At 31.0% G+C, this 57,671-nt stretch carries 58 protein-coding genes and 1 other annotated feature; of the genes, 51 read left to right on the top strand and 7 right to left on the bottom strand.

Annotation, left to right across the window (positions count from 1 at the left end; translation table 11 throughout):
* Nucleotides 1-64 precede the first annotated feature (64 nt).
* From L1S47_RS18825 to L1S47_RS18780, 10 genes are all read left to right on the top strand, one after another.
* On the top strand, nucleotides 65-223 hold the full coding sequence (locus tag L1S47_RS18825) for a zinc-ribbon domain-containing protein (RefSeq protein ID WP_202765795.1): 159 nt from the start codon (nucleotides 65-67) through the stop codon (nucleotides 221-223).
* A gap of 128 nt (nucleotides 224-351) precedes the next feature.
* Nucleotides 352-569: a binding site (T-box leader), on the top strand.
* 196 nt (nucleotides 570-765) lie between these two features.
* Nucleotides 766-2,049, top strand: a complete 1,284-nt coding sequence (aspS, locus tag L1S47_RS18820; RefSeq protein ID WP_238886177.1) for an aspartate--tRNA(Asn) ligase — start codon at nucleotides 766-768, stop codon at nucleotides 2,047-2,049.
* Nucleotides 2,050-2,370: 321 nt separating this feature from the next.
* Complete coding sequence (fusA, locus tag L1S47_RS18815; RefSeq protein ID WP_202765797.1) at nucleotides 2,371-4,461, top strand: elongation factor G; 2,091 nt, start codon at nucleotides 2,371-2,373, stop codon at nucleotides 4,459-4,461.
* Nucleotides 4,462-4,664: 203 nt separating this feature from the next.
* Nucleotides 4,665-4,901, top strand: coding sequence for a hypothetical protein (locus L1S47_RS18810; protein ID WP_202765798.1), 237 nt, complete (start codon nucleotides 4,665-4,667; stop codon nucleotides 4,899-4,901).
* 202 nt (nucleotides 4,902-5,103) lie between these two features.
* Nucleotides 5,104-6,051 carry an ROK family protein gene (locus tag L1S47_RS18805; protein ID WP_238886175.1) on the top strand — a complete coding sequence of 316 codons (948 nt, stop codon included), beginning with the start codon at nucleotides 5,104-5,106 and terminating at the stop codon, nucleotides 6,049-6,051.
* A gap of 203 nt (nucleotides 6,052-6,254) precedes the next feature.
* Entirely contained in the window at nucleotides 6,255-6,896 is a 642-nt protein-coding gene (locus L1S47_RS18800) for a histidine phosphatase family protein (protein WP_238886173.1), read from the top strand.
* Nucleotides 6,897-6,985: 89 nt separating this feature from the next.
* On the top strand, nucleotides 6,986-7,126 hold the full coding sequence (locus tag L1S47_RS18795) for a hypothetical protein (RefSeq protein WP_202765860.1): 141 nt from the start codon (nucleotides 6,986-6,988) through the stop codon (nucleotides 7,124-7,126).
* A 272-nt stretch (nucleotides 7,127-7,398) separates the two neighbouring features.
* Nucleotides 7,399-8,637, top strand: a complete 1,239-nt coding sequence (locus L1S47_RS18790; RefSeq protein WP_238886171.1) for a competence/damage-inducible protein A — start codon at nucleotides 7,399-7,401, stop codon at nucleotides 8,635-8,637.
* Nucleotides 8,638-8,878: 241 nt separating this feature from the next.
* Nucleotides 8,879-9,817: a CPBP family intramembrane glutamic endopeptidase gene (locus L1S47_RS18785; RefSeq protein WP_238886169.1), complete on the top strand. Its 939-nt coding sequence runs from the start codon at nucleotides 8,879-8,881 to the stop codon at nucleotides 9,815-9,817.
* 163 nt (nucleotides 9,818-9,980) lie between these two features.
* On the top strand, nucleotides 9,981-10,199 hold the full coding sequence (locus L1S47_RS18780; RefSeq protein ID WP_238886167.1) for a hypothetical protein: 219 nt from the start codon (nucleotides 9,981-9,983) through the stop codon (nucleotides 10,197-10,199).
* A 135-nt stretch (nucleotides 10,200-10,334) separates the two neighbouring features.
* On the opposite strand, the gene L1S47_RS18775 is transcribed toward L1S47_RS18780, so the two are convergent.
* The 5 genes from L1S47_RS18775 to L1S47_RS18755 form a co-directional block, all read right to left on the bottom strand.
* A complete protein-coding gene (locus L1S47_RS18775; protein ID WP_238886165.1) occupies nucleotides 10,335-11,522 on the bottom strand; it encodes a pyridoxal phosphate-dependent aminotransferase in 1,188 nt (395 codons plus the stop codon).
* Between the two features lie 78 nt (nucleotides 11,523-11,600).
* Nucleotides 11,601-11,975: a DUF1284 domain-containing protein gene (locus L1S47_RS18770; RefSeq protein ID WP_238886163.1), complete on the bottom strand. Its 375-nt coding sequence runs from the start codon at nucleotides 11,973-11,975 to the stop codon at nucleotides 11,601-11,603.
* Nucleotides 11,962-12,516 (bottom strand): biotin transporter BioY, encoded by a 555-nt coding sequence (locus L1S47_RS18765; RefSeq protein WP_238886161.1) that lies wholly within the window; start codon nucleotides 12,514-12,516, stop codon nucleotides 11,962-11,964. The genes L1S47_RS18770 and L1S47_RS18765 overlap by 14 nt, the downstream gene beginning before the upstream one ends.
* A 142-nt stretch (nucleotides 12,517-12,658) precedes the next feature.
* Complete coding sequence (locus L1S47_RS18760; protein ID WP_238886159.1) at nucleotides 12,659-12,853, bottom strand: hypothetical protein; 195 nt, start codon at nucleotides 12,851-12,853, stop codon at nucleotides 12,659-12,661.
* 149 nt (nucleotides 12,854-13,002) lie between these two features.
* Entirely contained in the window at nucleotides 13,003-13,152 is a 150-nt protein-coding gene (locus tag L1S47_RS18755) for a hypothetical protein (protein WP_238886211.1), read from the bottom strand.
* A 199-nt stretch (nucleotides 13,153-13,351) separates the two neighbouring features.
* On the opposite strand from L1S47_RS18755, the gene L1S47_RS18750 reads away from it, so the two are divergent.
* The 11 genes from L1S47_RS18750 (at nucleotide 13,352) to L1S47_RS18700 (ending at nucleotide 27,855) form a co-directional block, all read left to right on the top strand.
* Entirely contained in the window at nucleotides 13,352-14,908 is a 1,557-nt protein-coding gene (locus tag L1S47_RS18750) for an ABC-F family ATP-binding cassette domain-containing protein (RefSeq protein WP_238886157.1), read from the top strand.
* Nucleotides 14,909-15,345: 437 nt separating this feature from the next.
* The gene (locus L1S47_RS18745; protein ID WP_238886155.1) at nucleotides 15,346-16,518 is read left to right on the top strand and encodes a YibE/F family protein; all 1,173 of its coding nucleotides are present in this window, start codon (nucleotides 15,346-15,348) and stop codon (nucleotides 16,516-16,518) included.
* Between the two features lie 65 nt (nucleotides 16,519-16,583).
* A complete protein-coding gene (locus L1S47_RS18740) occupies nucleotides 16,584-21,617 on the top strand; it encodes a CehA/McbA family metallohydrolase (protein WP_238886153.1) in 5,034 nt (1,677 codons plus the stop codon).
* Nucleotides 21,618-21,786: 169 nt separating this feature from the next.
* The gene (locus L1S47_RS18735; protein WP_238886151.1) at nucleotides 21,787-22,221 is read left to right on the top strand and encodes a hypothetical protein; all 435 of its coding nucleotides are present in this window, start codon (nucleotides 21,787-21,789) and stop codon (nucleotides 22,219-22,221) included.
* Nucleotides 22,222-22,427: 206 nt separating this feature from the next.
* Nucleotides 22,428-22,760 (top strand): hypothetical protein, encoded by a 333-nt coding sequence (locus L1S47_RS18730; RefSeq protein WP_238886149.1) that lies wholly within the window; start codon nucleotides 22,428-22,430, stop codon nucleotides 22,758-22,760.
* Between the two features lie 271 nt (nucleotides 22,761-23,031).
* Nucleotides 23,032-23,484: a DUF2975 domain-containing protein gene (locus L1S47_RS18725; RefSeq protein ID WP_238886147.1), complete on the top strand. Its 453-nt coding sequence runs from the start codon at nucleotides 23,032-23,034 to the stop codon at nucleotides 23,482-23,484.
* Between the two features lie 21 nt (nucleotides 23,485-23,505).
* Complete coding sequence (locus L1S47_RS18720; protein ID WP_238886145.1) at nucleotides 23,506-23,715, top strand: helix-turn-helix transcriptional regulator; 210 nt, start codon at nucleotides 23,506-23,508, stop codon at nucleotides 23,713-23,715.
* Nucleotides 23,716-23,774: 59 nt separating this feature from the next.
* A complete protein-coding gene (locus L1S47_RS18715; protein ID WP_238886143.1) occupies nucleotides 23,775-24,620 on the top strand; it encodes a DUF4367 domain-containing protein in 846 nt (281 codons plus the stop codon).
* 39 nt (nucleotides 24,621-24,659) lie between these two features.
* Nucleotides 24,660-25,568 carry an ABC transporter ATP-binding protein gene (locus L1S47_RS18710; protein ID WP_238886141.1) on the top strand — a complete coding sequence of 303 codons (909 nt, stop codon included), beginning with the start codon at nucleotides 24,660-24,662 and terminating at the stop codon, nucleotides 25,566-25,568.
* Nucleotides 25,565-26,419, top strand: coding sequence for an ABC transporter permease subunit (locus tag L1S47_RS18705; RefSeq protein ID WP_238886139.1), 855 nt, complete (start codon nucleotides 25,565-25,567; stop codon nucleotides 26,417-26,419). Before L1S47_RS18710 ends, L1S47_RS18705 begins: the two co-directional genes overlap by 4 nt.
* A gap of 89 nt (nucleotides 26,420-26,508) precedes the next feature.
* Nucleotides 26,509-27,855, top strand: a complete 1,347-nt coding sequence (locus L1S47_RS18700) for a radical SAM protein (protein ID WP_238886137.1) — start codon at nucleotides 26,509-26,511, stop codon at nucleotides 27,853-27,855.
* 55 nt (nucleotides 27,856-27,910) lie between these two features.
* Here L1S47_RS18700 and L1S47_RS18695 read toward each other — a convergent pair whose 3' ends face one another.
* Nucleotides 27,911-28,843, bottom strand: a complete 933-nt coding sequence (locus tag L1S47_RS18695; RefSeq protein ID WP_238886135.1) for a metallophosphoesterase — start codon at nucleotides 28,841-28,843, stop codon at nucleotides 27,911-27,913.
* Nucleotides 28,844-29,018: 175 nt separating this feature from the next.
* Here L1S47_RS18695 and L1S47_RS18690 point away from each other — a divergent pair, with 175 nt between their 5' ends.
* The 3 genes from L1S47_RS18690 to L1S47_RS18680 all read left to right on the top strand — a co-directional run bounded on the left by L1S47_RS18690 (nucleotide 29,019) and on the right by L1S47_RS18680 (nucleotide 31,526).
* The gene (locus L1S47_RS18690) at nucleotides 29,019-29,666 is read left to right on the top strand and encodes a flavodoxin family protein (protein WP_238886133.1); all 648 of its coding nucleotides are present in this window, start codon (nucleotides 29,019-29,021) and stop codon (nucleotides 29,664-29,666) included.
* A gap of 151 nt (nucleotides 29,667-29,817) precedes the next feature.
* Nucleotides 29,818-30,639, top strand: coding sequence for a MerR family transcriptional regulator (locus L1S47_RS18685; protein WP_238886131.1), 822 nt, complete (start codon nucleotides 29,818-29,820; stop codon nucleotides 30,637-30,639).
* Nucleotides 30,640-30,683: 44 nt separating this feature from the next.
* Entirely contained in the window at nucleotides 30,684-31,526 is an 843-nt protein-coding gene (locus L1S47_RS18680) for a nucleotidyltransferase domain-containing protein (RefSeq protein ID WP_238886129.1), read from the top strand.
* A 76-nt stretch (nucleotides 31,527-31,602) separates the two neighbouring features.
* Here L1S47_RS18680 and L1S47_RS18675 read toward each other — a convergent pair whose 3' ends face one another.
* Nucleotides 31,603-31,995, bottom strand: a complete 393-nt coding sequence (locus L1S47_RS18675; RefSeq protein ID WP_238886121.1) for a pyridoxamine 5'-phosphate oxidase family protein — start codon at nucleotides 31,993-31,995, stop codon at nucleotides 31,603-31,605.
* A gap of 127 nt (nucleotides 31,996-32,122) precedes the next feature.
* On the opposite strand from L1S47_RS18675, the gene L1S47_RS18670 reads away from it, so the two are divergent.
* The 27 genes from L1S47_RS18670 (at nucleotide 32,123) to L1S47_RS18540 (ending at nucleotide 57,329) form a co-directional block, all read left to right on the top strand.
* Entirely contained in the window at nucleotides 32,123-32,467 is a 345-nt protein-coding gene (locus L1S47_RS18670) for a helix-turn-helix domain-containing protein (RefSeq protein ID WP_238886119.1), read from the top strand.
* Nucleotides 32,468-32,511: 44 nt separating this feature from the next.
* Entirely contained in the window at nucleotides 32,512-33,348 is an 837-nt protein-coding gene (locus tag L1S47_RS18665) for a polysaccharide deacetylase family protein (RefSeq protein WP_238886117.1), read from the top strand.
* 72 nt (nucleotides 33,349-33,420) lie between these two features.
* Nucleotides 33,421-33,858 (top strand): hypothetical protein, encoded by a 438-nt coding sequence (locus tag L1S47_RS18660; protein ID WP_238886115.1) that lies wholly within the window; start codon nucleotides 33,421-33,423, stop codon nucleotides 33,856-33,858.
* A 120-nt stretch (nucleotides 33,859-33,978) separates the two neighbouring features.
* Nucleotides 33,979-35,043: an acyltransferase family protein gene (locus tag L1S47_RS18655; protein WP_275297882.1), complete on the top strand. Its 1,065-nt coding sequence runs from the start codon at nucleotides 33,979-33,981 to the stop codon at nucleotides 35,041-35,043.
* A 344-nt stretch (nucleotides 35,044-35,387) separates the two neighbouring features.
* Complete coding sequence (locus L1S47_RS18650) at nucleotides 35,388-35,690, top strand: Dabb family protein (RefSeq protein WP_238886109.1); 303 nt, start codon at nucleotides 35,388-35,390, stop codon at nucleotides 35,688-35,690.
* Between the two features lie 108 nt (nucleotides 35,691-35,798).
* Nucleotides 35,799-36,356 carry an NUDIX hydrolase gene (locus tag L1S47_RS18645; protein WP_238886107.1) on the top strand — a complete coding sequence of 186 codons (558 nt, stop codon included), beginning with the start codon at nucleotides 35,799-35,801 and terminating at the stop codon, nucleotides 36,354-36,356.
* Between the two features lie 19 nt (nucleotides 36,357-36,375).
* Nucleotides 36,376-36,930 carry a GNAT family N-acetyltransferase gene (locus L1S47_RS18640; protein WP_202765838.1) on the top strand — a complete coding sequence of 185 codons (555 nt, stop codon included), beginning with the start codon at nucleotides 36,376-36,378 and terminating at the stop codon, nucleotides 36,928-36,930.
* 26 nt (nucleotides 36,931-36,956) lie between these two features.
* Nucleotides 36,957-37,754 carry a M55 family metallopeptidase gene (locus L1S47_RS18635; RefSeq protein ID WP_238886105.1) on the top strand — a complete coding sequence of 266 codons (798 nt, stop codon included), beginning with the start codon at nucleotides 36,957-36,959 and terminating at the stop codon, nucleotides 37,752-37,754.
* A gap of 20 nt (nucleotides 37,755-37,774) precedes the next feature.
* Nucleotides 37,775-38,509, top strand: a complete 735-nt coding sequence (locus L1S47_RS18630) for an MBL fold metallo-hydrolase (protein WP_238886102.1) — start codon at nucleotides 37,775-37,777, stop codon at nucleotides 38,507-38,509.
* Between the two features lie 27 nt (nucleotides 38,510-38,536).
* The gene (locus L1S47_RS18625) at nucleotides 38,537-39,331 is read left to right on the top strand and encodes an ElyC/SanA/YdcF family protein (RefSeq protein WP_238886100.1); all 795 of its coding nucleotides are present in this window, start codon (nucleotides 38,537-38,539) and stop codon (nucleotides 39,329-39,331) included.
* Nucleotides 39,332-39,374: 43 nt separating this feature from the next.
* On the top strand, nucleotides 39,375-39,719 hold the full coding sequence (locus tag L1S47_RS18620) for a hypothetical protein (RefSeq protein ID WP_238886098.1): 345 nt from the start codon (nucleotides 39,375-39,377) through the stop codon (nucleotides 39,717-39,719).
* A 120-nt stretch (nucleotides 39,720-39,839) separates the two neighbouring features.
* Nucleotides 39,840-40,370 carry an ECF transporter S component gene (locus L1S47_RS18615; RefSeq protein ID WP_238886096.1) on the top strand — a complete coding sequence of 177 codons (531 nt, stop codon included), beginning with the start codon at nucleotides 39,840-39,842 and terminating at the stop codon, nucleotides 40,368-40,370.
* Nucleotides 40,371-40,863: 493 nt separating this feature from the next.
* Nucleotides 40,864-42,660 carry a DEAD/DEAH box helicase gene (locus L1S47_RS18610; RefSeq protein ID WP_238886199.1) on the top strand — a complete coding sequence of 599 codons (1,797 nt, stop codon included), beginning with the start codon at nucleotides 40,864-40,866 and terminating at the stop codon, nucleotides 42,658-42,660.
* 564 nt (nucleotides 42,661-43,224) lie between these two features.
* Nucleotides 43,225-46,155, top strand: coding sequence for a sigma 54-interacting transcriptional regulator (locus tag L1S47_RS18605; RefSeq protein ID WP_238886093.1), 2,931 nt, complete (start codon nucleotides 43,225-43,227; stop codon nucleotides 46,153-46,155).
* A gap of 74 nt (nucleotides 46,156-46,229) precedes the next feature.
* Complete coding sequence (locus L1S47_RS18600) at nucleotides 46,230-46,703, top strand: PTS sugar transporter subunit IIA (protein WP_202765845.1); 474 nt, start codon at nucleotides 46,230-46,232, stop codon at nucleotides 46,701-46,703.
* Between the two features lie 24 nt (nucleotides 46,704-46,727).
* Complete coding sequence (locus tag L1S47_RS18595) at nucleotides 46,728-47,006, top strand: PTS sugar transporter subunit IIB (protein WP_207753567.1); 279 nt, start codon at nucleotides 46,728-46,730, stop codon at nucleotides 47,004-47,006.
* 80 nt (nucleotides 47,007-47,086) lie between these two features.
* A complete protein-coding gene (locus tag L1S47_RS18590) occupies nucleotides 47,087-48,358 on the top strand; it encodes a PTS galactitol transporter subunit IIC (RefSeq protein ID WP_238886086.1) in 1,272 nt (423 codons plus the stop codon).
* Between the two features lie 44 nt (nucleotides 48,359-48,402).
* Nucleotides 48,403-49,443, top strand: coding sequence for a galactitol-1-phosphate 5-dehydrogenase (locus L1S47_RS18585; RefSeq protein WP_238886084.1), 1,041 nt, complete (start codon nucleotides 48,403-48,405; stop codon nucleotides 49,441-49,443).
* Between the two features lie 13 nt (nucleotides 49,444-49,456).
* Entirely contained in the window at nucleotides 49,457-50,488 is a 1,032-nt protein-coding gene (locus tag L1S47_RS18580) for a zinc-binding dehydrogenase (protein WP_238886082.1), read from the top strand.
* A 21-nt stretch (nucleotides 50,489-50,509) separates the two neighbouring features.
* Nucleotides 50,510-51,328, top strand: a complete 819-nt coding sequence (locus L1S47_RS18575) for a transketolase (RefSeq protein WP_238886080.1) — start codon at nucleotides 50,510-50,512, stop codon at nucleotides 51,326-51,328.
* The gene (locus L1S47_RS18570; RefSeq protein WP_238886197.1) at nucleotides 51,324-52,259 is read left to right on the top strand and encodes a transketolase family protein; all 936 of its coding nucleotides are present in this window, start codon (nucleotides 51,324-51,326) and stop codon (nucleotides 52,257-52,259) included. The genes L1S47_RS18575 and L1S47_RS18570 overlap by 5 nt, the downstream gene beginning before the upstream one ends.
* 43 nt (nucleotides 52,260-52,302) lie before the next feature.
* Nucleotides 52,303-52,974: a ribulose-phosphate 3-epimerase gene (rpe, locus tag L1S47_RS18565; protein ID WP_238886077.1), complete on the top strand. Its 672-nt coding sequence runs from the start codon at nucleotides 52,303-52,305 to the stop codon at nucleotides 52,972-52,974.
* Nucleotides 52,975-53,103: 129 nt separating this feature from the next.
* Entirely contained in the window at nucleotides 53,104-53,550 is a 447-nt protein-coding gene (rpiB, locus tag L1S47_RS18560; RefSeq protein ID WP_202765858.1) for a ribose 5-phosphate isomerase B, read from the top strand.
* 22 nt (nucleotides 53,551-53,572) lie between these two features.
* Nucleotides 53,573-55,090: a phosphomannomutase/phosphoglucomutase gene (locus tag L1S47_RS18555; protein WP_238886068.1), complete on the top strand. Its 1,518-nt coding sequence runs from the start codon at nucleotides 53,573-53,575 to the stop codon at nucleotides 55,088-55,090.
* A gap of 31 nt (nucleotides 55,091-55,121) precedes the next feature.
* Nucleotides 55,122-55,778: a transaldolase family protein gene (locus tag L1S47_RS18550; RefSeq protein WP_238886066.1), complete on the top strand. Its 657-nt coding sequence runs from the start codon at nucleotides 55,122-55,124 to the stop codon at nucleotides 55,776-55,778.
* 41 nt (nucleotides 55,779-55,819) lie between these two features.
* Complete coding sequence (locus tag L1S47_RS18545) at nucleotides 55,820-56,470, top strand: ribulose-phosphate 3-epimerase (RefSeq protein WP_238886064.1); 651 nt, start codon at nucleotides 55,820-55,822, stop codon at nucleotides 56,468-56,470.
* A gap of 136 nt (nucleotides 56,471-56,606) precedes the next feature.
* Nucleotides 56,607-57,329 carry an NAD-dependent protein deacylase gene (locus L1S47_RS18540; protein WP_238886062.1) on the top strand — a complete coding sequence of 241 codons (723 nt, stop codon included), beginning with the start codon at nucleotides 56,607-56,609 and terminating at the stop codon, nucleotides 57,327-57,329.
* Nucleotides 57,330-57,671: the final 342 nt, after the last annotated feature.

Below are 57,671 nucleotides of genomic sequence, written 5' to 3'. Positions count from 1 at the left end.
ATGATTTTCTCCAGTTTAGAGAATTTGTTAATCCAGTGAAGATCTTTAAAATGGAGGAATTGAAATGGCAGATAAAACATTAGTATGCAGAGATTGTGGTAAAGAATTCGTATTCACAGAAGGAGAACAAGCGTTCTACAAAGAAAAAGGATTCGATAACGAACCAACAAGATGCGTAGATTGCAGAAGAGCAAAGAAACAACAAAATAACAGAAGATACTAATCTGAATGTTAGGCTATGAAAGGAAACTTTCATAGCTTTGTTTTTTTTACTCTTTAGGAATTTATAATATTTTAAGGTTAAGAATATATTGACATAGATATAAAGTAGAGATATAATTTTAAAAAATATAAAATTCTATGAAGAGAAAAAGTAGTTGGTAACTAATTTTCTTAGCGAGTGAAGGGTGGTGGAAGCTTCATAAGATTATACTAATGAAAGACATCTCAGAGAAGTTTATTTGAATTTTAGTAGGATAAATCGGGAGCCACCGTTATATGGCTTTAGAGATAATCTTATTTAATGAGATTAATAAGGATGGCACCGTGGGTATAACCTCACTCCTTGCAAAGGGAGAGAGGTTTTTTTTTTTCAAAACTATGAGTAGCATTATAACTTATTGATTTATTAGTAAGGTTAATTAGGATGGTACCGTGAAATTTAATCTTCGCTCCTAAAAGGGGTGAAGATTTTTTTTTTGTTTTTTAGGAAAATACCATGGTTTATGGTATTGATTATTCTTTACATTAGAAAGGAGAAGTATTATGAAAAGGGAAATGGCCAAAGAATTAAGTGAGAAGATTGAAGAAAGGATAATGCTAAAAGGGTGGATTCATAGAATTAGAATACTAAAAAATATAACATTTATAGTATTAAGAGATGAGAGCGGACTAGTACAATGTGTAGCTGGAAAGGAAATATTACTAGATGGAATTTCAAATGAAGCAGTTGTAGAAGTCATAGGAATAGTTAAAGAAGGAAAAAATTCATTAAACCCTTATGAAATTTTTGTAGAAAGTATATCTGTATTAAATGGGGTAATAGGGGAGCTGCCTATTGAAGTTAATAAAAGTGAGCTTCAAGTTTCTTTAGATACACTTTTGAATAACAGGGTTCTTAGCTTAAGAAATGAAAAAGAGAACTCGATTTTTAGAGTTCAGCATATTTTAGTTCAAGCATTTAGAAGTTTCCTATCTAGTAAAGGATTTACTGAGATATTCACTCCTAAAATAGTGGCAGAGGGGGCAGAAGGTGGGACTGCTTTATTTAAAGTAGATTATTTTGGAGAGAAAGCATACCTTTCGCAGAGTCCTCAATTTTATAAAGAAATGATGATTGGTGCGGGATATGAAAAGGTATTTGAAATAGCAAATTTTTTCAGGGCAGAAGAACATGATACAAGTAGACATTTAAATCAATTTACTAGTATGGATGTCGAGATGGCCTTTATAGAAGACGAGTCAACAATAATTGATTTAGAGCAAGAATTACTGAAATTTATAATGAAAGAACTAAATGAAAAAGGAGAAAAGTATATAGAAGCTCTAAAAATAGAAATTCCTATAATCGAAGAGATTCCTAGATTTGAATTACGAGAAGTAAAAGAAATTCTTAAAAATAACTATGGAAAAGTTATAGACGAAAATGATCTTGACCCTGAAGGAGAAAGACTAATTAGTAAATATATTAGAGAAAAATTTAATTCTGATTTCGTGTTTATTACTAATTATGGCAGAGAGTGTAGACCAATGTATACAATGCCTAAAGGTGAAAAAGGAACAAAAGCATTTGACCTTATATTTAGAGGCGTTGAGATAACATCTGGTGCCCAAAGAATCCATGAGTATAATATGCTTGTTCAGAATTTTAAAGACAAGGGATTAAACCCAGAAGACTTTAGTAGCTATATCGAAACCTTTAAATATGGTATGCCACCACATGGAGGTTTTGCAATAGGACTTGAGAGGTTTATGGCATTATTACTAGGTATTGAAAATGTAAGAAAAACATCTTTATTTCCAAGAGATAGACATAGATTAGTGCCATAAAAAATATATATCACTTATAAAAATAATTTAACAAAGGTAGAATTTATTTAATAATTTAGGAAAAAATATGTAGTATAGGATAAAACTAACCATAATTAAAAAGAATATTCAGAATATTTAGAAAAGATAAAGGAAATACAGTTAAATAGTAGAATATATATTTATATAATAGCTTACTTTAATAAGGTTAGGAATAAAATATATAAATTTTTAATATTTTTTATATAGATAGATAAAGCTGAATTATCAGCATTATATATATACCTAAACTATAGGAAAGGTGGGTGAAATCAAGGGAAAATAAGTACCTTGATGAAGAGTATGAAAGAATACAAATTAGCTAATTTAAGAAATGTAGGAATTGTCGGTCATGGTTCCTCAGGAAAAACATCATTAGTTGAGGCGTTATTATTTACTACAAAGTTAACTGATAGGCTAGGGAAAATAGAAGAAGGAACTACTATTAGTGATTATGATCCCGAGGAAAAGAAAAGAAAAATTTCCTTGTCAACATCCATACTACCATTAGAATATAAAGAAAAGAAAATTAACTTTTTAGATACCCCTGGTTACTTCGACTTTTTAGGTGAGCAAATAGAAGGAATGAGAGCCTCAGATGTAGCTTTAATAGTAGTATCAGGTGTATCAGGGGTTAAGGTAGGTACAGAAAAAGCATGGGATTATTGTAATAAAATTAAGTTGCCTAGAAGTTTCTTTATTAACAAGTTAGATAGGGAAAATTCAGATTATGATAAAGTGCTTGCTTCTTTAAAGGAATCATTCGGTATGCCTGTAGTTCCAATACAATATCCAATTGGAAAAGAGGCTGATTTTAAAGGGGTAGTAAACGTTATTTCAAGAAAAGCGTATATATACGATAAAGGTAAATTACAAGAAACAGGAGTTCCAGCAGAATTAGAAGAGAGAATAGAAGAATGTAGAAGCATGGTTATGGAATCAGTAGCTGAAACAGATGAGGAATTATTAAATAAGTATTTTGCAGAAGGGGAACTAACAGATGAGGAGATATATGCAGGATTAATTATTGGATGTACTTCAGGGGATATAGCCCCAGTAATGTGTGGAAGTGCATTAAAAAATATAGGAATGGAAGTATTATTAGATGATATATGTGATTGTTTCCCATCACCTAAATATGCTGTACCACAAAAGGCCGTTAAATTAGATACTGGAGAAGAAGTTTTTGAGGAGTATAATGAAGATAAACCATTCTCAGCATTTGTATTTAAAAGCATAGCGGATCCGTTTGTTGGAAAGCTATCATTGTTTAGAGTTATAACTGGTAAAGCCAGAGGCGATTTAAATATATATAATTCGTCAAAAGATAAAACAGAGAAGTTAAGTAATTTATATTTTATGAGAGGAAAGCAACAAACTCCAGTTAAGGAGATAATAGCAGGGGATATTGGAGCAGTAGCAAAATTACAGTATACAGGCACTGGAGATACCTTATGTGAGGAATCTTTTAAGATAAGGTATGATAATATGAATTTCCCTGAACCTATAATGTCTATGTCTGTTGTGCCTAAAAGCAAAGGTGATGAAGAAAAGATATCATTAGCATTAAATAAATTATTAGAAGAAGACCCTACATTTAATATAAACAGGGATACAGAAAATGCAGAAACAATTATTTCTGGTATAGGAGAAACACATTTAGATGTAATTGCATCTAAAATTAAAAATAAGTTTGGAGTAGATGTATTACTTCAACCACCAAAGATTCCATATAGAGAAACTATAAAAGGTGTAGCTGATGTTCAAGGAAAGCATAAAAAGCAATCTGGTGGACATGGACAATATGGAGATGTATGGATTAAGTTTGAACCTAGAACAGATGGTGAGACTGAATTAGAATTTGTTGATAAGGTTGTAGGTGGTGTAGTACCTAGAAACTTTATCCCAGCTGTAGAAAAGGGATTGAAAGAGTGTATTCAACATGGAGTTCTAGCAGGGTATCCAGTAATAGGCCTAAGAGCTACGCTTCATGATGGTTCATATCATTCAGTAGACTCATCGGAAATGGCATTTAAGGTGGCAGCATCTTTAGCATTTAAAAAAGGATTAGAGCAAGCCAAAGCAATATTATTAGAACCAATAATGCATGTGGAAGTTCTAGTGCCTGAAGAAAATATGGGAGATGTTATTGGAGATTTAAATAAAAGAAGAGGTAGAGTTTTAGGAATGGAACCAGATGGTAATATTCAAAAACTTATAGCGGAAGTTCCATTAGCAGAAATGTTTAAGTATGCTACTGATTTAAGAAGCATAACTAGTGCGAGAGGAAACTTCTCTATGAAGTTTGAGAGATATGAGGAAGTTCCTCCAAATGAAGTGGATTCTATTATAGAAGAAACTAAAAACTTAAAAAATGAATTGGTTCATGCATAAAAAATATGTTTATTTAAGAGATACTGAAGATTCAGTATCTCTTTTTATAACTAAATATTTTAAAACTTTTACATAAGTACATTTGAGTATAAAGACAAGCTCTATAGGGAAGATTATAATTACAAAATTTTTTTAGGAATTAGAAGTAATAATATTAAAATTACTTAATTATATATAAAAGAAACCTTAATAGGAGGATTTATATGTCAGATTACAAGATGGAAATAAGGGGAAGCATAGGATTGAGTGACTATAGTAATATATATGATTACATAGGAGTCGTTGATTCCAAAGATAATTTTACTATAACATTAAATGCTGCAAGCAAAGAAAATATAGATATAATTTGTTCAATGCTTGAAGGAAGCAATTTTATGATAAATGAACAAGGGCAAGATGCATTAGGAAATTATTATATAAATGCGCTTAAAAAGAAATAAACAAAATAAGTAGTTCTATGATATAATAAAAATGATATCGTTTAGCTAGTATTAACTAGCTGAAGATAACCAACTTCAACTAAGGATTTATACTGACTGATTTTTGGCTTAAGTGTTAAAAAATCAACAAGTGTGAATAAAATTAGTGTATTGGTTATCTATAATATTTTAGTTGGACAAGTTATTGATGAGGAGGTAAAAAATGAAGGATTATGTTGTAGGTGTAGACCTAGGAGGAACAAAAATCAGTTGTGCTATTTCTGATTTAAAAGGTAGAGTTATAGCTCAGTCTACAATCCCAACATTAGCTGAAGAAGGAGAAAACGCAGTATTAGATAGAATAATTAAGTCTATTGATACTGTAATAACTGAAGCTAAGGTTAAAACAAATGAGGTGAAAGCTATAGGTATAGGGTCTCCAGGACCATTAGATTCTAAAAAAGGAATAATAATTACAACACCAAATCTTCCTTTTAAGGATTTTGATTTAGTTAAGCCTATAGTAGATTATTTCTCAATACCAGTATATCTTGATAATGATGCAAATGTTGCAGCAATTGGAGAGTTTATGTTTGGTGCAGGAAAAGGGACAGAAAACATGATATATATTACTGTAAGTACTGGAGTTGGTGGAGGAGCTATACTAAATGGTAAGATATTTAGAGGAAGCACTTGCAATGCTTTAGAAGTTGGACATACTACAGTATTCCCAGGAGGACCAAGATGTGGCTGTGGAAATGTAGGATGTTTAGAGGCTGTATCTTCTGGAACTGCAATTGGTAAAAGAGCAAATGAAGCAGTAAACTCTAAAGTAGAAACTTCATTAAGAAATTATGAAAAAGTTACTTCATATGAAGTATTTAAGGAAGCTGAAAAAGGAGATGCAGTGTCTCAAAAGATTTTAGATGAAGCTTTAACTTATTTAGGAATAGGTGTAGCAAATATAATAGCAAGTTTCGATCCAGAAAAAGTTATTATAGGTGGCGGAGTTTCAAAAGGTGGAGACATAGTATTTAAAAAGGTTCAAGAAGTAGTTAATGAAAGATGCTTTAAGGTTATGTCAGATAACTGTAAGATTGAACCAGCAGGCTTAGGAACAGAAGCAGGGGTAATAGGTGCTTTAGCTTTAGCAATAATGGAAAGTGAATAAAATATAGATATTATAGGCTATCTCATAATTAAATGAGTAGCCTCTTTTTATTTTAAATTAATATAAAGAATAATGATTTTTTACTATTCATATTTTATAATATTGTTTAGTAAATAAAATACAAGGGTTTTAAGCTCAACTAATAACTTATTCAAACAAGAATAAATTAAGTTTTCTATAAGAAACCTATACTAGGAGGAAAAATGAAGAGCATAATATATCTAACAAGGCATGGAGAGACAATTTGGAACTTAGAAAAAAGGTTACAAGGATGGGGCGATTCTAAGCTCACTGAGAATGGGATAAAAAATGCAAAAAATTTAAATAAAAGAATTAAAGATGTAAATATAGATGTGATATATTCAAGTTCATCCAAAAGAGCAATAAAAACATCTGAAATAATAAGAGGCAATAAGGATATTCCTATTATTCCTAAGGAAGGATTAAGAGAAATGGGATTTGGTGAATGGGAAGGTTTAATATGGGAGGATATAGAAAAGTCAGACGAATATTCTGAGGAATTATATAATCTTTATAATGAACCCCTTAAATACAAATCCTTTGGCGGAGAATCATTTGCTGAATTTAGTGAAAGAACTATGAAAACAATAAATGACATAATTGATGAAAGTGCTGGTAAGGATATATTAATCTTAACTCATGGAATGACATTAAAATTAGTTTTGGGATTTTTTGAAGGAATATCACCAGAAGAAGCTATTAAGGGTATAATAATGGGGCAAACATCCTTAACTAAAATAGTTATAGAAGATGGGGAATATTCAATAGAATTAAAGAATGATACGGAACATTATGAAGAGGATTATGAAAGAAAAGGTTGGTAATCATTAATATAAATTTCCATACATAAAAATTATGTTTCTGCATAGATTAAATAATGTAAGGACAAGAATTAATGGACGGGAGTGAATTAATGATGACAAAGGATAGCCAAGTAGATAATAAGCTTTCTAGAGAATTAAAATCAAACTGGGATCATAGGATTACTTCAGAGGAAGAAAAAAATAAAAATAGAACTGCAAAGAAACAATCAATAGAGAGATCAGGGCAATAAATTCTTTTGCTTCATACATAACCACATCTAGCTTTTACCCCACCTTAAAGCTAAATTTTATGAATACTTATTTTTTAGATGTTCAGGTTTTGAGGTAAAGGAGTTTTTTAAATAAAGAATCTGTCCAAGGCAATATTTTGCTTTGGTACAGATTTTTTTACTCTTTAGAGATTTATAAGTTTGAATTTTTAGAAATGAAGTCCATATAGAAAATACCAAAATTTAGTGTTATTATTATAGTTAATTAATTTATTTCTAAGAAGGTGAAGAAAATGAATGCAGAAATTATATCAGTAGGTACAGAACTATTGCTCGGAGATATAGTCAATACTAACGCTCAGTACTTATCAAAAGAATTAGCTAGTCTAGGTATTAATGTATATAGGCAGACTGTTGTTGGAGATAATGAGGAAAGAATATTAGAAAGCTTTGAGAGAGCTTTTGAAAATAGTGATATTATAGTTACAACTGGTGGGCTTGGACCAACTCCGGATGATTTAACAAAGGAAGTTGCAGCAAAATATTTTAAGCAAGAATTAGTACTTCATGAAGAATCTTATAAAAAATTAGAAAGTTATTTTAAGAATAATGGTAGAGGTGTTACTGAGAGCAATAAGAAGCAGGCATATTTCCCCAAAGAAGCTATTATTCTAGAGAATAATCATGGAACTGCTCCAGGAGCAATATTAGAAAGTGAGAATGGTAAGAAAATAATTATTTTGCCAGGGCCACCTAAGGAAATGAAGCCTATGTTTGATGAGTGTGTTGTTCCATATTTAAAAAAATTAACTGATAATGTTTTAGTTTCAAAAACGCTAAGATTATTTGGAATAGGCGAAAGTCATATGGCTGAAGAAATAAAAGATATTATAGATACTCAAACCAATCCAACTATTGCGCCATATGCAAAAGATGTGGATGTAACATTAAGAATTACAGCAAAAGGGAAAAATGAAGAGGAGGCAAGAAAACTTATAATCCCAATGGAGAAAAAGGTTAGAGAAAAACTTGGAGAGTTTATTTATGGGGAAGGTGAGACCACTTTAGAAGAAGTAGTTGCCAAGATGCTGGTGGATAAGAAGATAACTATTTCTACAGCAGAAAGCTGCACTGGTGGAATGATAGCTTCAAAGCTAATAAATTATGGAGGAATAAGTGAATGTTTTCTTGAAGGTGCTGTAACTTATTCAAATGATGCAAAAGCAAATAGATTGGGAGTTAAAAAGGAAACCTTAGATAAATATGGAGCAGTTAGTGAAGAAACAGCAAAAGAAATGGCTGAAGGTATAGCAAAAACTTCTGGAACTGATGTTGGAGTCTCTACTACTGGCATTGCAGGACCTACAGGAGGAACTGAGGAGAAACCAGTGGGGCTTGTTTATGTAGGTATAAGTTATAAGGGAAATACAATAGTAAAAAGATTTGAGTTTCAAGGAGATAGAAATAAGGTTAGAATAAGAACTACAATGAATGCATTAAATATAATTAGAAAAACTATAAGTGAAGAATAAATAACAGAGACATTGTCTATGATTAAAATAACATACCCTCTAGAATGCAGTAGCAAGATCTAGAGGGCAGTTAATTGTTATATTTAAATGGGGGAGAGGCTAAATTGTATAAAGCAATTTTGCTTCAATAATAGTGTAGACATATTTATAAATTTTTATACAGCATAATATTTAGAGATAAGAAAAATATTTTAATAATAGATTGGTAATTTTTTAATGACATGTAGAAAGTAGGAATTTTATGAAAAAAGTTTTTAGAGCAAATTTATATTTCTTAATCATATTAGTTCTTAGTGTTTTTGGCCCTGAAGTAATAAATCCATTTTTAGTATCAATAGGAGTTAGAGATGTTAGGATTGTATTAGAGACAAATCATATTTTATTATTTTTAGTACCTGCAACAATATATATATTTGTAACTAAATCATCTTTTAAAAAGACTTTTAGGCTTAACCCAATAAGTTTTAAGAATGTTTTATTAATCATTGGTCTAGGTTTTGCAATCCAACCTGTTATGATGCTTTTTTCTCTTATAACAAGTTTCTTTTTTAGCAATGATATTTCAAATTTTATAAACTCTATAAGTGACACTCCGTATCCAGTAATGCTACTATTAATAGCAGTAACACCAGCTATAACAGAAGAGGTTACATTAAGAGGAGTAGTACTTTCAGGTTATAATTTTAAAAATAAATGGATAGCAGCTATTACTACTGGAATTTTATTTGGAATTTTTCATTTAAATGCGCAGCAATTTCTTTATGCAGCCGTACTTGGAATGGTATTGGCATATTTAGTTAGAGTAACTAATAGCATATTTGCATCTTCGCTATTACATTTTATGATTAATGGAATACAAGTTTCTCTGCAAAAAATACTTGCACCATTTGTGAAAAATAACTCAACTCCAGACATTGCTTCCTTAGGAATGGATGCCAAAATTAGTGCACTTATATCTTATGGAGCATTAGCTATATTGTTTGGTGCGCTTTCAATAATTATAATTAGAAAGATTGAGAAGAATTGTAGGAATAAAGGAATTTATGATTGTTATGAAAGTCTTTCTATGGAAACAGAGATGGCTTTAAGGACTGAGCTTATTAAAGAGAGAGTAATAAATCTTCCCATGATTGGAATAATAGTATTTTATTTATTTGCAATGATAGTGATAATTAAATAAAGCCAATATAATATTATCGCTCAAGAAAAAAGTAGATAAAGCGATTAAAATCAATTATACTCAAATTTACAATCAATTACAAAATATTGTATATAATGGTATAATTGAACATGGAAACTAACTTATAATTGTATCAATATATGAATTATTAGGGGGGGATTTTATGAAAAATCAGCTTAAATACTTTTTATTAGGGATTATAATAATATTATTTAGTTCACCTATAGGTTATTTTATGATTAACACAATCTACGCAAATAAAAATTTAGTAGGTGAGTATACTACTTTATTAAATGGTTTTATACAATCAATAGAGATAATTGGTGCTTTAATATTTTCTATAGGATTAATAAATATGTTTATAGAGAAAAGGTATAAATAGAATATATATTTCATAATTTTAATATAATACAAAATAAAGTCCAGCAAATTTTGCTGGACTTTTTAACTTAACATACTATGTTACAAATATTATTTTTCAAAAAGTACTCTTTATAATTTTAAATATCTCTTTGATTTATTTTAAATACATATTAGCTAATTTAGTAAATGCATCTAAAGATTTTTCAATTTTATCATAGGAAATACAATAAGAAAGTCTAAAGTATCCTGGACAGCCAAAGGAAGAGCCAGGTACTATAAGCAAATTGAATTTCTTAGCTTCATCTGCAAATTTAACATCATCTTCAATTAAGGCCTTAGGGAATAAGTAGAATGCTCCTTGAGGCTTTATACATTCGAAGCCTATTTTAATAAGATGATTGTATAATAAGTCTCTATTTTTCTTATATAAGTTTACATCTACCTCTGAATCTAGTGCTTTAGCAACAACTCTTTGGAAAAGAGAAGGAGCATTTACAAACCCAAGTATTCTGTTAGCCACATTTAGTGCTGCAATAAAATCAGAGAAATCATCCATAGCACTATTTGCGACTATATATCCTATTCTCTCTCCAGGAAGGGATAGGGACTTACTATAAGAATAGCCTATAAGAGAATTCTTATAATAATTTAGAATACACGGTACATTGACTCCATCATATACGATTTCTCTATAAGGTTCATCTGAAATTAAGTATATGATTGTGTTAAATTCCTGCTGCTTCTTTTCTAGAAGATCAGAGAGTCTTTTTATTAAGTCTTCAGAATAAACAACTCCAGTTGGATTATTAGGAGTATTAATTATAATAGCTTTTGTTTTTTGAGTTATTTTCTTTTCTAATTCAGTCAAATCAGGCTCGAAGGTAGTTAGGTCAGGTGAAACAACTACTAAATTTCCTTGAAAGTTTTCTACATAGTTATTATATTCCCCAAAGTATGGCGCAAAGACTATAACTTCATCACAAGGATTTAATAATGTTTTAAAAATGATATTAAGTCCGCCTGCTGCCCCACAAGTCATTACTATATTATCATGAGATAAATTTAATAAGTGCTTTTTATTAAGAAAGCTTGCAATAGCTTCTCTAACATCTTCATAACCAGAATTGTTCATATAGCCGTGAACATAGTTTGGCGACTCATCATTTAATATTTCGATTATGGAATTTTTAATATTTTCAGGAGGTTCAAGGTTTGGATTTCCTAAGCTGAAATCAAAAACATTATCTTCTCCATAGATTGCAGATAGTCTTTTTCCTTCTTCAAACATAGCACGTATTAAAGAGCTAGTTGAAACAAGTTCCTGCATTTTATCTGAAATCATACTACATGCCCCCATTCATTTACTAAGTAATACTAATTATTTTATCACACTTTAGTAGAGAATTAAATTTTCCTTAAGCTATCTCCAACATAGATTTAAGGAAAACCATTCACAATTCCCACAAATATCATTAATTACTTCAGTTGGAATAGAATCTTCAAATTTTTTCTTAATATCAATATAATTATATGTTTTACTTGGGGTTAATGAGAAATATTTGATTACTTTTGAATCCATTAAAGAAACCTTAGTAGCACTAGTGCAGACATCGGATGAATTTAAGTTAGGGCATTTTAAGCAAATATTATCATTTTCAAGTGTGAGTGTAAATTCTTGATTAGTATTATTAAGTTTAATAAGTATCTCATGCATATTTTTAGTAAAATCAGAACTATAGCCTTCTCCAACAAACCATTTTAGGCATAATAAATGATGTGGCCTAAGATATAGCATTGGAACTTGTACCTATGTTAAGTCTTCTTTTTATATTTAAACCTAAAAATATAGTAATAAATACAACAATAATATCTTTAACTATAAATGGGTAAAGTCCAGCAGCTAATGCACTTGTAATAGATAAATGAGCAACTATTGATAATTGAAGAACTCCTACTAGATAATCAAATGCAAGAGCTACATAAGTTAATACAAATATAATAACAGTGCCACATTTTGAGGAAGCATTAGAAATAATTAGTGGCATTATTAGGAATCCAAGAAGGTATCCTCCTGTAGGACCAACAATAACATTAAAACCACCATGGAAACTTGCGAAAACAGGTAGTCCTATTGCTCCTAATAAAATAAAAACTAAAACAGATAAAAATGATTGCTTAGGTTTAAAAATAAGTGAAATTAATATAACGGCAGGTACTTGTAAAGTTAGTGGAACAGCTGAAAACGGCAGTGGAATAGAGAATTGAGAAAGAACAGCCAAGATGGCAGCTCCCATACCTATAAATGTTATATCTCTAATTGATAAAGTATTTTTCATGTTAATCTCCTTTTAAATAAAATATATGGTAAATATATACCATAGTATAATTAGATAAAATATAATTGTCAACCTAATATTTAAAAATTTGGTTTACAATTAAAATAAAAAAAGAACCTCGAAAGGAAGTCCTAAATGAATATTAATCTGATATTCTTTCTTTGTGATTTTCAACATTGAAGTTTAATATCTTTATATTTTTTACAGAATATTCAGCGTTTGAAAGATCAGAATTTATTAGATTCATAAGGATATTTTCAGTAGGAATAAAGTCATGTCCTAATATAGTTTCTACTTCTACTTCCATCTTAGTTTTAATGCTATAATTCTTTTTCATAATAAAGCCTCCTAGCTAAATATTTATACTTTAATCATAACAGTAATGAGATTAGGGTTAATGCCTACAGCTGTTAAGAATTATTAAAAGCAGGTTAATTAAACAAAAAAGTGTGCCATCAATAAATTGATAGCACACCTTTTACTAAATTATTTTTTTGAGGTAGAGGTCCATTGATTGTCAGTTGCAGATTTTTGCTTTTTCTCACCATTGCAAGTACAGCTGTTTTGAGTAGGATCTCCAGCTGTAGAAGCCCATTGGTTATCTGTAGCTGTTTTTTCTTTTTTATTCATCTTCAAAACCTCCCTTCTTTATAGAGCACTAAAAATATAATTAAATATTTTAAAACTCTCCGATTATATTTTTAACTAATTAGGTTTTTAAATTCTATAAAAAGAATTGAAGTGTTGGATAAAATTATAAGAATAAATACTCTTGTAATAAGTCGTACCATCTATTAAAATTATCCTAGCGAAGTATTACTAAGGAGAGAAGAAAATGAGTGTTTTAATAGTTAAAGATATGAGTCATGGATTTGGCGATAGAGCTATATTTGAAGATGTTTCTTTTAGATTATTAAAAGGAGAACATGTAGGTTTAATTGGAGCTAATGGAGAAGGAAAATCTACTTTTATGAATATAGTTACCAATAAACTTATGCCAGATGAAGGTAAAGTAACTTGGTCAAATAATGTTAGAGTTGGATACATGGACCAGCATGCAGTATTAGAAAAAGGACTATCCATAAGAGATGCGCTTAGAGATGCATTTAAATATTTATTTGATTTAGAAGAAGAAATGAATTTCCTTTATGGAAAAATGGGAGAAGTTGAACCGGAAGAACTAGAAAAAATGCTTGAGAGAACTGCAACTATTCAAGATTTATTAGATCACAACGGATTTTATGTAATAGATGCAAAGGTAGAAGAAGTTGCTAAAGGTCTTGGACTTTTAGATTTAGGACTTGATAGAGATGTAGATGACTTATCAGGTGGACAAAGAACAAAGATTTTACTTGGAAAGCTATTATTACAAAACTCAGAAATATTACTTTTAGACGAGCCTACCAACTACTTAGATGAAGAACATATAGAATGGCTTAAGAGATATTTAAATAATTACGAAAATGCATTTATACTAATATCACATGATATTCCATTTTTAAATTCAGTAGTTAACTTAATTTATCATGTAGAAGAGAGAAAGTTAACAAGATATGTAGGAGACTATGATGAGTTTAGAAGATTATATGAAGAGAGTAAGAAGAGATTAGAAGCAGCATATGAAAAGCAACAAAAGGAAATAGCTAGACTAGAAGACTTCGTTGCAAGAAATAAAGCAAATGTTGCTACTGCTAATATGGCTAAATCAAGACAAAAGAAGCTTGATAAAATGGAAGTAATAGAACTTTCAAAAGAAAAACCAAAGCCAGAGTTTAACTTCAAAGCAGCTAGAGCTTCAGGAAAAGCAATATTTGAAACTAGAGATTTAGTAATAGGATATGATTCACCATTAACTAAACCATTAAATCTTTATATGGAAAGAGGACAAAAGATTGCTTTAGTTGGAGCAAATGGATTAGGTAAATCTACACTACTAAAGAGCTTACTTGGAAAAGTTAAGCCTTTAAGTGGAGAGGTAGAACTTGGAGATTATCAATACATTGGTTACTTTGAGCAAGAAGATAGATCAGGAAACACTAACACTTGTATAGAAGAAGTGTGGCAGGAGTTCCCAAGTAAAACTCAATATGAAATTAGAGCAGCTTTAGCTAAATGTGGATTAACAACAAAACAGTTAGAATCAAAAATCATGGTATTATCTGGAGGAGAAGCTGCAAAAGTAAGACTATGTAAAATCTTAAATACAGAAACAAATATATTAATCCTAGACGAGCCTACAAACCATTTGGATGTAGAAGCTAAAGAGGAATTAAAAAGAGCATTAAAAGAATATAAGGGTTCAATATTACTAGTATCCCATGAACCAGAATTCTATAGAGATGTAGTAACAGAAATATGGAATTGTGAAGATTGGACAACTAAAATAGTATAATTGTAATAAGAGAACAGCAATAATATCATCATATATTATTGCTGTTTTAACTTGAATACATTTATCTTGATTCATCAAAAATCATTTAATTTCAATAACATTCTTAAACTTAACCTTAAATTAAATAAACATAAAATTTATTTAGGGTTTTTAGTTCAAGTATAAGTTAAGTTTCCTATAAAAACCCTATAGCATACATGTATTTTGGTTTGTTACTTAAAAAATCAAGATATATGTATGCTTTTTGTTTTACGTAAATATACTTATTAAGGACGGTTATGAGTACTTAGCATGAATGCTAAAAATTGGGAATGTTAAAACAAAGCTAATTATGTTAATAGATTACAATAAATAACATTTGGGAGATATTTGGTGCTACAATGATCAGGGAATTATTAACAATAATTGGGGATATATTGTGATAGAGGGGGAGGCTAATGAAAAAAAATAAATATTGGTGGGGGATTCTTGGAATACTCCTTATATGTATTGTCTTTATAGTCATATCTAATAGGTTGTTTAACAGGAATACAGACCCTAGCAATAGCAAAAATAGTTTGAATTATGAAATCGCAAGGGTATTAGAAGTGAAGGATGAAAAGTTAAGTAAGGATCCAATCGTTCCTAATATATACGTTGGAGATCAACAGATAAAGGTTGAAATTCTTACTGGGCAGTATGCACATCAACAATTTGATATTAAAAATTCAATGAGTAGGCTTTATAGCATATATACAAAATCAGGTATGGATGTGGTTGTAAGCTATAACATAAGTGATAATAATGTGACTAATTTATCAGTCTATAGCTATAAAAGAAGCACAATTATATATTTGCTAATTGCAATTTTCTTTGCTTTGTTGATATTTATAGGGAAGCTGAAGGGATTAAAATCTGTAGTCTCAATAATGTTTTCAATAGTTGTAATATTCTATTTTATGTTACCAGGTATTCTTAATGGTTTTAATTCTATAATCTTAGCAACAATTTCAGCGGTAATGATAATATTAGCTACCTTATCTATCATAGGAGGCATAAACAATAAAACTTTTTCAGCCATACTTGGAACCATTTGTGGAGTAATTATTGCTGGAGTAATTTCCTTTGTTGCAGGATATTTTGCTCATCTTTCAGGGTTAACAGCTGAGAATACTGAGACTCTGATTGTATTAGCTCAAAACACGAAATTTAACATAAATGGATTAATGTACGCAGCCATTCTCATAGCATCTTTAGGAGCAATTATGGATATAGGTGTATCAATTGTCTCAGCAGTGTTTGAAATTCATGCTACAAACCCCAAATTGGATAAAAAACAGCTATTTAATTCTGGAATGAATGTTGGTAAAGATATTATTGGAACTATGGCTAATACGCTGATTCTTGCATTTGTTGGAAGTTCTTTTACTTTGCTAATAATCATAGCTGCTACAAAGATGCCATATATACAATTGTCTAATTTAGATATTGTGTGTACTGAAATAGTACAAGGTATAGCAGGAAGTATTGCTATAGTTATTACAGTTCCAGTAACAGCAATCATTTCAGTATTTTTTATAGAAAAGAACAGAACCAATTTAAAAAGAGCTAAAAAAGCTTCTAAAAAGTGAGGAGATGATAATTGAGTTGTGTGATTAAATGAATAGTCTGAGAATACTTTATGGAGGGATATTTAGTGATTAGAAAAGAAAAACGTAAATGGCTCAGCATTATAATGATATTTTTAATGACTTTTTCAAATTTTCTAAACGGTACAACTAAGATTGCTTATGCTGCTGGTGACGATAATGGAATGCAGATGCCTGTATATCCAATGTACGTATATCAAAACGAAGAATTTGCAATTTCTACTAAAGCTAATGATGGTTATTTAACAGAAGGAGATACACCTAAATTCAGCATTTATAATGGCAGTAATATGTATGGAACTGTCAAGGGAACAGATGGAACTTGGTCAACAAGTAGAGGTTACAATCCTATTTCTATAGGTGTGAATACAGTTAAAGCCTCTAATATTGGCACTGGTATAACATCTGTCAGCTTAAGAATAAAGAAATATCCAGCCTCAGGATCTGCAGTGCAAACTGTAACCATTGGGGGTATAATCCCAATAATTGATTCAGCAAAATATGGATATATCGCAGGCAGTGTAAGCGGTACCCCAGGAGATATGGTTGAAGCCAGAGATTCAAGTAATAATATTATAGGAACCGCTGTAATTGATAGTAATAAAGCCTTTAAAATAGCAGTTATAAATGGTGAAGGTATTACACTCGGCATATACGGTGCTGATGGTGTTAAGAAGGCACCTATTTATGGTACTTATGCGGTAACTGGTGGACAGACAACATCATTAATATCGCAAAATAATCCGCTGAATGCTAAATCAGTTAAAGATCAAACAATTGCAGTAGGAGATAATCCGTTGGTCTTTAATGCAACAGATTTATTTACTGATACCAATGAAAGCAGTGTAATCACAATCACTAATTCTACAGCTACACCAGATAATACAGTAAACTTAGAGCCAAGTAATGATAAGAAAAGTATTTCAATATCGGGAAATCCTTCTGTATTAGCAGCTCAAAATGCTACAGTTACAGTTACAGGAACAGATAATCAAGGAAATACAGCAACCTGCATAATAAAATTAACCGTTAATCCTAAAGATGTAGTTGCACCAACAATTGATCATACGCCAATTACATCAAATTTTCAAAATAAAGACCTATCAATTGATGCATCAATAACTGATAATATGTCAGTTACTGAAGCAAAGGTATTTTACAGAACAAAAGGAGAAACTGAGTATAATTCAGTAAATATGACAGCTAATAATAATTCATACAGTGCTATTATTCCTCACGATAAGCTAGAGACCACAGGATTGGAATATTATATACAGGCAACTGATGGTAAAAATATATCTACAAGTCCTGCAGATAAAAACAAACCTTATAGTGTTACAATAACTCCAGCCCAAAGTATTGATGATTATAATATATATTTTGGCCAATTACATTCTCATACAACAAATTCTGATGGAATTGGAACACTTGATGATGCATATTCTCATGCAAAAGATGTTGCTAAATTAGATTTTTTTGCTGTAACAGATCACTCTAATTCTTTTGATAATGGAAGCGCTTCATCAATGGCGGATGCATCTAAGAGTGTAAAATGGAATAATGGATTGAATGCAGCAGATAAATATACTGATAATAATTTTGCTGGAATTTATGCATTTGAAATGACATGGTCTGATGGAACCGGTCATATAAATACCTTTGATACTCCAGGCTTTGAAAGTCGTGATACTCAAAAGTATAAAAATGCAGATGGATTACAACAATACTATAATGTGTTAAAGCAATTTCCAAATTCAGTATCACAATTTAATCATCCAGGTACAACTTTTGGTGATTTTAAAGATTTCGCAAATTATGATCCACAAATCGATAAATTGATAACATTAATAGAAGTTGGCAATGGTGAAGGGGCTATAGGAAGCAGTGGATATTTCCCATCTTATAGCTATTATGATAGAGCACTACAAAAGGGGTGGCATGTTGCTCCAACTAATAATCAAGATAATCATAAAGGCATGTGGGGAGATGCTAATACTGCTAGAACAGTTGTGTTGGCTGACAGTTTATCAAGAGATAATATTTATGATGCAATAAGAAATAGACGTACCTACGCAACAGAAGATAACGATTTAAAAATAAAATATACGCTAAATGATGCGGTTATGGGTACAATTTTTGATAGTAAACCAAATGACGTTGATATTAAAGTTGATCTTGAAGATCCAGATAACGAAGCGTTAGGTAAGGTTTCAGTTATAGTAGATGGCGGAAAAGAGCTTGAAAGTAAAACACTTACAACCAGCAAGGATTCTTTAGAATTCAAGTTGCCAGCAGAATATTCTTATTACTATATAAAAGTAGTAGAAGCGGATAAGGATACAGCTGTTACTGCTCCAGTATGGATAAGTGAAACTGATAAGAGTGGTATAAGCGCAACGACTTCTAGTACTTCTTTACCAATAAAAGATTCCAAGATGACAATAACATCAAATTTGTACAATAATGAAAATTCTCCTATGAAGGTTAAGAGTCTTGAATATTCTATAAATGGTAATGTGATTAACACAGCTGGTTCAATTGCAGATGTTAACTCATTAGGAACAGGTTCTTATTCATTTGATTACACGCCTACTACGGCAGGGAAATATAATGTAGATGTTAAGCTTGTTGCGACCATTAATGGTGTGGATAAAGTATACACTGATGTATTGAAACTTAATGTAGCAGACCCAGCAGTTGTTACCAATATTGTAGTTGATGGATCTCACTATAATGATTACGTAAATGGTTATTATGCAGGCAATATGAAGAATCTTACTACTCTTGCTAATGGTGAAAATATAAATGTTATAGTGCAGAAAGATAAACTTACAGATGATGTTCTAAAGGATGCTAAGTTATTAATTCTTTCACCACCAGCCAAAAAATCTGGATCAGATAAGAATACAGGAGTAAATTATAGTGCAAGTCCATATACAGATGATGAAATTGCTGTGATACAAAGATATGCTCAAAGAGGTGGTAATATAATTGTAACTGGACTTGCAGATTATCAGGATAGTAGAAATGACTCAATAAATCACAGCGCATATCAGCAAAATAGAATTTTAGAGGCTATAGGTGCAGGGTCTAGAATTAATGATGATGAAGTTGTAGATTATGATAATAATCCTAATGTCAATCCACCTGGAAAAGCAGGAGGAACCCCTTATCGTGTTCCAATGAACAGCTTTAATACTAGTTCCCCATATTTGAATAGTGTAGTCTCTGGACAAGCTTACAGTTTTTATAGTGGATGCTCTATAACTCTAGGTGATAAAGCTACTTGGCTTGTAAAAGGAACGCCAACCACCTATGGTTTTGATTCAGATAATGACAAATTAGGTGGTTCTTATGTGTCAAGCGCTGCTTCAGCAATACCTTCAGAGGATGGAAGTATAGGGAAAGGAAATATGGTAGCTTTAGCGACAGAAACTCTTTCAGGAGGAGGAAAGTTATTTGTTGGAGGAACAGTTTTTTATTCGGATTTTGAAATAAAGGCCACATTAGATAATTATGGGCAACTTCAAAACAGTAACTACAATATTATGATGAATATTCTTGATTCAATAAAAAATATAATTTCTATAACTCCAATTAAACAAGCTAGATCAGGAGAATTTGGTCAAGTATTCTCAGTAGAAGGAACTGTAACAGCAGGAACTAAAAGTGGTAATGCATTTTTTGATACTATCTATATTCAAGATAAAACTGGTGGAATAAATATTTATCCTGTTTCTGGAATGGATATAGAGCTTGGAGAAAAAGTGAAAGTAACTGGTACACTAGATCAATATCTTGGCGATAAAGAATTGAGGGTTATAAGTATTGAGGTAACAGACAAAAATGTTAATCCATTGGAACCTACTTTTGTCTCTACGAAGGATGCTATGTCTGATGATAATGGTGGAACGCTTCTAAAGGTACAGGGACAAGTAACCAAAGTTGATATAATTAACGGGGTTGTTTCCGCAATATACGTTAAAGATGAAACAGGAGTAGTAGCAAGGTTGTTTGTAGATGGATATATAGATTATTCTGATCATACCAGCGCTAAACTTGAACAAATTGCCAAAGTTGGGAACACTATTAGCGGAATAGGTCTTGCCTCTACTGACCCAGAGGGGAATAGACTAAGGGTGCGCGATAGGAGTGAAATTAAGCTTGTTTCTAGTGGAGGACAATCAGAAGATCAAGTTTTGGCAAATAGTGTAATAGAAAAGATATCAAAAATACCAGCTGATATATTACTTTCAGATGAAACAAATGTAGTAGCTGCAAGAACAGCGTATGATGCGCTAACAGATAAACAAAAAGCTTTAGTAACTAACTATGATATATTAACTGCAGCAGAAAAGAAAATAGCAGAACTTAAAGAAATTGCATCAATACCAGCAAAAATAAAGAATGATGATGTAACTGCAGTGCTAAATGCAATAAATAGTGCTATTAAGTATGGGGTTCAAATACCGGTCATTGATATAACTAGCTCTCCAATTGTTAGTAAAGATATATTTAATGCAATAAAAGGACTAGATAAGCAAGTTACCTTTGTTGGAAATAATGTGAGCTGGACCTTTAATGGTAAAGATATTAAAACAGAGTTTCTATCTGATATTGATTTATCATTAAAAACAGTTTCAGTTGACCTTAAGTCAAAGGAGATTGCAAAGGTAAAAGAAGTGACAGGAAAAGATGCACTAATAGTGCCATTCTCATTTAACTATGATGGACCATTACCAGCAAATGCTTTAGTTAAAGTGTTTGTAGGTAAGGATTGGATAGGAAAAATAGTTGATGTTTGTAGATATTATCCAGATAAAAATACCTATGATAAAATTCAAAGTGAAGTCAAGGTTGATACTGATGGTTATATAACCTATAATACAAACCATTGTAGCGATTATTTCATAATTGATTCTACAGCAAATAATCCAGCGGCAACAGCTTCAACTTCAGCTGTAAACCTTCCTAAAACAGGTTCAATAATAGGATCTACAATATTAATTACAGTAGGTTTATTATTTGTAATCATGGGAGCTTGCCTTATCATATTTAGGTATAGAAGAAATCGTATCTAAATCATAATTAATATTTAATTAGAGGGCTGTCGCACTAAATAATTAGTGTGCAGCTCCTTTTTCATATACTTCAATAAATTTACAATTTAAATATAATTACGATATAATAATATCTAACAGTTTGAATATAATGTGAGGAAATATTATTTAAATAATTGAGGTATAGTAAATGGATGATTTTTTAACGCATTGGTTTAAGGGATTTCAAGAATCATTGAATGGTATTGATGAGATCAGCAGAAATAGAATATTTAAAGAATGTGGAAAAGCTTGTTCAAATTCATATACAAAGCAGATTTATTTCGATGCAAAAAAGAATTCAAATAATGAGAAAGAATTTATTGAAAAGTTAAAGAAGGCATTTCCTGAAATTATTATTGATGTAATAGAGAAAGAAAAAGTATATCATATAAAATATAAATTCTGTGCTTGCGATTTAGTTAATAAAAAGTATATAGACACATCTCATATTTGTGAATGCTCACGAAATAGTTTGTTATATAATTGGGAGACAATATTAGGTGAAGGTAATGTAAAGGTTGAATTAGTTCAATCAATACTTTCTGGTGCGTCTTGTTGTAAGTTTGTAGTAACTGTCTTATAAAAGATAATTAAACCATATATTAAGAAAATGAAGCGAGATAGCAATACTAGTTAGTCTTAACATTCCTAGAGTTGGACGGAGATTTGAGGGACACATTTCTTTTAGAATGTGGCGGCGAAAAGAAATGGTTATATCAGAAAATTATGGGAATAGAAGGATATAAAGTTTCTAAGTAGAATTCATATATATGAGAGGATGTGGGTTTTATGGTCAAATATAATATATCATTAGGAACCTTAGTCAAGGTAAAGCAAACTGACAAAAAGAATCATGGTGTAAGGCTCTATGTAGTAGCACATCATAAGGATGCAAATGATAAACCTATTTATTCCTTAGGATTAAAAGGTGAAACTAATGCTTTGAAAATGTACAATGGATATTATGAAGAAGACTTAGAAATTATAGATAAAATATCTGTTGAACTTACTAAAGAAGAGGTAGACAATATAGTTCAATGGGGAAATATCTGTGAAGAAGAAGGCTGGCTTATAGAGAAGGATATAATTTTAAGAGATAGGTTACGCAAACTTATTGAATAACAAGTGTTCATGCTATAAAAAGACGTTATATGTTTTCATTAGCGTCTTTTTGTTTGCCCATTTTTCATTCCCATTTACTAATATGGATTTTCGTTTTACAAATTGGCACCTCGTGCTTTAATTCACATATCTCGTCATTTGACCACATAAATCAATAAAAAAATAACTAAATTCAATAAAAATTTATTGATAAACGATAAATATGGTGATATTATATATACAAAGATGAATACTTTTTACGTACATTATAAGGAATACAGGAGGTTTTCTCATGAAACGATATTCAACAATTTTTTTAAAGATTGCAGTAATTCTTATTGGAATTCCAGTTCTTGCACTTTGTATATTTTGGGTGCCTGGATTTATAAATCATATCAACTTAGCAATTATAATGGGAGTGTATGTAACAGCAATAACTTATTTCATTGCACTATATCAAGCCTTAAAACTTTTAAGTTACATTGATAAGAATAAAGCTTTCTCGGAACTATCAGTAAATACTTTAAAAAATATAAAATATTGTGCAGTTACAATAGGTCTTATATTTGCATTAATAGTACCATTCTTATATCCCGTAGCAGATGCAGATGATGCTCCTGGACTTGTAGCATACCCACTAATCATTATCTTTGCTTCAGCGGTGATTGGGGTCTTTGCAGCTGTTCTTCAAAGACTTTTAAAAGAGGCCATAGACTTAAAAGAAGAAAATGATTTAACAGTGTAAGGAATACAGGAGGGAAATAACATGGCGATTATTGTTAATATTGATGTAATGCTGGCTAAAAGAAAAATGAGTGTAACTGAACTTTCGGAGAAAGTTGGAATAACCATGGCGAACCTCTCTATACTAAAGAACGGAAAGGCAAAAGCCATTAGATTTTCAACTTTAGAAGCTATATGCAAGGTTTTGGACTGTCAGCCAGGCGATATTTTAGAATACAGAAATGATACATAAACAAATAGTGTTAAATAATAGAGATATTTTATTATGGAAAAAAAGGAGTGTTTAATAATATGTTAAGAACAAAAAAGCTTGTGATTGCAGTCTGTGCAGCATTGTTAGTCACAGCAGGTATAACCGTCCAACCCGTAAAAGCAGCAATTTCAAGTACGTTGTCTATTTTTAGAGTAGAGAATGTAAAAGGAATAACTGTAACGCTTGAAGACATACAGCAGATACAACAGAAGCTTTCAAGTGGCCAGGGGGATATAAGCCTTGACAAAATAGGAAGCATAAAGATGCAGGGCGGCGATAATAGATATGCATCACAGGAGGAGGTAAAGAACCTTCCTGATATTGATGTAGCGTTTCCATCAGCTCTTGGCAGTGTAATACCAAGCATTAATATAGTTGGACCTAGATCCGTCGATTTTACACTTAATGTGAAGAATGTAAATCAAATAATGAAGTCTTATGGAGCTACAAAGCTTCTTCCAGAAAATATAGACGGTAAAACCTTCAAGGTAAATTTTACTTCACAGGTAACCATGAACTACAAAATAAATGATAAGCTCATAAATATTACACAGACAAAGTCACCAGAGATAACAGTTCCAGAGGACGTTAATGTTGATGAGGTATATAATGCCATTGTAGACATGCCTATAATTCCACAGGATCTACAGTCGCAGTTAAAGTCCATAAAGGACTGGAGAAATTCACTTTACATCCCTGTAGTAGAGTCGAAAATGACACAGGTTGATATAAATGGTGCAAAGGGATACATGACTAAGGATTTTGCTAATTCAGAAGGTGCTAATGAATCTGCAGTCATCTGGTTTAATAAAGGTGTTATTTATGTTGTATCAGGAGAAATAGAAAATGGAGAAATTTTAAATATTGCAAGGTCCATGAAGTAAGGACAATTAATAATAATACTGTAAAGATGAGGTGTAATAATGGTAATAGAGACTGAAAATCTGACTAAGAATTATGGAGACAAAATTGGCTGCAAGGATATTACAGTATCTGTAGACCAAGGTGAGATTTTTGGATTCCTCGGTCCTAATGGGGCTGGCAAAAGCACATTTATAAAAATGCTAGTAGGGCTCTTGTTCCCTACCAGTGGAAAGGCGTTTGTATTGGGCAAGCCTCTGGGAGATATAGAAGTAAGAAAGAAAATAGGATACCTGCCAGAGAACTTCAAATACCAGTATTGGATGACAGGAAAAGACCTACTGTCCTTTCATGCTTCCTTGTATAAATTGGACAAAAAGAATGCTGAATTAAGGATGGAAGAGGTGCTAGAGTTAGTCAAACTCAAAGGACATGAGAAGTATCGAGTTGGCACATACAGTAAGGGCATGCAACAACGTATAGGCTTAGCTTGTGCCCTTCTATCAGACCCTGATCTTCTTTTTTTAGATGAACCTACTTCTGCCCTTGACCCTGTAGGCAGGAAAGAAGTAAGAGAAATAATGACTAGTTTAAAGTCAAGCGGTAAAACAGTTTTACTTAACAGCCATCTGCTGAGTGAGGTTGAGACGGTCTGTGATAGTGCAGCAATAATTAAAAAAGGTTCTATAATTAAGTATGGAAAAATGGATAACATACTCCAAAGTAAGTTAATTCTTGAGATACATGCGGAAGCCTTAAATAGTGAAGTTTTAAATGCGCTTAGAGATCTAGATGGCGGCCTTAACTATTCAAATAACAGAATACAAATGGAGATTGAAGACAAGACAGCCATACCTCATATAGCGTCAATAATTATTAACGGCGGCGGAAATTTATTTGAACTTTCACCAAAGAAGGGCTCACTGGAAGACGTGTTTATAAGTTTAATAGAAGGTGGTGAGAAGAAGTGATTGCAATAGCAGCGGCGACCTTCAAGGAAGCTTTAAGAAAAAAAATATTAATTCTTGTAGCAGCTCTTACTTTTGTTTATCTTACTTTATTCGGGCTAATCACCCATTTTGCCGTAGAAGACCTTACCAAGTCTGGGATGTTAAACACAGTAAATGCTATTAATGTAGCTTCTAATATAATATCCTTCCTGGGTTTCTACTTTTCAAGTATGCTTGTAGCGTTTCTCACTATTATGGTTTCTGTAGGTTCAATCTCTTCTGAAGTTGAAAGTGGTGTTATACATTCCATAATAACCCGTCCAATTAAACGTTCTAGTTATGTAATTGGGAAATACATTGGGCTTGGAGTTCTGGCAGTAGTATATGGGATTTTTCTCTTCTTAGCCATAATTTCAATCAGTACAATGTTTAAGCTTCCGATAGTCAATACAATAGAACCTTTCAATATAATAAAGGGTCTTTTATTCTTTACGCTTGAACCAATAGCAATTCTATCCTTATCTATTCTTGGAAGTGCTTTATTTAAAACCTTAAGCAATGGAATATTTATTATTTCAATATATATCTTGGGACTTATAGGTGGAGTCATGGAAGTAATCGGCTCGATGTTACAAAATCAAAGCCTTGTGAACTTAGGAATCATTTCAAGCTTGATTTCTCCTTTTGATATAATATACAGGCAAATGCTTTCATCAATGTTCGAGGGTATTAGTATTAGGAATCCTTTTATGGCAGTAGGGGGAATGACAAGTACAACTCCAAGCATATGGATGATTATCTATATACTTGCATATATTCCAGGATTAGTTCTTCTGGCAATAAGAAAATTCAGCTTAAAAGATATTTCTTAACTTGAAGTGGACATGAATGTAGTGAATGACGAATTTGAGTTTGTTGCTAAGGGTTAAGAATAAGCAGTATTTATTTTATGAGGTAAGTTATGAAGATTAAATTAATTCAACCAGCAATGTTACCAAGACCTATGGATACAAAATTAAAAACAAGAATGTCTCCTTCACTAGCTTTATTAACAATAGCAAATCTAACTCCTAAGGAACATGAAGTCATAATTGAAAATGAAAATATTGAAAGAATAAATTTTGATGAACATGTGGATTTGGTATCAATAACTGTAACTGTAGATGTTATGAATAGAGCAGTGGAAATATCAAAGGAGTTTAGAAGGCGTGGAGTAACTGTAATTGCAGGAGGTATACATATTACAGCAGATCCTGAGAGTGCTATAAATAGTTTTGATGCAATATCTGTAGGAATGGCAGAGAGAGTTTGGGAGAAGATCCTTAAGGATAAAGAAAATAATTCACTTAAGAAGATATATTATGACATGGAGAATATCGCAGGAGAAGAAATAGTATCACCTAAGTATGATATGATTGATACCAATAAATATTTATATACTAATATAATCAGTACAAGTAGGGGATGCCCGTTTCAATGTGATTTCTGCTATAACAGTTGCGAAAAATCTCTTAAAACATATATTAATAGACCTGTAGAAGATGTAATTAAAGACATAAGTGCATTAAAAACAAGGCATATAATGTTTATTGATGATAATTTCATTGGAAATCCTAAATGGACAAAGGTATTATTAGAGAAAATAAAACCACTTAAGCTAAAGTGGAATGCAGCTGTTACATCTAATATAGTGGAAATGCCTGATCTGCTAGATGAAATGAAGGCTTCTGGTTGTCAAAGTTTGTTTATAGGCTTTGAAAGTATAAATAGTAAGTCAATAGATAGTGTGCATAAGGTGCAAAATAGTGTGAAGAAATATGAGAAGCTTGTGGATGAAATTCATAAAAGAGGAATAATGATAAATGCAAGTTTTGTCTTTGGATTAGATGAAGATGATGCTTCTGTGTTTAAGAATACATTAGAATGGATAGTTAAAAACAAGATTGAAACAGTGACATCACATATACTTACCCCATATCCAGGTACAAAGTTATACTTATCATTATTAGAGCAAAATAGAATTGTGGATTTTAATTTGTCAAAGTATAATACTGCACACGTTGTATATAAACCTAAAAATATGACTGCAGAAGAATTGTATGAGGGATACTTATGGATATATAAAGAGGTATACACATTTAAAAATATAATAAAAAGATTACCAAAATCAAAAAAGCAATGGATTCCTTTTCTAGCATTTAACTTATTTTATAGAAAGTTTGGAAAGTTTACAGAACTAATTTGTGATATAGTTTCTTTTAGAAATATAGGAAGATTTTTTAGATGGTTATCTTATAGAATAAAGTAAGCTAAAAAAACAGCAGTAATATGGATAAATATTACTGCTGTTTTTGGGGGAACATTTATATTGAATCATTTGTTTTATTTTTTCTTAAATCAAAGGCTTCGATTGGTTCAGGACCTCTTAAGATTCTTCTTTTAATATGGAGATCTCCTGATGAATCAGTTCTTATTCTCCATTCAATAAGTGCTATTTTCCCATCAGCTATTTCAATTCCTTGTATTCCGCTTGCTCTAACGCAGGATCCGTCATTGAAATATGGTAATTCATTGATTTTAGGAAAATGAGGCCTATGAGTATGTCCACAGATGATCATAATTTTGTTCATTTCAATCCAACTGCTATAAATACGTTCAATTTTATGAATCTTTTCAGCGCTTTTTACGGGGCTCGCAGGATTTATAAACCCTATTGAGTGAAGAAATCTCCAAAAATATCTAACCGTAAGCAAAGTGAATTTCCAGAATTCATCATTCATTCTGTCTCCTTGATGACCATGAACAGTTAATATTTCTTGACCAGTATCTTTATGCTTAAACACTACTGCTTCATGTGGAGTAATCCCAGGAAATAATTCTATATCTTCCTCATTATAATCATCATAGAATTTATAAAAATTCTTCTCCACAAAATCTTTATATTGTAGTTGTATATTGTGATTACCATATAACATAATAAATCTATCAGAATCAAAGAATTTTTTTAATTGGGTATATACCTCATCATGTGCAAGCCTTATATGTTTAAAATTAGAATGTTCCCAAAGCTCATCTCCATCCCCAACTTCTACGTAAGTATATCCATTATTAAAATAAAATTCTAATGCGAATAGAAAGATATTTTGATTCTTTGCAAATTCATCAGATGGTGTACAATCTCCTCTATGGCAGTCACTGAAAAATATATATTTAGAATTGTTATCAAAGTATTCAATTTTAGCATTATTATAAGCTTCCGTTAACCTTTTTCTTGCAAGCTTCTTTTCTGATATCATAGCACACCTCTTTTATGACTAATAATTTAGTATTAACATAAAAACAATTTGACTATATAAGTAATCTACCCTTTTAAATAATAATATATTTAAAGTTATATTTTAAAACTTATAATAGTTGGTTATATAATTATATTAGTACATTGTGGTTAAAATGAAAAGGAGTAGGATAATTATGAAAATTATTGCGATTAACGGAAGTCCACGAAGAAACTGGAATACAGCAACTTTGCTAAATAAAGCGCTTGAGGCAGCAGAGTCAGAAGGAGCAGAAACTGAACTTATAAATTTATATGATTTAGAATACAAGGGATGTATTAGTTGTTTTGCATGTAAAAGAAAAGATGGAGTGCATGGTAAATGCGCGATGAAAGATGATTTAACACCTGTTCTTGAAAAGTTAGAAACAGCAGATGCTATTATTTTTGGTTCTCCAATTTACTATATGAATATTACATCATCAATGATAGCTCTTTTAGAACGCTTTTTATTTTCTCATAGTATATATAGTGCAGAGATACCAACAGTTTATCCAAGAAAAATTCAAGCAGGTTTTATTTATACTATGAATATAAACGAAAAACTAAGTGATGAGTCTGGAATTAAAGGAGTCTTAAGGACACACCAGAAGCATATTGAAAGAATGCTAGGAAGACAACTAGAACTCTTATACTGCTATGACACATATCAATTTACTGATTATGATAAGTATGAATCTTCAATTTTCTCAAAAGAAGCAAAGGCAAAGCAAAAAGCAGAACAATTCCCAATTGATTGTAAAGAAGCCTTTGAAATGGGAGTAAGACTTGCTGAAAATACTTAAATATAGCAATCTGGAGAATTATTTAGTAATAAATAGAAAATATATAAACCTGAGAGGTATATTGATATATTTAAGAAATATGACATTATTCATAAGTTGAGATTGACACAAGGTCAACCTTTACTATTGTTGTTAGAGAGGAGGGGATGGCTTGAACCAGAGAGAATATAGTATTACTGAATTTGCAAATGAGGCATCTGTTTCTACTAGAACATTGAGATATTATGACAAGATAGGATTATTAAAACCATCGAAATATAATAAATTAGGTTATCGAATGTATACAAATAAGGATTTGGAAAGACTACAGTATATTTTAGCCTTGAAGTTTCTAGGGTTTTCATTAACAGAAGTTAAATTATTTATTAAGGAGAGTCCAGGGGAGTTTGAGAATGTACTCTTAAAGCAGAAGCTGATGATGCAGGATAAAAAAATGCAAATTGAAAAAGTGATTAGTGCCATTGAAGAAACGGAGAAATTATTTAAAGTAAATAAGTATGACTATAAATCTATTACTAAGGTTATTGAAGCCGTACAAATGGAATTAAAACCAATATGGATGAACCAATACTTAACTACTGAACAACGTGAATATATGAGAGATTTAGCAAAGAAGTCTTACAGTGAAGGAGCATTACAAAAACTAGCAGTGAGAGGATGGACTGAAGAAAGTCAGAAGAATTATAATGATAGATACAAGCATTTCCGTACAGAGCTAAAAAAAATAATCAAAAATGGGGTAGATCCAGCAAGTCAAGAAGCACAAGCTGTAGGTCAATTATTATATGACATAAATAATAGCTATATTCAAGATGATCCCGATATACGAGAAGGAATGAAGAAGTCATGGGAAAATTTTAATTCTATACCTGATGATAGAAAACCGGAGGTTTATAAGATATCTGAGGAAGAGAGAGAATATATTAAGAGTGTAATGACAATTTTTTATAAGAATAGGGTGGCTGAAAAATAAGTTATAAATTTAAATAGCTATGAATATGAACAGGGGGTTTTGTTTTGGAAATTGAAATGATTCTTGATAAGATAAAGAACTCATTGAAGAGAGTGCAGGGTATTGAGAGTGTTGTCCTTGGAGGCTCAAGAGCAAAAGGAAGTTTTTCAGAAAAGTCAGATATAGATATTGGAATATATTATTCTGATAGCTCAAAATTAGATTTAGAAAGCTTAAGTAGAATAGCTACTGAATTAGATGATACTCATCGTTCAAATATCATAACAAAAGTTGGGGAATGGGGTCCATGGATAAATGGTGGAGGTTGGCTAAATGTTGATGGAATAGCAGTAGATTTTTTATTAAGAGATTTAGATAAGGTATCATCTGTTATAAATGAATGTTTAAATAGTAAGATTACAATTGATTATCAAGCTGGGCATCCTCATGGATTTGTAAATACTATTTATGTAGCAGAAGTCTTCTACTGTAAGATACTTTTAGATGAAAATAATAATATAGCTAAACTAAAAGATAAAATCACTCCATATCCTCAAGCTATAAAAAGAGGAATAGTGGAAAAATTTTTATGGGAAGCAGGTTTTTCATGCACAATAGCTAGTAAGAGTGTAGCAAAAAAAGATATTGTATATGCTTCTGGGTGCTTTTATCGTGCAATTTCATGCCTTACTCAGGTTGTATATGCACTAAATGAAACTTACATTATGAATGAAAAAGGTGCAATAGCAAATGTACGTGCCTTTAAGATTAAACCTAAAAATTTTGAGAGTAGAGTTGAAAAAATATTTTGCTCATTAACAGCTAAACCAGAAGATATAGAAATCCTGATAGACCAGTTATCAGGAATTATAAAAGAAGTAGAAGAACTATGTAAGAAAAATATATAAGATTCTTTCAGATATAGAAAGGGATAGGTTTTCCTATCCCTTTTTACTATGAGAAAAATTCTAAAATAAAACTATATTATAGTGAAAATGTTTCAGGTTCACCTTTAAATGAGCAAATAGTAGCAGTTCCTTTAGTAAAGTATAAAACTGCGAAAATTCCATCATCAACGCTGTACATATTTTTTAAAGCTGGAATTGTTTCAAGTGCACGCTCCTTAACTTCACGTCTATCATCATGTTTAACTTCACCAGCCAAACGAATCCATTGACCTTTATTCATACCAGAGATTTCAACCTTAGGATTTTCTAACATTTGTTTGAAACATTCTTTTGTATTGTTTGTAACAATGTATAACTTTCCTTCATGTTCAAATACAGCACCAAAGGGTCTAACCCTTGGTTGGTCTCCTTCAGTAGTGGCGATGTAAAAAGTACCACATTCCTTTAAAAATTCTAATGCTTTTTCCATATTATTGTTCCCCCTATTTATATGTGTTAAAATTAGTTATGGAATAATAATAGCATGTACAACTGAAATAGCAAGTACGATTTTTATATAATGTTAGTATCTAAAAGATACTAGGAAGGAAGAGAAAATGGAAAACTCAAAATGTCTTTTTGGAAAGTGTCCATATACTACAGCGCAGAAAGTATTTTCAGGGAAATGGTCGATTCTTATTATGTATCATTTGAGTGAAGGAGCCATTCGCTATGGAGAATTACAGAGAAGAATTGGAGATATCACACAAGCAACATTAACAAAGCAATTGAGGATGCTTGAGGAGTTTGGATTAGTCAGCCGATATATTTATTCTGAAATACCACCAAAGGTAGAATATTCACTTACGGATTTAGGACATGAATTTAAGCCTGTATTAGAGCAGTTTAAAATTTGGGGAGATAAATATATTAAATCCCTTGAAAATAAAGAAATTGAGTGACATGTCTTATGCAACTAATTAAGAGGGTGTAAAGGAGAGGTATTATGGCAAATATTTTTTTAAGGTTTCCAGAAGGTAGAAAAAAGGCACTTACCTTAAGTTATGATGATGGAGTTGAGCAAGATATAAAGCTAGTTGAGATTATGAATAAGTATGGGTTAAAAGGAACCTTTAACTTAAATAGCGGAATATATGCTGAAGAAGGAACAATTTACCCAGAAGGACAAGTTCATCGTAGAATGACAGAAAAACAGATTAATGAAACTTTTATGAATTCAGGTCATGAGATTGCAGTACATTCATTAACCCATCCATTTCTTGAACAATTACCTGTTCATATGGCTGTAAATGAAATAATAAAAGATAGAGAGAATTTAGAAAAGCAATTTGGAACAATTGTACGTGGAATGGCATATCCATATGGTACTTTTAGTGATGATGTGGTAGAAGCACTTAGATTATGTGGTTTAGCATATGCTAGAACTGTAATTCCATCAAAAGACTTCAAGATTCCTAGGGATTGGCTTAGGTTATCTGCAACTTGTCATCATACAGCGCCTGATTTTGAAGTGCTTACAAAGAAGTTTATTGAGGATAAAGTAACTCAAGGACCATATTTATTTTATTTATGGGGTCATAGTTATGAATTTGAAGCTAATGATAATTGGGGTTTAATTGAAGATTTTGCTAAGTATGTTGGAAACAGAGATGATATTTGGTACGCAACTAATATAGAGATTTATGACTATATTGATGCTTATAACAGATTGCAATTTAGTGTAGATGGTAGAAGAATAAAAAATCCTTCAAGTACATCAGTTTGGTTTGAGCATTCAGAGAAAATTATAAAAATAGAAGCAGGCGCAACTATAGAGATTTAAGGATAAATTTCTACTTCCTTTGGGATAATAAAATAAGCGATAAGCTTATAAATTAATAGAGGAAGTGGGCTAATGAAGATAGAAGGTTACTTTGAAAGCATAAAAAAAGCAAATGAGGCGGTTGAAAAGCTAAGAAACGCAGGGTTTAAAGGCGCATTCGTAGATATAAATGAACATAGGAACGAGGCATATTCACAAAGTGGTCTTGTAGGTTCAGATGAGATACCAAGTTTATCACAGGCTGTTTCTGGTGGAATAGGTAATAGAGAGGAGGGGGCAAATTCTCCTCTTGCAGCAGCAAGTCCTATGGCAAGTGGAATGGGCGGCTTTGATGAGATAGCTAGTATAAATTGCAAGGTAGTTGCAGAAGTAAGTGATAAAAATATAGAGGATGCAAAGAAAATAATCACTAGTATGGAAGGAACTACAGATGATCCGAATACTAAGATACCTAAGGGTCTTGATAATATAAATGAGGATGAATTAATATTAAGGAATTTAAAGGAATAATTATGAAGATGCAGAGTAAATGCATCTTCTTTTTATATAGATAGCTTGGTTCAGGAGTGTTTCAAGATAATGGGATTTGGTATATAATTGAAATAATAATGGCATGAAAGGAATTAGCCGATGAGAAAATATTTTTTAGATAATATTAGATGGATGAGCATTTTGCTTCTCATACCTTTCCATACTTGTATGATTTATAATAATTTTGGAGAGAACTTCTATGTGAAAAGTGATGGGATCCCTTTACTTACTGGATTTATACAAATAACATATCCATGGTTTATGCCTATATTATTCATTATAGCAGGAATGAGTTCTTGTTATGCACTCACCAAAAGATCTCCGAAGCAATACATTGATGAAAGAAAATCAAAATTATTAATTCCATTAATATCCGGAATTTTAGTATTAGTTCCGATACAAACTTTTTATGCCGAAAAGTTTCATAACGGATATAGTGGAGGCTATTTTCATCAATATATATTATTCTTCACAAAAATAAAAGATTTAACTGGATATACTGGAGGTTTAACACCAGCACATCTATGGTTTATTTTGTATTTGTATGTTATTTCTTTAATATCACTACCAATTATAATGAGATATCGAAAAAGTAATAAAAAGATACTGATGGACAAGCTTTCTTTAGTAAAGATACTTCCAATGTTTCTAATCTTTCTAATTATGAAACTTGTTTTAGATATAAGTGGAAAGAGCTTAGGCGAATATTTTGCTTTGTTTATGTTGGGGTATTTCATTCTTTCAGAAGACAGGGTTCAAGAGAAACTTGAAAAAAATAGATGGATGTTATTTATAGCATTAATATTGTTAACAACTTTGAACTTGATATTTCATAATGTATTAAAGTGCTCTTATGGAACTATATACGATATTTTTGAAGGATTTTTATCTTGGATTGGCATTCTAGCAATTCTTGGTATGGGAAAACATTATTTAAACTTTACAAATGGAATTACAAGTTATTTCACTAAGGCATCATTTCCTTTTTATGTTTTCCACCAATCATTTGTAGTATTAGTAGGGTATTATGCATTAAAAAATATATCTTCGATTAGTGTACAAGTGGTTACAATAATAGGAGGGAGTTTTTTACTAACAATATTAGCTTATGAAATTTTAAAAAGAATATCTGTTACAAGGTTTTTGTTTGGAATAAAGAAATAAAAAATTTTACTATAATTTTCATAACATTATAATTCCTATTTTGAAGAAAATAATAATATAAACTTACTATCTAGGAGGAAAAAATGTTATGGGAGAAAAAAAGGATGCATCTGTCTCTAGTCAACAACAAAAAGAAAAGAAGGCTAATAATAAGGGTACTAAACATAGTAAGAAAACACATAAAAAAGATTAGTTTTATAAGTAAAATAATTTTTAAGTTAGTAAAGAGAAGGGAATAGTTATATTTTATTACCTTCTCTTTTAATTTAACGTAAAGAATATATATAAAATGCTTAAAGTGTGGTAAAATATTCAATAAAATAATCTTATATAGAGGTGAGTTTATGGTTAAACATATAGTAATGTGGAAGCTACAAGATTTTGCAGAAGGAAAAAGTAAAGAAGAAAATGCTAAAATGATTAAAGAAGGATTAGAAAGCTTAATAAATAAAATAGATACATTAAAAGCCATAGAAGTAGGCATAAACATAAATGAAACTGCACAAGCTTTTGATATAGTGCTTTATTCAGAATTTGATACAGTAGAAGGACTAGATGTTTATCAAAATCATCCTGAACACTTAAAAGTTGCTGGATTTGTAAGAAGCGTTGTAAGTGAAAGAGTTGTGGCAGATTACGAAGTATAATAAACATATTACAAGAAAGCACTTACGTTTAATATATAACGATAAGTGTTTTTTTACTCTTTAAGAACTTATAATAATTATTAACCTAGCCAGAAAGAAGGGAAGAATATGAGTTGGGTAAATGATATCGAAAGATATAATCCTTATAATGAGCAAGAAAAAAAAGACAAGGAAATGATTCTATATTATATAAATGCATTTGAAAATGTCCTAACAAGAGAAAATGAAATTGCCCATATGACGAGTTCAGCTTTTGTATTAAATAAAGAAAGAGATAAGGTTCTTATGATTTATCATAATATATATGATTCTTGGGGATGGACAGGAGGACATTCAGATGGTGAGAAGGATCTATTAGCAGTAGCTATAAGGGAAGCAAGAGAAGAAACAGGAATAAGGATAGCTAATCCTATAACTACTGAAATATTTTCTCTAGATATATTACCTGTAGTAGGTCATGTGAAAAATGGTAATTATGTGTCTGCCCATCTGCACTTATCAGTAACATTCCTACTTGAAGCAGATGAAGAAGAGGAACTAGTAATTAAGGAAGATGAAAATAGTGGTGTTAAGTGGATTCCACTTGATGAGGTAGTGGATGTTAGTAATGAACCACATATGAAAAAAGTATATTCAAAAATAATTTCAAAGATTAAGTTACTTTAAAAAGTGGGGGATGTGTGTTTTGTTAAATCACGTAGGGACCAAGGTAATAGAAACTGAAAGGTTGAGACTTAGGCCTTTTAAGGTATGGGATGCTGAGGATATGCATAATAATTGGGCATCTGATGAGGAGGTTACTAGGTATTTAACTTGGCCAACTCATAAAACTATAGAAACTACGAAAAGGACTATAGAGAATTGGGTAAATGAATATAGTAATAATCAAAATTATAACTGGGCAATAGAATTAAAGGAAACTTGTAAGGTAATTGGTTCTATGAGTCTTATGAATATAGATAATCGCAATGAAAATTGTGAAGTTGGTTATTGTATAAGTAGGAAATTATGGGGACAGGGAATAGCGACAGAAGCCTTTAAAGCAATAATTAATTTTGCATTTAATGAAGTAGGTTTTGAAAGAATAACCGGAAGACATGCAATAGAAAATATAGCATCGGGAAAAGTTATGGAGAAATGTGGTTTGCAATATGAAGGTGTTTTAAGAAAGATAAATAAAAACAGTAAGGGAGAACTCGTAGACTGCAAATACTACTCTATTTTAAAAGAGGAATTATAAATTTATTTTCATAAGGAAGGTAAAATATGAAAGTTTATATAAGTGTAGATATCGAAGGTATAACAGGAGTTACAAGCTGGAGTGAAACAGAAAAAAATCATAGTGATTTTGATAGATTTGCAAATCAAATGACTAAAGAAGTTAAGGCGGCATGTGAAGGAGCTTTTGAATCTGGAGCTAGTGAAATATATGTAAAGGATGCACATGATAGTGCTAGAAATATTGATATTAATGAACTCCCTGAGTATGTAAAGCTTTCTAGTGGCTGGACTGGGGATCCTATGTGTATGGTGAGTGGAATAGATAGCAGTTTCGATGCAGCTTTATTTATTGGATATCACTCAAAAGCAGGCAGTGGGACTAGTCCCCTAGCACATACATTAAATACTTCAATATCACATATAAAAATAAATGATAATTATGTAAGCGAATTTTTAATTAATGCATATGCAGCTGCATTATATAATGTTCCAGTAGTTTTTGTCAGTGGAGATAAAGGATTAATTGAAGAGGTAACTTTAACTAATGGAAATATTAAAACTTTAGCTGTTAAAGAAGGTATAGGAGGAAGTACCATAAGTATTCATCCTAAGAAGTCAATAGAAGATACTAAATCATTAGTTAATAAAGCATTGAAAGAGGATTATAATTCTTGTAAAGTAATTTTGCCAAATGACTTTAAGGTCGAAATAGAATATCAGAAACATGAAACAGCATATAGAAACTCTTTTTACCCAGGAGTAAAATTAATTAATCCAAAGGCTATTGAATTTACTACAAATGATTACTATGAAGTATTAAGATTATTCCACTTCGTAGCTTAAGAGAAAATGGAGGTAATTAAATGAAAATAGCAAATGGAATTGATATGCTAGAAATAAAAGCAAATGTTATGGGAAGAGAAAGTAGTATTAATCCAGTACTACTATGGGATGAAAAAAACGTTATTTTAGTTGATACTGGATTTCCAGGTCAGATGAAGGGAATAAATGAAGCAATTGAAGCAGCAGGAATTGATGTTAATAGATTAGATACTATAATACTTACTCACCAAGATATTGATCATGTTGGAAATGCTTTAAGCTTTGTTAAAAGTTCGGAAAATGAAATAAAAGTTTTATGTCATGAAGTAGAGAAAAAATATATTCAAGGAGATGAAACTCCAGTTAAATTGGCGCAGTTAGAGAAAAACTTAAATTCGTTCCCAAATGAGATGAAAGATATGTATGAAAAACTTAAGGCAGGATTTGGCTTAAGTAAAGTAAAGATAGACAAAACGTTAAAAGATGGAGAAGAACTTACATTTGCAGGAGGCACTGAAGTAATCTATACCCCAGGTCATACACCAGGACATATTTGTCTATATATTAAAAAAGGAAAGATTCTTATTGCAGGAGATTTGCTGACTGTGAATGATGGGATTTTATCCAAAGCATCTCCAACTATAAATTATGATACAGATTTAAGTGATAAATCATTAGAGAAACTTAAAAAGTATGATATTGAAAAGGTTATATGCTATCATGGTGGGCTTTATGAAAAAAGTGTCAATGAAAGAATTAGTGAATTATCTCGATAAGCTTAAAGTATAATAGAGGGTGAAAGTATGTCCAGTAAAGATATTAATGAAATAGCAGAAGCATTTAATACCATAACAAAGTTTTTAGCTGCGAAAGACATAGAGGAATTATCTGCTGACGAACTGTTAAAAAAGTATGGGATTAAAAAAGTTGATTTGCTAGTTATTTTAGGAAATGCGATTCCATTTATAGCAGAAGAAGGTGCAAGAGCATTTAAAAATAACTTAGCACATGAAATAATGATAGTAGGGGGAGTGGGGCATTCTACTAAGTATTTAGTAAACAATATAAAAAACAGCGAAAAATATAAAGATATACACAGCGAAAATAGGGCAGAGGCAGACATATTAAAGGATATAATTATTAAATATGAAGAAGTTGAAGAAGAAAAGATAATTATTGAAAATAGATCAACTAATTGCGGGGCTAATGCTGATGAAGCTTATGAAGTTTTAAAAAGAAAGAGGTTGAATCCTAAAACTATTTTGCTAATGCAAGACCCAACAATGCAGTTAAGAACCTGTGAATGTTTTAAAGAAACATGGAAAAGTGAAGAGGTAGTTTTAATAAATTATGCAGCTTTTGTACCTCGATTAAGGGAAGCTCAAGGAAATCTTGAATTTGCAGATAATAATATTTATGGGCTTTGGGATATGGAGAGATTTATATCTCTTATTATGGGAGAAATACCAAGGTTAAGAGATGATGAAAAAGGATATGGCCCGAAAGGAAGTGGCTTTATAGGTCATGTAGATATACCAGAAGAAGTTAATAGGGCATATGAAATGTTAACTGATTTATATGCAGAATATATTAGATGATATATAATTAAGTATACAAAGGTATAAAGATGGAGGGGTTAAAGTGTTTTTGAAGGTTGGAGAAATCAGAGTATTTGTAGATAATAATACTAAAAGTGTTGTGAAGGATGTATATTTCACATATGCGGGATATAAGTGGAAAGATCCTAGAATTAAAAAAATTGTTGCAGGGTTTGGAAATAGTTCAGGCATAAATACTTCAGGTATTGAGGAGGAGACTGCTTTAGTAATGTATCACCTGGATAAAAATGGGAAAAAACATGAATATAAAATATATGAAAGATTATTCGCAGGGGAAAATAGAGAAATATTAGTTAAGATTAACAATATAAATGAAGATGGTAGCTTTGACATAAGTATTGATACAGAATATGATCATACAAGATAGAAGATGAATCGAAAGATTCATCTTTTTTTTATAATATAATAGACTACTAAAACTGTATCCATACATGTGCGTTTATACCTAATTGGAATATAATGTATATTAATGAAAGGGGGTATATTAATGAAAAGCAAAACAAGAAGAATTGTTTTAGTAGGAATGTTTGCAGCATTAGTATTTGTTGGCACATATATTAATATTCCGATTTATTATCCAGGTGGAAAGACCATGATACATTTAGGAACCACTGCTATTTTTATCGGAGCAATCTTTTTAGGGAAGGGTGCGGGACTCGCAGGAGGAATTGGCTCAGGACTTTTTGATTTATTAGATCCAGCATATGCAAGCATATCAATATTTACGTTTATTATTAAAGGATTAACAGGATTATTAGCAGGAGCTATTGCTTTTTCTGGGGGGAGAAAAGGTAACAATCATTTAATAAATGTAGTTGGATTTATTTTAGGAGGATCTGTATCATTAGGTGGATATTTTATATTAAATCTATTTCTATACGGATATGGCGGAGCAATTATGAGATTAGGTAGTTCATTAATTACTACATCAATTGCTATTATAATAACTATTCCTGTATCAATAGTACTAAGACCATTAATAAAGAAAAGTGGCATTAATTTATTAAATGACTTATAATGTACACAAATTAATATTAAGAATAATATAACAAAAAAGTCCAATATTATAGTTGGACTTTTTTGTTATTGCTTAAGAATTACTAATAATGAAAGAAAAACAAAGAATTTTATAGGAAATAAGTACAAATAGACAATAAATGGTTAATGACAACCTATAATAGCTTGAATATAAATTTGTTAAGAGTTATAAATAAACTTATAATAGGTTTATTGTAATTATTAATAAAAATCTACGGGGGATTATTATGGGGAGCTATAAAGCTAAAAATAGATATAATAGCGTGAGAGAGTTAATATACTTAATTATAATATATATTCTTTTAACACTATTAATAATTATATTGGCTTATAATGTGTATAGTAATATTATAGGAAATACGAGTATAGCATCAATTGTAAACTATCTAACTAAACTATTAAAAGTGATCTGATTAATTTGATGTACATCTATAACTAAAGAAGAGTACTAATTTTGCGTAAAAGGGGGCTTAATTTTGAAAAAAAGTAAGGATAGAGAATTTAGAAGGTTAAAAGACCAAATTGTTCATATAGAAGAACTAGTAAAAAACTCAAATAATAATAGTCTAATGGAACAAGAAGTTACTTTAAGGAAAAAAATTAAGCAATTAAAATCAATGAAAGATAACGGCTTTAGAGGTTATAAAGATGTATATTATGATTACATGGAAATATATAAATATGTGTCAAAAAGGATAATAGAAGATTATAATAGGAAAAATGGAACGGATTTTAGCTTTGAAAAGACTGTAAGTGAAGATTATGATGGATTTATAAAGTCAGGAATATTAAGTGTTCTTTTAACTAAACATATCCCGAGGATATTAGAAAGAGAATTTGATAAAGCTTTCCCTAAGGATCCTAAAGATGAATATAAAGAAACTAGGAAATTAAAGAGAAAGTTTTATTTACATTTGGGTGAAACGAATACTGGTAAAACCTATAATGCATTACAATCGTTGAAAAGTTCTACAAAAGGAGTATATCTTTCGCCACTTAGAATTTTAGCCTTGGAAAATTTCACAAGATTAAATATTGAAGGAGTCAAAACTAATCTAATTACTGGAGAGGAAGAAGAAATAATTGATGAAGCTACCCATCTATCTTGTACTATTGAGAAACTTAATATAGATGAAGAATATGATTTGGCAGTGATAGATGAAATTCAAATGATTGCTGATGATTTTAGGGGATTTGCTTGGACTAGAGCTATATTAGGAGTAAAGGCCAAAGAGGTTCATGTTTGTGGGGCATTAAATGCAAAAGATATATTAATAAAAATAATTAAATCCTGTGGGGATGAATATGAATTTTATGAATATAAAAGAGATATACCACTAATTGTAGAAGACAAATCATTTAAGCTTAAGAACGTTAAAGCTGGAGATGGTTTAGTAGTATTTTCTAAGAAGAAGGTTTTAGAGTTAGCTAAGTATTTAGTAGATAATGGGGTAAATGCTAGCGTTATTTATGGAGATTTGCCTCCAGAAGTTAGAAAAAAGCAATATAAGGCATTTATAGATGGAGATAATAAAGTGCTTGTAACTACTGATGCCATAGGAATGGGAGTAAACTTGCCGTTAAAAAGAATTGTATTTATGGATATAAGGAAATTTGATGGTAATCAAGTTAGAAATCTGACTTCTCAGGAAATAAAGCAAATTGCAGGGAGAGCAGGAAGAAAGGGAATATATAATGAAGGGTATGTATCAGCATATGGTGATAACATAGATTTTATTAGATATAATATTGAAACTAAAGATGAAGATATTTGGGAAGTGGTTTTAGGTCCAAGTGAAGCTATAATCAATATTAAAAATATTCCACTTAAAGATAAGCTTGCGCTTTGGAGCATCAGAGATGTAGAAGGTAAGATCTACAGAAAGATGGATATTAGCGAGTATATTATTAAGCTAGAAAATATAAAATATTATAAGTTATCTCAAATGGATGAGTGGAAATTGATGAAGATTCCGTTTGATGTTAGTGAAAGAGAGCTTATGGTAACCTTTTTAAACTATATAGATGAAATATTTATAGGGAAAAAGAAAGAACTAAGTAAGCCTAGAAATTTTATAAATGAATTAACAGATTGGGAAATATATTATCAAAAAATTGGCATATATTATTCCTTTGGTAAAAATTTCAACATAGAAATTGATAATGAATGGATAAAAGAAGAAAGAATAAAAGTAGGTAATAGAATAAATAAACTTTTAGGGGATATAAATAAAGATAATTATATAATTAAGATTGAAGAGGGCCTGTAAACTAACAGAGTCATTCATAAATCAGGGAACCAGCATAACAGTTTTTAATTGTTATGCTGGTTCTTTTATTTAAAGGGTATTAACTTAATAATCCCATTATTCCTTTCAAAGCACCTATATCAATAGTTACGTTCATTGATATGTCCCCTTTTTTAATACGAGCATTCTTTAAGATTAAACACTTATGTTAGTAATATAACGAACATTATGAGAAACCCTCGAATATTTTCAATATATTGGAAAAATAAACCGTGGATATATTAAAATAAGTATAAAAGAGCGATAGTGGAATAAAGTGTTCAAAAGAAATTATTGATAAATTAATAACTTGTATAACATTGGCATAAATGTTGCTTGATTTTTTAGTGTGGCATAAATTGTTATGCGAAACATAGTACATGGTAAATATATGAACAAGAAATGAACAAAAAGTTAATGCAAAAATCGTAAAAACTGATAAAATTATAGTACGCCAGAAAAATGTCGTAATCGGTCGAATATTATAAGTTAGAGGAGGATTAATTTTAAGTTCCCTATAGATTAAGAATAGAGGAGGGGTAATAAATGAGGGAAATAAGTGAGATCATTAGCAGCGAGGACAAAAAAAATCCTTATACAGATCAAGAACTTGCTGATATGTTATCAATGCCTAGGATAAAGGTTATAAATGAAAGAAATAAACTAAATATTCCAGACTCAAGGGATAGAAGAAAAGATATCTTACTAAAAGACTTGAGAGAAATACTATCATTAAATCCCAATGTGTCAGAAAGAAAGTTAACAGAATTAATGATAGATAGAGGATACAAAATTTCTAGGAATATTATTTCGAGAGTATTAAAGGAATTCGAGGAGGATTTTCTTCCAAGGGAAAAAGAAATAAGTGAAACTGAAGAAAGTTTACTACCTAAAATGCATACGCAAGATACAGGTTTCAATAAATTAATTGGAGCTAATGGAAGTTTGAAAAACAAAATAGATTTAGCTAAGGCGGCTATACTATATCCACCAAATGGACTTCATACATTAATTTATGGAGGAACAGGAGTAGGTAAGAGTGAACTAGCTGAATGTATGTATGAGTTTGCAGTCAGTAATAATGTAAAGTCAAAAGATGCACCATTTATAATATTTAACTGTGCAGATTATGCTGAAAATCCGAACCTATTAATTTCTCAATTGTTTGGTGTAGTTAAAGGTGCGTATACAGGTGCTAATGCTGATAGAGATGGATTGGTTGAAAAGGCTAACGGTGGAATATTATTCTTAGATGAAATTCATAGACTTCCACCAGAAGGGCAGGAAATACTATTCTATTTAATAGATAAGGGCAAGTATAGAAGATTAGGAGAAACTAATACAGAAAGAAAAGTAAACGTTCTTATATTAGGAGCAACAACAGAAAACCCTGAATCAAATCTATTATTAACATTTAGACGTAGAATTCCAATGCTTATAGAATTACCTAAATTAATAGATAGGCCTTTATCAGAAAGATTAGAAATATTAATAATGTTTTTAGTAAGAGAGGCAAATAGAATTAATAAGAATCTTTTAGTTTGTAGAGATGTTTTAATGAGTCTTATGTTATATAACTGTCAAGGAAATATTGGACAATTAAAAAGTGATGTACAAGTAATATGTGCTAAAAGTTATGTTAAGTATATGTCTAAAAATACTGATGAGGTAGTTATAGATTTAGAGGATTTAAGTAATTTCATTAAAAGTTCATTCTTAAAAGGTGGAACTGCGAATAAGACAGTAATGAATTTGGTTACAGATGATTTATATATTGATATAAAAAACATGGAAGGTTATAGAAATGAAATAAATCAATATATAAATGAAAATGAAATCTATCAATATATAGAAAATGAATATCAGACTCTTGAAAAGCAGGGGCTTAAGGTGGAGGAAATTGATGAGATACTCCATGAGAAAGTTGAAAATAAGCTTGGAAAGATAATGAATAATAAAAATATAGCAAAGCTTTTAAATATAAATGAGTTAAAGACAATTGTTAGACCAGAAGTTATAGATATAACTGAAGGGATACTTAAGATAGTAAGAGAAAAGTATCAGGTAATAAACAAGAGCTTCTTTATTGCACTCGCAATACACATTAATTTCACCATTGAAAGAATTTTAACTGGTAAAAAAATTATTAAATCAAACATCAATAAAAGTAGAAATGAATTGGTTCAGGAATTTGAGATAGCAGAAAAAATTAGAAGAATGATAGAAAAAGCAACAAAACTTAAAATTCCTGAGGATGAATGCGGATACATTGCTTTATATATTAAGAAATTCTGCTCAGATGAACTAATTTTAGAACCTAAGGTTAGGGTTATAATAATTACTCATGGACATGTGGCTGAAGGTATGGCTGAAGTTGCAAACCAGTTACTGGGTGTAGATGATGCTATTGGTATTGAGATTGAACTAGATGAATCACCAGAAGATGCTTTAGAAAGAACTATAAAGGTAGTAAAGCAGGTGGATGAAGGAAAAGGATGTTTATTGCTTGTTGATATGGGTTCACTTGGGGGGTTTGCATCTGTAGTACAAGAAGTGACAGGAATAAGAACAAAAACTATTGGAAGAGTGGATACACTTATAGCATTAGAAGCGGTAAGAAAGGCATCAATTGAAGGAGATAATTTAGATAATATAGTTAAAGAATTAAATGAAGCAAAAATATATAAAGGAACCTTCAAAAATGAGATTGCAAATAAAGAATTCTTAAAGAATAAGAAAAAAGCATTGGTGACAGTTTGCTTAACTGGGCAAGGAAATGCATTGAATATTAAAAAGTTTATTGAGAATCATCTTGATAGAAAAAATACAGGAATAAAAATATTCCCAATAGGCTTTATAGATCAACACGATATAGAAGAGGAAGTAAGTAGACTATCTGATGAATATGAAATAGTAGCAGTTTGCGGAACCATTAATCCTAAAGTTTCAAATGTACCATTTATTTCATACGAAAGCTTATTAAGTGGTAAGGGAATCAGTAGAATTGAAAAATTAATGGATCTATATATTGAAGAAGAAAAAGAAGAAGAGAAGGCAGAAAGTTTAGGAGAGTTAATTAATGAAGAACTTATCTATTTGGATTTAGATGCATTATCTAAGGAAGATGTAATAGATACAATGACACAAGCACTAGAAAACAAAGGATATGTTAATGGGAAATTTGCATTAAGCATTTACAAAAGAGAAGCCATGGGAAGTGGAATATTTAATAATAAGGTAGCTATTCCACATGGATTGCCAGAGAATGTTATAAAACCTGCCATATCAATTGCAAAACTAAAAAATCCAATACAGTGGGATAAGGATGTAATGGTAGATTTAGTTTTTATGTTGGCACTTAAAGAAAATAACAGAGATGAAATAAGAAAATTATTTTCTATGATTAGAGATGAAAACCTTTTAATTGAGCTGGCTTCAAAGGATTCAAATAAAGAAATAAAGAAAATGTTTTCATAAAATCAAAAGATGCCAAAAACTTGGCACGGAGATTGCTAAATAATATAGTGACTGGATTAGAAAGGAGAATAGAGATGGAAATAAGCAATTATATTAAGAAAGAATTGATAAAACTAAATCTACCATGTAAAAGCAGAAATGAAATGTTTCAGATGATGCATCAAGAAGCTTATAAGTATGGATACGTTGAAGAAGATTTCTTAGAAGGATTATTGTCAAGAGAAGAAGTTTTCCCAACAGGAATTAAATTATCTAACTACAGTGTAGCCATTCCTCATACTGAAGCAGAGTATGTTAAAAATCAATTTATATCAGTAGTTGTACCAGAAAATCCAATAAGATTTAAGCAAATGGATGATGAGACATTGGAAACTGAAGTAAGTTTAATATTCATGTTGGGTTTAAATAAACCGCATAGTCAACTAGAAGTATTAAAAGAATTAATGAGTTTAATTCAAAAGGAGGATGTTGTAAAGGAAATAATATCTGCAAAGGATGAGGAACAAGTAAAAGAGTTATTAACTAACATCACTTTAGAAAACGTATAAATAAAATTTTAGGAGGAATTAATTATGAAAAAACGTATTTTAGTAGCTTGTGGAGCAGGTATTGCAACTTCAACAGTAGTTTGTGACAGAGTAGAAAGATTGGTAAAAGATAATAAAGTTGATGCAGAAGTAAGACAATGTAAAATAGCTGAAGTAGTTTCATTACAAGACGAGGCAGATTTAATAGTTTCAACTACAATTTTACCAACAACTTATAAAATACCAGCTATTAAAGCAACAGCATATATAACTGGAATTGGTACTGAAAAGTTAGATCAACAAATATTAGATCAACTAAAGTAAAACGATTTAAATCTGTCTTTTTATATAAAAGTAGAAAGACAGTTTAAATAAAAATAAAAAAATTTAGGAGGTAAATTATAATGGATAAACTTATGGGAATTGTTCAATACATCTTAGGAATTGGACCAACGGCAATATTGCCAATCGCAATCTTAATTATCGGATTAATATTTGGAACAGGTTTCAAAAAAGCATTTAAATCAGGAATAATAATTGGTATTGGTTTCGTAGGAATTAATTTAGTAGCTGGACTTTTAACAGGAACATTAGGACCTGTAGCACAAGACATGGTTGCAAGATTTGGCTTGAACCTAACAGTAATAGATGCTGGATGGCCAGCAGCAGCTGCAGCAGCTTGGGCTTCACCAGTTGCAGCTATTCTTATACCAATATGTTTAGTAGTAAACTTAATAATGATTTTCTTTAAACTTACAAATACTCTTGATATTGATATCTGGAACTATTGGCACTTTGTTGCAGCAGGAGCAACTGGATATATAGTAACTGGTAGCTGGTGGTTTGCTATACTTTGTGCAGTATTATATGAAGTTATTGTTTTAGTAGTAGCAGATAAAACTGCACCAATGGTTAGAGATTTCTATGAACTTGAAGGTATATCACTTCCAACTGGATCTACTGCAGCTTTTGCACCTTTAGGATACTTAATCGGAAAAGTAGTAGAAAAAATACCTGGAATAAACAAATTACATGCAGATCCTGAGTCAATTCAAAAGAGATTTGGTATATTCGGAGAACCTATGATGATGGGTTTAATACTAGGATGTATACTTGGAGCACTTGCAGGTCAAGACGGTGGAGCAATATTTAAAACAGGTATATCAATGGCAGCAGTTATGCTTTTAATGCCAAGAATGGTAAAGATATTAATGGAAGGTTTAATTCCAATATCAGAAGCAGTTAAAAATATGCTTCAAAAGAAATATGCTGGTAGAGAATTATATATCGGTATAGATGCAGCTGTATCAGTTGGTCATCCATCAGTTATGGCTACAGCATTAATACTAGTTCCTATTACTTTATTATTAGCAGTAGTATTACCAGGAAATAAAGTATTACCTTTCGGAGACTTAGCAACTATACCTTTCTATATGGCGTTTATCGTTGGATTTAGAAAAGGAAATATTGTTCACTCTGTAATAACAGGAACTATATTGATAGCTATATCATTATTCATGGCAACAAACTTTGCAGATGTTCACACTTCAATGATGGCAAATGCAAACTTCCATATGCCAAATGGAGCAACTCAAATATCAAGTTTAGATATGGGTGGTAACTTATTTAACTGGTTAATATTAAAATTTGCAGAAGCAGCTAAAGCTATATTCTAGAATTTTAAATATATAAAATAATATAAATTTAGGAGGAGGAAATTATGAAGGCAGCAGTATTGCACTCAGTAGGAGATATAAGGTATGAAGACATTGACATAAAGCCTTATGGAGATGATGAAGTTAAAATAAAGGTTATGGCGGCAGGAATATGCGGGTCAGATCCTCCAAGAGCACTAAAGAATTGGAAATATCCTTTACCTGCTATCTTAGGACATGAGTTCGCAGGATATGTAGTGGAAAAAGGAAAGAATGTTACAAATGTTGAAGTTGGCGATAGAGTAGTGGCTATTCCATTCGAACCTTGTTATGAATGTGAATATTGTAAAAAAGGACACTTCTCACTTTGTGAAAATCATGGTATGTTAGGAGCTCAATCTTTTGGAGGTTTTGCTGAATTTGCAAATGTTAAGGCAGCGAATGTATTAAAGATTGGTGATATAGATTATGAAGAAGCAGCTATGATAGAGCCACTAGCAGTAGCACTACATGGAGTACTTAATATTAAACCACAACTAGGCGATGTAGTTGCAGTATTAGGGGCAGGTACAATAGGACAACTTACAATACAATGGCTTAAAGTTACAGGAGTTGAAAAGGTTATTGCAGTAGATATTTCAGATAAAAAAATAGCAGAAGCAATTAGCCTAGGTGCAGACATTGGAATAAATGCATTAAAAGAAAATCCTGTAGATAAAATATTGGAATTAACTAATGGATTAGGAGTAGATATTTGTATTGAGAGTGCAGGTTCTAAAATCACTCAAGAACAATGTTTACTAGTAACAAAGAAAAAAGGAAAAATAGGATTCCAAGGCATTGGACATGCAGGCATAGAATTATCAGAAAAAGCCTTTGAAGGAATCTTTAGAAAAGAATTAACATTACAAGGTTTCTGGAACTCATATTCGGCTCCATTCCCAGGTCAAGAATGGGTTAAGAGTATAGAATATGTAAAACAAAAGAAAATAAAACTTAAAGAGCTTATATCACATAGATTCTCTTTAGAAGATACAGCAAAAGCTTTCGAAATGATTAAAGAAAGAAAAGAAGAATATAACAAAATAATGATAGTTCAAGACTAGAGGAGGAATTAAAGTGAAGGCATTAACAAAGACTAAACCAGGATATGACAATATGGAGTTGTTAGATATTGAAGAGCCGAAGGCAGAGAAGAATTTAGTAAAGATAAAGGTTGAATATAGTGGTATATGCGGATCTGATCTTCACTCCTTCAAAGGTGAGTACGCTAATATAAAAACTCCAGTAGTATTAGGTCATGAATTCGCAGGTGTAGTAGTAGAAGTTGGAGAAGATGTTAAGAGCATTAAAGTTGGTGACAGAGTAACTAGCGAAACTACATTTGAAACTTGTGGAACATGCGACTTCTGTAAGAGCAAAGACTACAATCTATGTTCATCAAGAAGAGGAATAGGAACTCAAGTTAATGGAAGTTTTGCAGAATATGTTATCTCAAGAGAAGAAAGTGTACATGTTCTTCCAGACAATGTATCATCACTTTCAGCAGCATTAACAGAACCTCTTGCTTGTTGTGTGCATGCCGCTTTAGAAAAGACAACTGTAGTTAAGGATGATGTAGTTTTAGTATTTGGTCCAGGACCAATAGGATTACTTTTAAGCCAAGTGGCAAAATCACAAGGAGCTTATGTAGTCGTAGCAGGAGTTACAAAAGACAAAGAAAGATTGAATTTGGCAACTAAATTAGGAATAGACAGAGCTGTAGATATACAACAAGAAGATTTAGAGCAAATCGTAATGGAGAAAACCAACAACTACGGAGTAAATAAGGTTTTTGATTGTTCAGGTGTTATACATGCTGTAAATCAAGGATTGAAGCTTGTTAAGAAAAAAGGAGATTTCGTACAAGTTGGAATATTTGCTAAAACTCTAAATGAAATGAATCAAGAATTAATCATTCAAAGAGAAATTAGATACATTGGTTGTAGATCACAAAAACCAAGCTCATGGGAAATTTCTTTAGATCTTTTAAAGAACAAAAAGGTTGATACAGAAACTTTAGTTACTAAGATAGTAGACCTAGATAACTGGAGAGACGGAATAGATGCAGCAATGCAAGGCAATGAAATGAAAGTAGTTATTAGATCTTAATTTATAGAAGGAAGTGTTGTTATGAATGCTGATTTATTGAAAATACATTCGCAAAAAATAAGAGAAAAAATATTAGTGATGATAACAGAAGCTCAATCAGGACATCCAGGTGGATCTCTATCGATAGCTGATATATTAACAGTATTGTATTTTGAAAAAATGAATATAAATGTTGATGATTTAAGAGATCCTAATAGAGATAGATTTGTTCTAGCAAAAGGACATGCAGCTCCTGGATTATATGCAACATTAATGGAAAAAGGTGTTATCGGAGAAGAATGGCTTGGTAAACTAAGACAAATAAATTCTATATTACAAGGACATCCAGACATGAAAGCAATTCCTGGAATAGATATGTCAACTGGTTCTTTAGGACAAGGCTTATCTGCTGCAAATGGAATGGCATTAGCTGGAAAGGTTAAGAATAAGGAATATAGAGTATACACAATTTTAGGTGATGGAGAATGTCAAGAAGGACAAGTATGGGAAGCAGCAATGGCAGCAGCTCATTACAAATTAGACAACCTAACTGCATTTCTTGATTTCAATGGACTACAAATTGATGGTAAAAACTCAGACGTAATGAATATTAATCCAATAGATGAGAAGTTTAAAGCTTTCGGATGGAATGTAATAGTTATAGATGGACATGACCTTGAACAAATAGGAAATGCAATAGATGAAGCAAAAACAGTTAAAGGAAAACCAACTATGATTATTGCTAAGACTGTAAAAGGTAAAGGCGTATCATTTATGGAGAACAATGCAGGATGGCATGGAGTTGCACCAAGCAAGGAAGAACTAGTTGTAGCATTAAAGGAAATCAAGGGAGGTAATTAATATGAAAATGGCAACAAGAGAAGCATATGGCCAAGCTATATCAGAGTTAGGAAAAACTAATGAAAATATAGTAGTACTAGATGCGGATTTGTCAAAATCAACTAAAAGTGCAGATTTCAAGAAGGTTGCACCAGAAAGATTCTTTAATATGGGAATAGCTGAAGCTAATATGATTGGAACAGCTGCTGGTTTAGCAACTACTGGGTTAATACCATTTGCATCAACATTTGCAATGTTTGCTGCAGGAAGAGCTTTTGAACAAATAAGAAATTCAGTAGCTTATCCTAAGTTAAATGTTAAAGTGGTTGCAAGTCATGCTGGTATAACAGTTGGAGAAGATGGAGCATCACATCAAGCTATAGAAGATTTATCATTAATGAGAAGTATACCTGGAATGGTAGTTATAAATCCTAGCGATGGAGCAGAAACAAAAGAAGCTATAAAAGCAGCTGCTGAATATTACGGACCTGTATATATTAGAGTTGGTAGAATGGCTGTTGAGGATGTTCATCCAAATGGTTGCAACTTCAAAATTGGTAAAGGTGAATTACTGAAAGAAGGAAGCAAGGCTACTATTATAGCAACTGGAATTACTGTAGAAATGGCACTAGAAGCTAGTAATGAACTTGAAGCGGAAGGTATTGATGTATCAGTAGTTAACATGGCAACAATTAAACCTATAGATAAGGAACTAATTGTAGCAGAAGCTAAAAAGACTGGAAAAATAATAACTATAGAAGAGCACAGCATAATTGGTGGACTTGGATCTGCAGTATGTGAAGTAGTAAGTGAAGAAAATTTAGCAACAGTAAAAAGACTTGGAATGAATGATACATTCGGTCAATCAGGAAAACCAAAGGACTTAATGGAATTCTATGGACTTACAAAAGAACATTTAAAAGATGAAGTTAAAAAGATAGTTTTAGGTTAATTAAAAATATAGAGATATAAAATATAAAACGGGGGAGTAAGTTATGGAAGTAATAATTTCACCATCATTATTGTCAGCAAACGTATGTAATTATGGAGAAGATTTTAAAGTTTTTAATGAAAAAAATATCAAAGCAATACACATAGATATTATGGATGGACATTATGTTCCAAATCTATCCTTTGGATTAGATCAAGTAGCTGCATTAAGAAAGTTAACAGAGATTGAATTTGATGTTCACTTGATGGTAACAGATCCTGATAAATTTGTTGAACCACTAGTTGAAGCTGGAGCAAACAGCATAACAATACATGCTGAAGTTGCAACTCATATGTATAAGAGTATTCATTACCTAAAAAGTTTTGGTATTAAAGCAGGAGTAGCAGTAAACCCAGCAACACCAATAAGTTGTTTAGAGCATATTTATCCTCTAGTCAATAGAGTATTAATAATGTCAGTTGAACCAGGTTTTGGCGGACAATCATTCATCCCACTAGCTTTAGATAAAATTAAAGAACTTAATGAAATTAAGAAAAAAGGAAATTTTGATTTTACTATTCAAGTAGATGGGGGAATAACACTAGATAACATTAAAGAGGTTATAGATTGTGGAGCTAGAGACATTGTTATAGGGTCATCATTATTTAAACAAGACTTGTCTCAAAATATAGACTTGTTTGAAAATGTAATAAGCGAAATTAAGAATATCCCATAGCCCCCACATCAGAAAATATAAAGGTAGGAGAATATTGCGAGTATTCTCCTATTCTTTTATAAATTATACTACGTGAAAATAGTATTTACAATGAAAAATAACTTAGTAAGAATAGGAAGGTTGATATATATGAAAATTGCTATTGGCTGCGATCACGGCGGATTTAGATTGAAAAATGCTATAAAGGAATATTTAGCAGGAAAAAATATTGAAGTAGAAGATTTTGGGACTAATAATGCACAAAGTGTTAATTATCCTGAATATGCTATAAAGGTATCAAAATCAGTAATATCAAAGGAATGTGATCTTGGAATATTATGTTGTGGTACTGGAATAGGAATGTCAATAGCTGCAAATAAATTTAAAGGTATAAGAGCAGCAGTTGTTGGGGATACATTCTCAGCTAAAGCAACAAGAGAACATAATAATACTAATATTTTATGTTTAGGAGAAAGAGTAACCGGGGAAGGGCTAGCTTTAGATATAGTAGATACATGGATAAATGCAGAATTTCAAGGTGGACGTCATAGCGAAAGATTAGCTTTAGTAGAAAAAATAGAACAAGGTGAATTTTAATTAATAGCTAGGAGGAATTATTATGATGGAAGAGCTTAAGAGGCTTCAAAATGGTACTGATATTAGAGGAATAGCTATTGAAACTTCAGAACATAAAGTAAACCTTACACCTACAACTGTAAGATTTATTGGGAATGGATTTGTTAAATGGATTAAGAAAAATAAGAATAATGATGAGAAGATTAAGATTGCTATAGGAATGGATTCAAGATTATCAGGACCAGAAATCAGAGAAGCTTTAATTGATTTACTAATTAATGTTGGATGTGATGTGTATGATTGCGGAATGAGTACCACGCCAGCTATGTTCATGACAACAATTTTAGATGACTATAAATGTGATGGGGCTATAATGATTACTGCAAGTCACTTGCCTTATTTCTATAATGGGCTTAAGTTCTTTACTCCTAAAGGTGGATGTGAAAAGGAAGATATCAGTGAAATATTAGAAATAGCATGTGATTCTGAAATGATGTATACAACAAGAGGAGTATTAAGAATTGTTCGCTTTATAGATGAATATGCAAATATATTAGTAAATAAAATAAGAAGTGATGTGAAATCAAAAAATAATTATAACAAGCCACTACAAGACTTTAAAATAATTGTTGATGCTGGAAATGGAGCAGGCGGCTTTTTTGCAAATAAAGTATTAGAGGAGTTAGGAGCAGATATAGAAGGAAGTCAATTCTTAAATCCGGATGGCATGTTCCCTAATCATATTCCTAATCCAGAGAATAATGAGGCAATGAAAGCAATTAAGGAAGCAGTTTTAAAAAGTAAGGCAGATCTTGGGATAATATTTGATGCTGATGTTGATAGAGCTGCTATTGTTAGCTCAGATGGAATTGAGATTAATAGAAATGCGCTAATTGCACTAATATCAGCAATAGTTTTAGAAGAACATCCAAAGTCAATTATAGTTACAGATTCAGTAACATCTAATGGATTAAGAGATTTTATAACAGATCTAGGTGGAGTTCATCACAGATTTAAAAGAGGATATAGAAACGTAATAAATGAGTCTAAAAGGCTAAATGAAGAGGGAAAAGATAGTCAATTAGCTATCGAAACTTCAGGACATGCAGCCTTAAAAGAAAATTATTTCCTTGATGATGGAGCATATCTAATAGCTAAAATATTGATTAAAATGGCTAAGTTAAAAGAAGAAGGAGAAAACATAGCAACTTTAATTGATAGGCTTAAGAATCCATTGGAAAGTTCCGATGTTAGATTGAAAATAAAAACTGATGACTTTAAGGGTTATGGACAAAAAGTTATTAATGAGTTAAAAGAGTATGCATCATCAATAGATGGATGGAGTATTGAAGAAAAGAATTACGAAGGATTAAAGGTTAATTGTGATAAGAATAATGGAGATGGATGGCTATTATTAAGACTTTCATTACATGAACCTGTATTACCTTTAAATATTGAATCTGATTCTAAAGGTGGTATTAAAGATATACTTAAAATATTGAATCCTTTTATAGAAAAGTATGAGATGTTAGATTCATCAGATATGAAAGATATAGGATAGAATATAACATTGATATAAGGAGAAGAAAAAAATGTTCTTAGATACAGCAAATATAAACGAGATAAAAGAGATATCAGCTTTAGGATTTTTTAAAGGGGTTACGACTAATCCCACATTACTACTAAAGGAAAAAAAGAACAGGGAAGTTATTATAAATGAAATATATGAAGCTTATCCTAAAATGCTTTTTGTACAAGCGGTAGGAGAAACTCATGATGAAATTTATAATGACTGTAAAAGAATTCTACAGATTGATTCTACTCGAATTGTACTAAAAATTCCTGCAACAGTTGAAGGAATGAAAGTAATAACTTCTATAAAAAGAGAAAATAGGTATACTCCTATTTTGGCAACTGCTGTATGTTCAGTTGAGCAAGGAATAATTAGTGTGCTTGCAGGTTGTGATTATATTGCTCCTTATGTAAATAGAATGGAGAGTAACAATATTAATCCTTATGAGGTAATTAACAAAATAAGAAAGTATATTGACGAGAATAAGGTAGACACAAAAATTGTTGCAGCAAGTTTTAAGAATCCAAACCAAGTAAATGATGCAATTTTTTCAGGAGCACATACAGTAACAATACCTTATGATATATTAAATCAGATGTTAAATAAACAATTAGTAGTAGCTAGTGTTGATAAGTTCAATAAAGATGGGTATGAGCTTGAAGCATTAGGTAGATAGCAAAGGATTATTAGATAAAATCTATGGGGAGGTGTACTATATTGAAATTAGCAGCATCAATAATGTGTGCAAATCAGATAGAGTTATATAATGAACTAAAGAAATTAGAAGAAGCAAAAATAGATTTACTACATTGTGATGTAATGGATGGCATATTCGTAAATAACTTAGCTATGGGACCTTATGTTTTAGAAGCTATAAAAAAGTATACAAATATACCTCTAGACATACATTTAGCAACAGTGAATCCTGAAAAATATATAAAAATGTATGGATACTTAAAACCTGAGTATATATCTTTTCATATCGAAGCAAGTGAAAATGTTGAAAGAGATATATCATTATTAAGAGAATACGGAATAAAGCCTGCATTAGCAATTAGCCCAGAAACACCTGTCGAAAAGATAGAAAAGTATTTATCCATGGTTGATATGATATTAATGATGACAGTTGATCCAGGCTTTGCGGGTCAAAAATTTAGATATGAAGTTTTAGATAAAATTGATAAATTAAATGAAATGTTAAAAAAAAGTGCGAAGAGGCCAAAGATTGAAGTAGATGGGTGTATAAATAGCATAACAATGGAACACTTAAAGAATAGAAATGTAGATATATATGTACTAGGAACTTCAGCACTGTTTAATAATAATGGAATTAGCTTTAAGGATAAAGCTACTAAACTTCGAGCATAAACTCAGGAGTTTTAAAGCCTTTGTAGTTCATATAAATGAATTACAAAGGTTTTTATTTTAAAAGATGTGAAGTTTTGTGATAGGATTGGCTCTTAGTGGTATAATTTAAATAGTATACAAAACTTGAGGTGAAATTATGAGTATTGAAAGACTAAAAGAAATAATTAAAAATTCAAATAACATAGTATTCTTTGGGGGAGCAGGAGTATCTACTGAGTCTGGTATACCTGATTTTAGGAGTGCAAATGGTTTGTTTAATGAAAAATTAAATAGAACATTTACTCCAGAACAATTGGTGTCACATACCTTTTTCATGAGATACCCTGAAGAATTTTTTGCTTTTTATAAAGAGAAACTAATATATCAAGATGCTAAACCTAACGACGCTCACAAAGCTTTAGCAAAATTAGAGGAGATGGGGAAACTAAAAGCTGTGGTTACTCAAAATATAGATGGACTTCATCAAATGGCAGGAAGTAAAAATGTCTATGAACTTCACGGATCAGTTCATAGAAATTATTGTATGAAGTGTCATTCATTTTATGATGCAGACTTTATAGTTAATTCAAAAGGAGTGCCGACGTGCACTAAGTGTGGGGGAACTGTTAAACCTGACGTGGTTTTATATGAGGAAGGTTTAGACGAAGATACTATTAATGGAGCAGTTTCAGCTATAGCTAAAGCAGATACTTTAATCATTGGAGGAACTTCTCTTATGGTATATCCTGCAGCAGGACTAATTAAATACTTTAGTGGGAAGCATCTAATATTAATTAATAAAACATCTACTCAATATGATGGAGCGGCAGAGGTCGTAATTAATGAGAAGATTGGGGTGACTTTAAAACAAGTCATATAAATAAAAAGAACTCTAGCTACGGTTGGAGTTCTTTTTATTGTCGTAATAAGGGATTGATTTATAGGAGAAATTACAGAAAATTCATTAACTAGATAATAAATGATTATAAAATGCGGTATACATAACCTGGTGTATCAATAGTAAGAAAACTTAGAAAGTAATAGAAATTTAGAGTATTTAAGTGGTGAGGTGCAGAAAATAGATTTTCTGTAGAAAAATGACGAAATATATATGGTAAGATACTACTTGTCCCTAAGAGACACGGGGATAAACAAACAAATTGGTCTTTGAAAATTAAACAGAGTAAATGAAGTAAGATTTAGAAATAAACTTAAGTCAACG

Source organism: Clostridium sp. YIM B02551 (assembly GCF_022324735.1).
Classification (GTDB): domain Bacteria; phylum Bacillota; class Clostridia; order Clostridiales; family Clostridiaceae; genus Clostridium_T; species Clostridium_T paridis.
Note: the sequence above shows the minus strand (reverse complement) of the source record. Positions and strands in the feature narration are given on the sequence as shown.

Bases quoted from the DNA above. Each gene is read 5' to 3' on its own strand.
- rpiB (WP_202765858.1), top strand. From the start codon at position 53,104: ATGAAAATTGCTATTGGCTGCGATCACGGCGGATTTAGATTGAAAAAT.
- L1S47_RS18630 (WP_238886102.1), top strand. From the start codon at position 37,775: ATGAAAATAGCAAATGGAATTGATATGCTAGAAATAAAAGCAAATGTT.
- L1S47_RS18655 (WP_275297882.1), top strand. From the start codon at position 33,979: ATGAGAAAATATTTTTTAGATAATATTAGATGGATGAGCATTTTGCTT.
- L1S47_RS18645 (WP_238886107.1), top strand. From the start codon at position 35,799: ATGAGTTGGGTAAATGATATCGAAAGATATAATCCTTATAATGAGCAA.
- L1S47_RS18790 (WP_238886171.1), top strand. From the start codon at position 7,399: ATGAATGCAGAAATTATATCAGTAGGTACAGAACTATTGCTCGGAGAT.
- L1S47_RS18805 (WP_238886175.1), top strand. From the start codon at position 5,104: ATGAAGGATTATGTTGTAGGTGTAGACCTAGGAGGAACAAAAATCAGT.
- L1S47_RS18730 (WP_238886149.1), top strand. From the start codon at position 22,428: ATGGTCAAATATAATATATCATTAGGAACCTTAGTCAAGGTAAAGCAA.
- L1S47_RS18715 (WP_238886143.1), top strand. From the start codon at position 23,775: ATGTTAAGAACAAAAAAGCTTGTGATTGCAGTCTGTGCAGCATTGTTA.
- L1S47_RS18625 (WP_238886100.1), top strand. From the start codon at position 38,537: ATGTCCAGTAAAGATATTAATGAAATAGCAGAAGCATTTAATACCATA.
- L1S47_RS18795 (WP_202765860.1), top strand. From the start codon at position 6,986: ATGATGACAAAGGATAGCCAAGTAGATAATAAGCTTTCTAGAGAATTA.
- L1S47_RS18665 (WP_238886117.1), top strand. From the start codon at position 32,512: ATGGCAAATATTTTTTTAAGGTTTCCAGAAGGTAGAAAAAAGGCACTT.
- L1S47_RS18595 (WP_207753567.1), top strand. From the start codon at position 46,728: ATGAAAAAACGTATTTTAGTAGCTTGTGGAGCAGGTATTGCAACTTCA.
- L1S47_RS18765 (WP_238886161.1), bottom strand. From the start codon at position 12,516: ATGAAAAATACTTTATCAATTAGAGATATAACATTTATAGGTATGGGA.
- L1S47_RS18725 (WP_238886147.1), top strand. From the start codon at position 23,032: ATGAAACGATATTCAACAATTTTTTTAAAGATTGCAGTAATTCTTATT.
- L1S47_RS18825 (WP_202765795.1), top strand. From the start codon at position 65: ATGGCAGATAAAACATTAGTATGCAGAGATTGTGGTAAAGAATTCGTA.
- L1S47_RS18780 (WP_238886167.1), top strand. From the start codon at position 9,981: ATGAAAAATCAGCTTAAATACTTTTTATTAGGGATTATAATAATATTA.
- L1S47_RS18550 (WP_238886066.1), top strand. From the start codon at position 55,122: ATGTTCTTAGATACAGCAAATATAAACGAGATAAAAGAGATATCAGCT.
- L1S47_RS18605 (WP_238886093.1), top strand. From the start codon at position 43,225: ATGAGGGAAATAAGTGAGATCATTAGCAGCGAGGACAAAAAAAATCCT.
- L1S47_RS18575 (WP_238886080.1), top strand. From the start codon at position 50,510: ATGAATGCTGATTTATTGAAAATACATTCGCAAAAAATAAGAGAAAAA.
- L1S47_RS18735 (WP_238886151.1), top strand. From the start codon at position 21,787: ATGGATGATTTTTTAACGCATTGGTTTAAGGGATTTCAAGAATCATTG.
- L1S47_RS18720 (WP_238886145.1), top strand. From the start codon at position 23,506: ATGGCGATTATTGTTAATATTGATGTAATGCTGGCTAAAAGAAAAATG.
- L1S47_RS18555 (WP_238886068.1), top strand. From the start codon at position 53,573: ATGATGGAAGAGCTTAAGAGGCTTCAAAATGGTACTGATATTAGAGGA.
- L1S47_RS18800 (WP_238886173.1), top strand. From the start codon at position 6,255: ATGAAGAGCATAATATATCTAACAAGGCATGGAGAGACAATTTGGAAC.
- aspS (WP_238886177.1), top strand. From the start codon at position 766: ATGAAAAGGGAAATGGCCAAAGAATTAAGTGAGAAGATTGAAGAAAGG.
- L1S47_RS18695 (WP_238886135.1), bottom strand. From the start codon at position 28,843: ATGATATCAGAAAAGAAGCTTGCAAGAAAAAGGTTAACGGAAGCTTAT.
- L1S47_RS18660 (WP_238886115.1), top strand. From the start codon at position 33,421: ATGAAGATAGAAGGTTACTTTGAAAGCATAAAAAAAGCAAATGAGGCG.
- L1S47_RS18675 (WP_238886121.1), bottom strand. From the start codon at position 31,995: ATGGAAAAAGCATTAGAATTTTTAAAGGAATGTGGTACTTTTTACATC.
- L1S47_RS18590 (WP_238886086.1), top strand. From the start codon at position 47,087: ATGGATAAACTTATGGGAATTGTTCAATACATCTTAGGAATTGGACCA.
- L1S47_RS18785 (WP_238886169.1), top strand. From the start codon at position 8,879: ATGAAAAAAGTTTTTAGAGCAAATTTATATTTCTTAATCATATTAGTT.
- L1S47_RS18635 (WP_238886105.1), top strand. From the start codon at position 36,957: ATGAAAGTTTATATAAGTGTAGATATCGAAGGTATAACAGGAGTTACA.
- L1S47_RS18745 (WP_238886155.1), top strand. From the start codon at position 15,346: ATGAAAAAAAATAAATATTGGTGGGGGATTCTTGGAATACTCCTTATA.
- L1S47_RS18585 (WP_238886084.1), top strand. From the start codon at position 48,403: ATGAAGGCAGCAGTATTGCACTCAGTAGGAGATATAAGGTATGAAGAC.
- L1S47_RS18600 (WP_202765845.1), top strand. From the start codon at position 46,230: ATGGAAATAAGCAATTATATTAAGAAAGAATTGATAAAACTAAATCTA.
- L1S47_RS18760 (WP_238886159.1), bottom strand. From the start codon at position 12,853: ATGAAAAAGAATTATAGCATTAAAACTAAGATGGAAGTAGAAGTAGAA.
- L1S47_RS18615 (WP_238886096.1), top strand. From the start codon at position 39,840: ATGAAAAGCAAAACAAGAAGAATTGTTTTAGTAGGAATGTTTGCAGCA.
- L1S47_RS18710 (WP_238886141.1), top strand. From the start codon at position 24,660: ATGGTAATAGAGACTGAAAATCTGACTAAGAATTATGGAGACAAAATT.
- L1S47_RS18750 (WP_238886157.1), top strand. From the start codon at position 13,352: ATGAGTGTTTTAATAGTTAAAGATATGAGTCATGGATTTGGCGATAGA.
- rpe (WP_238886077.1), top strand. From the start codon at position 52,303: ATGGAAGTAATAATTTCACCATCATTATTGTCAGCAAACGTATGTAAT.
- L1S47_RS18690 (WP_238886133.1), top strand. From the start codon at position 29,019: ATGAAAATTATTGCGATTAACGGAAGTCCACGAAGAAACTGGAATACA.
- L1S47_RS18700 (WP_238886137.1), top strand. From the start codon at position 26,509: ATGAAGATTAAATTAATTCAACCAGCAATGTTACCAAGACCTATGGAT.
- L1S47_RS18650 (WP_238886109.1), top strand. From the start codon at position 35,388: ATGGTTAAACATATAGTAATGTGGAAGCTACAAGATTTTGCAGAAGGA.
- fusA (WP_202765797.1), top strand. From the start codon at position 2,371: ATGAAAGAATACAAATTAGCTAATTTAAGAAATGTAGGAATTGTCGGT.
- L1S47_RS18540 (WP_238886062.1), top strand. From the start codon at position 56,607: ATGAGTATTGAAAGACTAAAAGAAATAATTAAAAATTCAAATAACATA.
- L1S47_RS18770 (WP_238886163.1), bottom strand. From the start codon at position 11,975: ATGCTATATCTTAGGCCACATCATTTATTATGCCTAAAATGGTTTGTT.
- L1S47_RS18670 (WP_238886119.1), top strand. From the start codon at position 32,123: ATGGAAAACTCAAAATGTCTTTTTGGAAAGTGTCCATATACTACAGCG.
- L1S47_RS18775 (WP_238886165.1), bottom strand. From the start codon at position 11,522: ATGATTTCAGATAAAATGCAGGAACTTGTTTCAACTAGCTCTTTAATA.
- L1S47_RS18810 (WP_202765798.1), top strand. From the start codon at position 4,665: ATGTCAGATTACAAGATGGAAATAAGGGGAAGCATAGGATTGAGTGAC.